Source organism: Streptomyces sp. NPDC053665 (assembly GCF_055585285.1).
The window spans coordinates 672,761-729,926 of sequence record NZ_JBVJKK010000003.1 but is presented as its reverse complement, the minus strand read 5'-3'; the positions used below and the strand labels follow the sequence as shown (position 1 = coordinate 729,926).

Here is a 57,166-nt window from a genome sequence, read left to right as displayed (position 1 = left end):
CACGCGGTGTCGCTGTGCTCACTGCTCGGCGGCGGCCGCTGGCTGCTCGGTCTGTGACACACCCCGGGCGCACGTCGGCCCGGTTCACGTGCCGACGGGGGCGCGGGGGCGGGCCCGCGTGCCGAGCGGGGTGCGGGGGCGGGTCCGCGTGCCGACCGGGGTGCGGGGGCCGTCCGAGGTGCCGTCCCGCTCCGCAGGGCGGAGCCCGAGATGCCGACCGGCCTCACGGAGGCGGGTCTTAGGTGCCGCCCCGCTCCGCCGTGCGGGCGCTGTCGGCCCGACGGCGCGGCGTCCGTGGCACGGCCTGCCGATAAAGTGAGGGCATGGCCCCGAACACCGCAGAAGCCGCCCTCTGGCCCGCCCCGCACGCGAGCGGAGCCGTCGACGCGACGGTCCACGTGCCGGGGTCCAAGTCCGTCACCAACCGTGCCCTGGTCCTGGCGGCCCTCGCCTCCGAGCCGGGCTGGCTGCGCCGCCCGCTGCGCTCCCGCGACACGCTGCTGATGGCCGGCGCACTGCGCGCGCTGGGCGTCGAGATCGAGGAGGGCGTGGGCCCCGACGGCACGGGCGAGGCCTGGCGCGTGCTGCCGACGGGTCTGCGCGGCCCGGCCACGGTGGACGTCGGCAACGCCGGCACGGTGATGCGGTTCCTGCCGCCGGTCGCCGCGCTGGCCGACGGCCCCGTCCGCTTCGACGGCGACCCCCGCTCCTACGAGCGCCCCCTGCACGGTGTGATCGACGCCCTGCGCGCGCTGGGTGCCCGGATCGACGACGACGGCCGGGGCGCCCTGCCGATGACGGTGCACGGCGGCGGCGCCCTGGACGGCGGCCCGGTGTCGATCGACGCGTCCTCCTCGTCGCAGTTCGTCAGCGCCCTGCTGCTGTCCGGGCCGCGCTTCAACCAGGGCGTCGAGGTCCGCCACACGGGCGACACGCTGCCCTCCCTGCCGCACATCCGCATGACCGTCGACATGCTGCGCGCGGTCGGCGCCCAGGTCGACACGCCCGAGTCCGGCGGTGAGCCGAACGTCTGGCGGGTGACGCCGGGCGCCCTGCTCGGCCGCGACCTGGTGATCGAGCCGGACCTGTCCAACGCCCAGCCGTTCCTGGCGGCGGCCCTGGTCACCGGCGGCAAGGTCGTCGTCCCGGACTGGCCGGCCCGCACCACCCAGCCCGGTGACAAGCTGCGCGAGATCTTCACCGAGATGGGCGGCTCCTGCGAACTGACCGAGTACGGGCTGGTGTTCACCGGCTCCGGAGCCATCCACGGCATCGACGTGGACCTGGGCGAGGTCGGGGAGCTGACCCCGGGCATCGCGGCCGTCGCCGCCCTCGCCGACTCCCCGTCGACCCTGCGCGGCGTGGCCCACCTGCGCCTGCACGAGACGGACCGGCTGGCCGCGCTCACCAAGGAGATCAACGAACTCGGCGGTGACGTCACCGAGACGGCCGACGGCCTGCACATCCGCCCGCGCCGGCTGCACGGCGGCATCTTCCACACCTACGACGACCACCGCATGGCCACGGCCGGCGCGATCATCGGCCTCGCGGTCGAGGGCGTGCAGATCGAGAACGTGGCCACGACGGCGAAGACCCTGCCGGACTTCCCCGGCCTGTGGACCGGGATGCTCGGGGCGTAGGACGCGGGGAACAGGTCATGCGCCGCTACGGCAAGCACACCGACGAGGACGACATCCGCACGCGCCCGGGCCGCCGCAACACCCGGCCCCGGACGAACATCCGCCCCAAGCACGAGGACGCCGCCGAGGGCCTGGTGCTGACCGTCGACCGGGGGCGCCTGACGTGCCTGGTCGAGGACCGCGTGGTCCTGGCGATGAAGGCACGCGAACTGGGCCGCAAGGCCGCGGTCGTGGGAGACCGGGTGGCCCTGGTGGGCGACCTGTCCGGGAAGAAGGACACGCTCGCGCGGATCGTGCGCATCGCGGAGCGCACCTCGGTCCTGCGCCGCACGGCCGACGACGACGATCCGTTCGAGCGGGTGGTCGTGGCCAACGCCGACCAGCTGGCGGTCGTCACCGCCCTGGCCGACCCCGAGCCCCGCCCCCGGCTCATCGACCGCTGCCTGGTCGCGGCCTACGACGGCGGCCTCGAACCGCTGCTGGTCCTCACCAAGTCCGACCTCGCCCCGCCCGAGAAGCTGCTGGAGCTGTACGGCGACCTCGACATCCCCTACGTGGTCACCAGCCGCGCGGAGCTGGACAGCGGGGTGGCCGTGGCCCGGGTGCGCGAGCAACTCGACGGCAGGATCACCGCTTTCGTCGGCCACTCCGGGGTCGGCAAGACGACGTTGGTCAACGCGCTGGTGCCGGAGGAGCGACGCCGGTCGACCGGGCACGTGAACGCGGTGACGGGACGCGGCCGGCACACCACCACGTCGGCGCTGGCGCTGCCGCTGTCCGGCGGCGACGGCTGGGTGATCGACACCCCCGGAGTGCGGTCCTTCGGGCTCAACCACGTCGACCCGTCCCGGGTCATCCACGCCTTCCCCGACCTGGAGCCGGGCACCGAGGGCTGTCCGCGCGCGTGCAGCCACGACGAACCGGACTGCGCGCTGGACGCCTGGGTGGCCGAGGGGCACGCCGATCCGGCCCGGCTGTACTCGCTGCGGCGGCTGCTGGCCACCCGGGAGCGAACCGAAGGGGACTGACCTCCGCGTTGTTTGTCCTGGCCCGCGGACGGCAAGTGCATAATCGCACCGAGCCGGATGCAAGCCTGACCAAACTCGACGGACCCGGACGTAGCGGTCACCGGACGTGGGAAACGGGAGGACACCTCATGGCGTGGCTGCTGGTCATCGTGGCAGGGCTGCTGGAGACCGGCTTCGCCGTGTGCCTGAAGCTCTCCCACGGGTTCACCCGGCTCTGGCCGACGATCGCGTTCTGCACCTTCGCCCTCGGCAGTTTCGGCTTGCTGACGCTGGCGTTGAAGAGGCTCGACGTGGGCCCCGCGTACGCGGTGTGGACCGGCATCGGCGCGGCGGGCACCGCGATCTACGGCATGGTCTTCCTGGGCGACCTGGTGTCGACGCTGAAGATCGTGTCGATCAGTTTCGTCATCATCGGGGTGATCGGGCTCCAGTTGTCGGGGTCGGCGCACTGACGGGACGTCAACTACCGTGAGCGGGGCGGCCGCCGCGGGGTCAGCCGGGTTGCCGGTGCAGGGCGCCGCGGACGAGGTCGGCGACGCCGCCGTCGGCAGGTGGCGCGGCCACGCAGGACAGGGCGAGCCGGAGGGCGAGTTCGCAGGTGCGGGCCAGCTCCCCGGTCTCGGAGCGGGGCGTGCCCGGAGGGGCCAGGGCCGTGACGGCCCGGTCGCGGACCAGGGCGACGAAGTCCGCCGGTGAGGGCAGGGGGCCGTCGGCACGCCGTTGGGCCGGCACGGCGGAGCCGGACGGTACGGCGGTCAGGACCGGCGAGGGCAGGCGTTCGCTCCAGCAGCCGGTGAGCATGGCGCGGACCAGGGCGTTGTCACGGGCGGCCGCGGCCGTCCACTCGGCGGTGGCGGTGATGCGCTCCCGGGGGTCGGTGTGCGCGGCGAGCGCCCGGTCGACGCCCGCCAGGTATCCGTCGGCCTCCCTGCGCACCAGGGCCCGGGCCAGGCCGTCCTTGCTGCCGAACTCGTTGTACAGCGTCTGCCGGGACACTCCCGCCGCCGCGGCCACGTCCACCATGCGCACGGTGGACCAGGGCCGGCGCGCCAGCGCCGTGTAGGCGGCGTCCAGTAGAGATTCCCGCGCTGCAGGCATCTTCGCCTCCCCTTGGGGCGAGCGGCTCTGCGCCCAGGTTTGACGCGCACGCGACCACTGTCAAGGGTTCTCGAAGGCGCGCGAGGGCGCGTTCCGGCCGCTGCACGCGGGGCGTTCGCCCGGCGCAGCCGCGGCCGTGCACCACCGGCCGCAACCCGGCGGGAACCACAGCTCGTGGCACCGGTCCACCGCGCCCGCCGGGCACCGCAGGCGCGTCACACGACCGCTCCCCCACCCTCACGATCCCCCGGTGGCCCCACCCCCACCTCGGCCGATAGGTTCGTCGCATGCCCGACTACCTCGACGACCTGCGTCTCGCACACGTCCTCGCCGACGCCGCCGACGCCGCGACGACGGACCGTTTCAAGGCCCTCGACCTCAAGGTCGAGACGAAACCGGACATGACCCCGGTCAGTGAGGCGGACAAGGCCGCGGAGGAGCTCATCCGCGGCCAGCTCCAGCGCGCCCGGCCCAGGGACGCGATCCTCGGCGAGGAGTACGGAGTCGAGGGAACCGGCCCGCGCCGCTGGGTGATCGACCCGATCGACGGCACGAAGAACTACGTGCGGGGCGTGCCCGTGTGGGCCACGCTCATCTCCCTGATGGAAGCCGGCGAGGGCGGGTTCCAGCCCGTCGTGGGTGTGGTCTCCGCCCCGGCTCTGGGACGCCGCTGGTGGGCGGCGAAGGGCCACGGCGCGTTCACCGGCCGCAGCCTCACCAAGGCGTCCCGGCTGCAGGTCTCGCGCGTTGCGCAGCTCTCCGACGCGTCGTTCGCGTACTCCTCGCTCAGCGGCTGGGAGGAGCAGGGCCGTCTCGACGGTTTCCTCGACCTGACCCGCGCGGTCTGGCGCACGCGGGCGTACGGCGACTTCTGGCCGTACATGATGGTCGCGGAGGGCGCGGTCGACATGTGCGCCGAACCGGAGCTGTCCCTGTGGGACATGGCCGCGACGGCGATCATCGTCACGGAGGCCGGGGGCACCTTCACCGGGCTGGACTCCCGCCCGGGCCCGCACAGCGGCAACGCGGCCGCGTCGAACGGCCTGCTCCACGACGAACTGCTGGGGTATCTCAACCAGCGCTACTGAGCGCCCTGTTGTTACGAGCGCCCTCTTGTTTGACCGTCCCTTTGCCTGCCACTCTGAGAGCCCCCCGGCTTGTGAACTTGTGAAATCATGAACAAGCTGTGGGACACTCCCAGGAGGTGGCTCCTTTCATGCTCGTCCGTGACGCCATGAGCACCGTTGTCCTCACCATCGGACCGACCCACACCCTGCGTCAGGCCGCCGCGCTGATGTCGGCACGCCGGGTCGGCGCGGCCGTCGTCCACGACCCGGACGCCGGCGGCATCGGCATCCTCACCGAACGCGACATCCTCAACTCCGTGGGCCTGGGCCAGGACCCGGACACGGAACACGCCCACGCCCACACCACCACCGACGTCGTGTTCGCCGCTCCTGCCTGGACCCTGGAGGAGGCGGCGGGCGCCATGACCCACGGCGGATTCCGGCACCTGATCGTGCTGGACGGCGGCGAACCCGCCGGCATCGTCTCGGTCCGCGACATCATCCGCTGCTGGGCGCCGGCGCGGCAGCGCGTTCCCGCCTAGACACACGGACGGGCCGGGCTCCTCACAAGGAGCCCGGCCCGTCCCCTACCGCAAGCGGTCCAGTGCTGGAGTTCAGCCGCGCAGGGCCTGGACCGCGGCCTCCAGCCGCTTGCCGTAGTCTCCGTCGGCCCGACGGAAGTTGTCGATCGCCCGCTCGACGATGTCGTCGCGCGAGACCTTGGCGATGAAGCCCGCCAGGTTGGCGATCAGGCGCTCCTTCTCGTCCTCCGACATGAGCCGGTAGAGGTTGCCCGCCTGCACGAAGTCGTCGTCCTCGGCATGCACGGGCGCCTCGTGGTTGCCGGTGGCGCCGCCCACGGCGACGGCCGACCACAGCGGACGGTCCGTCTGGAACGGCCCGCCGAAGCTGTTCGGCTCGTAGTTCTTCGCGCCCCCGTGGCGGCCGTCGTAGAGGTGGCCGTCCCGGGAGTGGGTGCGCGCCACGGTGGCGTGCGGGCGGTTCACCGGCAGGTGGTCGGCGTTGATGCCGACGCGGTAGCGGTGGGCGTCGCCGTACGCGAACAGACGGCCCTGGAGCATCTTGTCCGGGGAGGGACCGATGCCCGGCACGAAGTGGGCGGGGCTGAAGACCGACTGCTCGACTTCGGCGAAGATGTTCTCCGGGTTGCGGTTGAGCTCCAGCCTGCCGATCTCTACGACCGGGTAGTCCGCGTGCGGCCACACCTTGGTCAGGTCGAACGGGTTGAACCGGTACGTCGCCGCCTCGGCCACCGGCATGATCTGCACGCCGACGGTCCAGCTCGGGTACTCGCCCCGCTCGATGGCCTCGCGCAGGTCGCGCTGGTGGGAGTCGGGGTCCTCACCGGCGAGCCGCGCGGCTTCCGCGCTGGTCAGGTTCTTGATGCCCTGGTCGGTCTTGAAGTGGTACTTCACCCAGAAGGCCTCGCCGGCCGCGTTGTTCCACTGGAAGGTGTGCGAGCCGAAGCCGTCCATGTGGCGGTAGGAGGCCGGGATGCCCCGGTCACCGAACAGCCAGGTCACCTGGTGCGTGGACTCGGGCGACAGGCTCCAGAAGTCCCAGACGTTGTCCGCCTCGGTCGAGCCGGTGTACGGGTCGCGCTTCTGGGTGTGGATGAAGTCCGGGAACTTGATGGCGTCCTTGATGAAGAACACCGGGGTGTTGTTGCCGACGAGGTCGTAGTTGCCCTCCTCGGTGTAGAACTTCAGCGCGAAACCCCGCGGATCGCGCACCGCGTCCGCCGCGCCCAGGTTGCCGGCCACGGTCGAGAAGCGCAGGAAGACCTCGGTCTGCTTGCCGACCTCGCCGAGGAACGCGGCGCGCGTGTAGGGCGTGACGTCGGCCGTCACCGTGAAGGTGCCGTACGCGCCGGCGCCGCGGGCGTGCACCACGCGCTCCGGGATGCGCTCCCGGTTGAAGTGGGCCAGCTTCTCCAGCAGGAGCTGGTCCTGGACGAGCACGGGGCCGCCGACGCCCGCGGTCTCGCTGTTCTGGTTGTCGGCGACCGGAGCCCCGGCCTCCGTCGTAAGCGGTCCCTGCGTCACGTGCGCCTCCTGCAGCAATCCTGGTCAATCCTGTCCCTTGGCCAAAGCCGTTCTCGATCCTACAATAGACATTGTCTAAAGCAAGTGAGACTCCAATCTCACACCTGTTCGGAACCTGGTTCCCTTAGCTGTTAGGCTGGTGGCCATGAGTGACCTTCTGGAACGCCTGCGCGGACGCGGATGGCGGATGACCGCGCAGCGGCGCGTCGTGGCCGAGGTCCTCGACGGCGAACACGTCCACCTGACGGCCGACGAGGTCCATGCCCGGGCCGTCGCCAAGCTGCCGGAGATCTCCCGGGCGACCGTCTACAACACCCTCGGTGAGCTCGTGACCCTCGGCGAGGTGCTGGAGGTCTCCACCGACCAGCGCGCCAAGCGGTACGACCCGAACGCCCACCGGCCGCATCACCACCTGGTCTGCGCCCAGTGCGGCGCGATCCGCGACGTCCACCCGGTCGGCAACCCGATGGCTGACCTGCCCGACTCGGAGCGCTTCGGTTTCACCGTCTCCGACGTCGAGGTGACGTACCGCGGCGTCTGCCCGAACTGCGCGGCGGCCTGACCCCTCCGCACGAAAGCCCCGGCACCGATGGGTGCCGGGGCTTTTCCGTGCCGTGCCCGCAGGACGCCTGTGGATCACGACAACGACCGAGGGCCGGAACCCTTTCGGATTCCGGCCCTCGGCCATCAGTAGCGGGGACAGGATTTGAACCTGCGACCTCTGGGTTATGAGCCCAGCGAGCTACCGAGCTGCTCCACCCCGCGGCGATGAATGCAACGTTACGTCAGTGACGAGGGCAGATGCAAATCCCTTCCTCTCGGGTGGCGCGTCAGGGGCCCGAGGCCCCCCGCTTCGAGGTGAGCGAACCTCTCCCGACGCCTACGGCTCGGCGGAGGGCCGTTCCCTCACTCGCCCTCGGCGACACGCGGCCCGCCCGGCCAGTGGGCCCGGGGCCCGGGGCCCGGCGGCGAGTCAGCGTGCCACCGCCGCCGGCACCCCGGCACCGGGGATCGCCCGGGCCACCCCGCGGCCCGGCCGTCCTACGCCGACAGTTCCTGCCGCAGCGCGTCCCGCAGGCGCGCCGCCCGTTCGGCCACGGACTCGGGGCCGAGCGCCACCGCGCGGTCGGCCCAGCGCTGCCCTTCCGCGAGTTCTCCACGACGCGCGTAGACCAGGGCGAGCCGCAGCGCCGCCCGTCCGTGACCGGCGTCGGCCGCACGCTGCCACCAGACCGCGGCCTCGGGCTCACTGCCCTCCCGCGCCAGCAGCAGCCCGAGGTTGAACGCCCCGTTGCGGGAGCCCGCCTCGGCCGCCTCGCGGTACCACCGGGCCGCCTCGACGACATCGCCCCGCGCCGCCGCGTGCATGCCCACCCGGACCTGCGCCCGCCGGTGCCCCTGGGAGGCCGCCCGCTCGTACCACTCCTCGCACTCGCTGCGCCGGTGCACCGGCTCGCCGAGCTCGTGCGCCGGCTCCGGCGGCCGTCGCGCGTCCAGCACGGTCGCCAGCCGGTACGCCGCCTCGGCGCTGCCGCCCCCGGCCGCACAGCGCAGGTGCCGCTCGGCCTCCTGCTCGTCGCCGGCCCGCAGCCGCGCCATGCCGACTTGGAGCGCCGCCTCGGTGTGCCCGGCGGCGGCAGCCCGCTCGTACCAGCCCAGCGCGGCCTCGTCCTCGCCCCGCCCCGCGTGCAGGATGCCGAGGTTGAACGCGGCGTCCACGCTCCCGGCCTCCGCGGCCTTGGAGAACCACGGCTCCGCACCCGTCTCGTCGCCGCCCTGCAGCAGCAGGATCGCCAGCGCGTTCGCGGCCTCGCGGTGCCCGGCGTAGGCGGCGCGCCGGTACCACTGCTCGGCCTGCGGGGTCCGGCCCTGCTCGGCACAGAGCAGCCCCAGGTTGTAGGCGCCGTTCACGTCACCCGCGTCCATCGCGGCCCGGTACCACCGCTCGGCCGTCTGTGTCTCGCCCCGCTCGGCGTGCAGCGCGCCCAGCGCGTTGGCCGCGTTGCCGTCGCCGTCCTGGGCGGCGCGCAGCCACCACACGGCGGCGTTCTCGGTGTCGCCCGCGTCACGCAGCAGGAACCCGAGCGCGCAGGCGGCCCGGGCCTCGCCGTCCTTGGCGGACGTCAGGTACCAGCGTCCGGCCTCCTTGAGCTCACCGCGCCGCTCCAGGATCGTCCCGAGGTGCAGCGCCGCCCTGCGGTGGCCGCGCGCGGCGGCCTGCCGGTACCACTGCTCGGCCTCGGCGGCCCCGTGGACACCGTTGTCACCGTCGCTCTCCCCTGTCGCCCCGCGGTCCAGTGCCCGCGCCAGCCGGTAGGCCGCCTCCCGGTGGCCGCGTTCGGCCGCGACCCGCATCCACCGCTCGGCCCCGGCGTCACCGCGGTGCTCCAGCAGATCGGCGAGGGCGTACGCGCCCAGCGTGTGGCCCTGTTCGGCGGACTGGCGCAGCCAGTACTCGGCGGCGGGCTCGTCCCCGCGCTCGCGGTGGTGCCGGCCGAGGGCGTGCGCGGCCGCCGCGGATCCGGCGACGGCGGCGATGCGCCACCATCCGGCGGCCTCGTCGGCGTATCCGCGCTGGTGGAGGAGGACTCCCAGGTTGTTGGCCGCGGCCCGGTCGCCCGCGGCGGTGGCGGCACGCAGATGGGGTTCGGCACCGTCGAGATCACCACGGCGCAGCAGCATGGCCCCGAGGACACTCATCGCCTCGACATCGCCGGCCTCCGCGGCGAGCCGCTGACGCAGCTCTTCGGCCGCCTCGTCGGCGATCTCCCCGGTCTCGTCCGGGGTCTCGGTGTCCTCCCGGCTGGAAGGCTGCACAAAACGCCCTGTCTCGAACAGAGTTGCCTTGTCCCCCATAACGTCCATCGTCGCACCACCTGCAACCTGGGTACACCTGGTATACCGCAGCCAGTGAGGTCACTACAGCGTTTTGTCGACATGCCCACAGAGAGACAAGTCAAACACAGATTGCCCAACTCCCCCCGGCGGCGCGGCCACACCTCCCGTCAGCACATGCGTTCACACATCACGAAGGCCCGGATTCCTTTGTGGAATCCGGGCCTTCGTTGCCGCTGTGTCACTCGGACATCGCGACTGCAGTAGCGGGGACAGGATTTGAACCTGCGACCTCTGGGTTATGAGCCCAGCGAGCTACCGAGCTGCTCCACCCCGCGCCGTTGTGTTCACCACCGTATCACGGCGCGGAGTGGGCCATTCGTCCAGGCCGGAGCGCTAGCTGCTCGGCTTCGGGCTCGGGCTGCCGCTGGGCTTGCTCTCGCCGCCCCCGGCGCCCCGGCCCGCCTCGGCCTGCGCGTCCTCGGCCCTCTTCAGGGCGTCCTCGAGGTCCTTCTGCGCCCGGCCGTAGGCCTCCCAGTCGTTGTCCTTCAGGGCCTCCTGGCCTTCGTCGAACGCCTTCTGGGCGTCCTCCAGGGCCTGCTGGACCGTCGGGTTCTTCGACGACGGCGGTGGCGGTGACGTGTCGTTGTCACCCTCGTCCGGCGGTTCGGGAGTCGCGCCGTCCGCTCCGAAGACCTTGTTGAGGGCCTCGTCGAGGGTGTTCTCGAAGGCGGTCTGGCCTCCGTAGGTCACCAGGACCTTGCGCAGCAGCGGGTACTTCAGTCCACCACCGCGTACGTAGACCGGCTCCACGTAGAGCAGTCCCCCGTCGAGCGGGACGGTCAGCAGGTTGCCGTACTCGACTTCGGAGTCGCCGCCTCTCAGGAGCCTGATCGACTCGGCGATGTCCTCTTGGGAGTTGAACTGGCTCTGGACCTGCTTGGGGCCGTTCACCGTGGTGTTGGTCGGCAGTTTCAGGATTCTGATCTTGCCGTAGTCACTGGTGCCGGCCTCGGCGTCGACCGCCATGAACGCACTCAGGTTGTCCCGGCCGTTGGGCGTGAAGGTCGTCGTCAGCGAGAACGCCTGCGCCTTCTGGTCGGGCATCTTCATGCTCAGGTAGTACGGCGGCACCGCGCTGCCCGACCGGTTCGTCGGGTCGTCCGGCACCTGCCACACCTCGCTGCCGCTGAGGAACGTCGTGGCGTCCTTCACGTGGTAGCGGGTGAGCAGCTCACGCTGGACCTTGAACAGGTCCTGCGGGTAGCGCAGGTGGTCCATCAGCTGCGGGGAGATGTCGCTCTTGGGCTCGACCGTGTCCGGGAAGGCCTTCATCCAGGTCTTCAGGACGGGGTCCTGGGTGTCCCACTGGTAGAGCTTCACCTTGCCGCTGTAGGCGTCGACGGTCGCCTTCACCGAGTTGCGGATGTAGTTGACCTGGTTCTGCTGGGCCACCACCGCGCGGTTGTCGTTGGTGGCGGTCAGCGAGTCGGCCGTGGTGTCGCCGAGCGTCGTGCGCGAGGAGTACGGGTAGCCGTTCGTCGTCGTGTACGCGTCGACGATCCACTGGATGCGGCCGTTGACCACCGCCGGGTAGGCGTCGCCGTCGATGGTCAGCCAGGGGGCGACCGCCTCGACGCGCTCCTTGGGCGTGCGGTTGTACAGGACGCGCGAACCGTCGCCGATGGCACCGGAGTACAGGATCTGCGGCTCGCCGAACGCCACCGCGTACGCGGCCCGGTTGACCGGGTTGGAGAGGTTGACCCCGCTGTCGCCCTTGTAGCTGGTGGTCTTCTCGCCGTTGTCGTCGGAGTAGTCGATCTCCTTCTGGGGACCGCCGACGATCGAGTACGTGGTCGTCTTCTCGCCGTAGTAGACCCGCTGCTCGTACGTGCCGAGGTCGCCCTTGGACGGCAGGTCGGACTCCGTGAAGTTCGGCCGGCCCTGGGCGTCCGCGCTGGTGCCCTCGGCGGCGACCACTCCGTAGCCGTGGGTGTAGCGGAAGTGGTTGTTGATCCAGTTCTTCTTCGGGATGCCCGCGAGGTTGATCTCACGCAGGCCGAGGACCGTGTCCTGGTCCTTGCCGTTCTTCGGGTAGCGGTCGACGTCCAGGTTGGTCGGGAACGCGTAGTAGTTCCTGATCTGCTGGAGCTGCTGGAAGGTCGGCGAGACGATGTTCGGGTCCATGATGCGGATGCTCGCCGTGGAGCCGACGTCGTCGCGGAGCGTGGACTTGTCCTCGGTCTTGCTGGTGCCCGAGTAGTCGGTGACCTTCGTGCCGTCGATGCCGTAGGCCTTGCGCGTCGCTTCGAGGTTCTTCTCGACGTACGGCGCTTCCTTGGCCTGCTCGTTCGGCTGGACCTGGAACTTCTGCACGATCGCCGGGTAGAGGCCGCCGATGAGGATGGCGGACAGGACCATCAGGCCGAAGCCGATGACGGGCAGCTGCCAGGTGCGCCGCCACAGCGTCGCGAAGAACAGCAGCGCGCAGATCACGGCGATGCAGAACAGGATCGTCTTGGCCGGCAGGTAGGCGTTGGCGTCGACGTACCTGAGGCCGGTCCAGTTGTCGGTCGCCCGGAAGTCACTGGACTTCACCGCGAGCCCGTAGCGGTCGAGCCAGTAGGCGACCGCCTTCAGGGCCACGAAGATGCCGAGCAGCACCGACAGATGACCGGTGGCGGCGGCCGTGGCGCGGGCGCCGGGGCTGGTGACGCGCAGCCCGCCGTACAGGTAGTGGGTGAGCGCGGCGGCGATCACGGACAGGATCGCGGCGGCGAAGCCGAAGCCGAGCAGGAACCTGTACCAGGGCAGGTCGAAGGCGTAGAAGGAGACGTCCAGCTTGAACTGGGGGTCCTTCTGGCCGAAGGGCACGCCGTTGACCCACATGAGCCAGGTGCGCCACTGGCCGGACGCGGAGGCGCCGGCGATCAGGCCCACCAGGGCGGTGATCCCGAGCAGCAGCCACTTCTTGTAGGGCGCGATGCCCATGCGGTAGCGGTCGAGGTTCTGCTGCTCCATCGACATCGCGCTCAGCGGCGGCCGCAGGCGGTGGGCCAGCCAGATGTTGACGCCGACGGCGAGGGCCATCAGCAGTCCGAAGACGAAGAAGAGCCCGATCTTGGTCCACAGGGTGGTGGTGAAGACCGACGAGTAGTTCACCGACCGGTACCACAGCCAGTCCGTCCAGAACCCCGCGAACATGGTGAACGCCATGCCGAGAACGGCCAGGACGCCCAGCGTCATGAGCAGGGTCCGGACACGCCGGGACGGGCGGCCCACTCTCATCCGCGGCCCTGTCGGGCCTCCGCCGCGGTCCGGCATCTGGAAAGCCAAGGTGCGCACCTCGAAGTCGCTGTCGATTCGTCGGGCCCGCGTCTTCACGGACCGTCAGCGGCCCCCGTGATCGTGGGCCCCCACCTATGCAACTTACTCACCGTTTACTCGGTTCCCGATTTCGGCCAGGAACGAGAGAGGATTGTGACCATGTCCAACACTCCCATGGCTGCGAACCCGCTCACCCGGGCCGTTCTCGAGATCGACGAGTACGTCTCCGGCCTCGGCTGGGACCAGCCGGCCCGCCTTTTCGCCCTCGTCGACACCGCCCGGCTCAAGGCCGACCAGCCCTCGCTGGCGGATCGGCTCGGTCTCGGTGACGAGCCGGAGAGCGCCGGCCTCACCCCGATCGAGCAGGACGAAGTACCGACGGGCAAGCCCCTCGACGAGTTCCTCGCCACCATCGCCTGGCCCGACGCGGTGGCCGGCTGCGCCCTCACCGTGGAGCGGCTGATGCTGCCGCCGTCCGCGGAGGCACAGGTCCCCAAGGACCTCGACGAGACCGCGCTGACCAAGTGGGTGGCGGAGCACCCGGACCGCCAGGAGGTCCGCATGACCGTCGCGGTCCTGCGCGACGGCACCCGCGACTCGGCGCTGCGTCTGCGGGAGAAGGACTCCCTCACCGAGGTGCTGACCGGGTCCGACCTGGTGCCGGGCCTGGCGGAGGCCCTGACGGCGACCTTCGAGGAGTAGGCCCGCCGCGCCCGGCCGGGGCGCGGGCGCAGTGCTGCGCGCGCCCCGGCCCCGCGCATGCGCCCCGCCCGGTCCACCGGGGGTGCGCCCCGGTCCACGGGGGTGCCCCCCGGTCCACGGAGGCGCGCGCCGGGCTACTTGCCGCAGGTCGGCAGGTCCGCGGCGTCGCCGCTGCGCAGGTCCTCGAGCGCGCCGAGGGCGTCCTTGATGGTGTCCACCTTGATCAGGGTGAGGCCCTCGGGGGTGTCCTTGGCGGCGGCCGCGCAGTTGTCGGCCGGCGTCAGGAAGTACCGGGCGCCCTTGCTCCGCGCGCCGACCGTCTTCATCTCGATGCCGCCGATCGGTCCGACCTTGCCCTGGTCGTCGATCGTGCCGGTGCCCGCGACGAACCTGCCGCCGGTGAGGCTGCCGGGCGTGAGCTTGTCGTAGATGCCGAGCGCGAACATCAACCCCGCGCTGGGGCCGCCGACGTCGGCCAGCTTGATGTCGACGGTGAACGGGAACGTGTGGTCGGTGCCCGCGGAGATGCCGACGATGGCGCGCTTCTCGCCGGTGTCGTCGGACGTGGCCGTCGTGATGGTGACGTTCTCCGTCCGAGTCGGCGTCCGCTTCTCCTTCTCCGCGGCGGCCTGCTCCTTGGCCGGCACGATCGTGAACCGCACCTCCTGGCCGGGCTTGTGCTTCGTGACCAGCTTGGCCACGTCCGCCGGCTCCTTGACCGCCGTGCCGTCGACGGCCTTGATCACGTCGCCGGCGTGCAGCCTGCCCTCGGCCGGGGAACCCTTGACGACCGTTGAGACGATCACCCAGGACTTCACCGGGACGTCCAGTTCCTTCAGCGCCGCGACCTTGGCGCTCTCCTGGGACTGGCTGAACTCCTCGGCGTTCTCCTGTGTGGACTGCTCCTCGGTCTTGCCGTCCGGGTAGAGCGTGTCGTGCGGCACGACCTTGTTGTCGTGCGCGAGCCAGCCGTAGACCGCCTCGACCAGGTTCATGCGGTAGTCCGCGCTGGTGACCCGGACCGTCGTCATGTTCAGGTGGCCGCTGGTCGCGTAGGTCTTCCGCCCCGAGATGTGCAGCACCGGCTCACCGTCGTGATCGCCCAGCGTGTTCACCGTCGGCCCCGGCGACATCTCCGCGTACGGCACGGGGATGAAGACTCCCGCGCACAGGAGCGCGATCAGCATCAGGGTGGAGGCGAGCATCGTCGCGGTGCGGCGTGGCATGACTCGACAGTACGGGACGGTTCTGTCAGCGCACCGTCAGGGCCGCCCGTCCGGGGCGGCCCTGAGGCGTCAAACGCTTGTGACCTGCTGCTTTCCGGCTCCGAGCTAGCGCACCGGGGGCTTCTCCATGGCCTCTCGGAAGCGGGCGTACCCGACGAGTTCCGGGCCGTCGTTGCGGACCTTGCGGGTCCGGTTGGCCCAACTTCCCCACAGACCGGCGCCGATCGCAGCCACAAGCGGAATCAGCAACCAGGCGAGCGCCGCCATGCCGACCTCCAACCCCATCGAGCTCCGCGAACTGACTGATCAGCAGATTAACCATCCGCAGTGACAACGCTCACGCCAGGGGTGCGGTTACGCAACCGGAAATCGACTCCGGGGATCAGCAGGCGCCGACCCACTCCTCGGTGCCGTCCGAGAACCTCTGGTGCTTCCAGATGGGCACCTCGTGCTTGAGGTCGTCGATCAGCTTCCGGCACGCCTCGAAGGCCTCGCCGCGGTGCGGGCAGGAGACGGCGACGACCACGGCGAGGTCACCGACCGCCAGGTCACCGACCCGGTGCACGGCGGCCAGCGCCCGGACCGGGTACTCGGCCGCGACCTTCTCGGCGATCCGCCGCATCTCGGCCTCGGCGCTGGGGTGGCACGAGTAGCCCAGCTCCTCGACGTCGGCGCCGCCGTCGTGATTGCGCACCGTCCCCACGAAGAGCGCGGTGCCTCCCGCGGCGTCGTCCCCGACGGCCCGGAACACCTCGTCCAGGGAGAGGGCCGTCTCACGGATGCCGATCAGCCGGATCGGGTCCTGCGCGGCCTGCTCACCGGGGTGCTCGCTCGTGGGTGCCATGCCCCCATCGTGCCGCACCGCACCGACAGCACGGAATAGAGCTATCGACCGGCACGCGCGCGTACCCGTTTGGAGCCTCCTACAGGGGCGCCCCCGGCCCCCGTGCTGCGCAGGAGGACGGCGGCACGGCGGTCGGGTGCCCGTGCTGCCACGCGCGAAGACGGGCGCTAGATGCGCCGCCGGGCCTTGCGCGCCCGGCGCACCACCGCCGCCGCGCCCAGCAGCGCCACCGTCGCGCCGGCGGCACCCGCGGCCGTCGCGTCCTTGCGGCCCAGCCGGCGGCCCGCCACCGTGTGCCGGCCGGAGACCTCCTCCAGGAGTTCCGCCAGCACCTCCTCGTTCGTGTACCGCGGCCGCCAGCCGGCGTCGTGCAGCCGGCTGCCGCTCACCACCCAGGGGTACATCGTGTAGGCCAGGTCACCCGCAGGGGACGGGGTGAGCCCGATGCGGTGCAGCCGCGCCGCCGCCCCCAGCGCGACGGCGGAGGGCAGCTCCATCCGCCGGATGCCGCTGAGCTCCTCCACCTCCTCCTGCTCCAGCCATCCGTCGCAGCCGACGGCGAGCTCCCCGTCGACCTTCTCCAGGACGGCGTACTCCAGCGCGCTGCACAGGTCCTCGACGTGGCAGAACTGCCAGGCGGGCCGTGAACCGGCGACGACGAGCAGCCGGGGCGACTCGAAGTACCGGGTCAGGGCCGTGTCGGTGCCGCCGACCAGGACAGCCGGCCGCACCACGGTGACGTTGAGCCCGGGGTGTGCACGGGGTGCCCGGCGCGCCAGGCGCTCGACCTCCAGCAGATCGCCGACCCCGGTCGCCTCGGCCGTGGCCCGCAGCTCCGCGTCCTCCGACAGGGGCAGCTCGTTGTCCGGCAGTGCCCCGTAGACCATCGCCGAGGTGCACAGCACGACCCGGTGGACCCCGGCCGCCGCGGCGGCCGTCAGGACGGTCTGCGTCCCCCGTACGTTGTAGGCCGTCCGGGCGGCCGCGTCGGTCTCCAGGTCGAGGTCCAGCGCCAGGTGGACGACCACGTCGGCTCCGCGCAGCTTGTCCGCGATGGCCGGGTCCCGGACGTCGAGGATGTGCCACTGCGCGGCGGCGCACTCGCCGCGCCGCTCGTCGATGGCCACGACCTGCTTGATCTCGTCGGACGCCGCGAGCCGCTCCGTGAGCAGGGCTCCTACGCCGTAGGCGGCACCGGTGACCGCGACGACGGGTCCGCGCGCCGCGGGGCTCGCGGAACTGGTTGACTGGTTTCGCGCTGCGCGAACCTGCGGATCTGGGGAACTCACCGGGCGTCTCCAGCGGTTGTCTTCAGTACGAGCACGTGCCACGCGTGCGTACCAGGTGGCATCCATCCTGCCGCAGGCCGTCAGTCGGCGAAGCACCGAGGCCCGATCCGCCCCGGGTGTCTACGCTGGGTGGTGTTGTCGGGCAGCCGTGCCGCCGGAAAGAACCGGCGGCCCTACCAGCCGAGGAATCCCGTGAGTGACACCCCATTCGGATTCGGCCTTCCGCCGGAGGAGCCGGACGACGGCGACGAGGGCAAGAAGAAGGACCAGCAGAGCGGTGGTGGTCAGGGACCGGCCAACCCGTTCGGATTCGGCGGTCTGCCCGGAGCCGGAGGCTTCGGCGGAGGCCCCGGTGGCCCCGGCGGCCCCGGTGCGGACAATCCGTTCGCAGCCATGTTCGGGTCGCTGAACCCCACCGACCTGGGCGCCGCGTTCCAGCAGCTGGGCCAGATGCTCTCCTACGAGGGCGGCCCGGTGAACTGGGACATGGCCAAGCAGATCGCCCGCCAGACGGTGTCGCAGGGCTCCCCTGACGGCACCAAGGACGCGAGCGTCGGCCCCGCCGAGCGTCGTGCCGTCGAGGAGGCCGTCCGCCTGGCCGACCTGTGGCTGGACGACGCCACCTCCCTGCCCTCCGGCGCCGCCTCGGCGGTGGCCTGGAGCCGCGCGGAGTGGGTCGAGGCGACGCTGCCCGCCTGGAAGGAGCTGGTCGATCCGGTCGCCGAGCGCGTCGGCACCGCCATGGGCGACGTCCTGCCGGAGGAGATGCAGGCCATGGCCGGCCCGCTGATCGGCATGATGCGCTCGATGGGCGGCGCCATGTTCGGCACGCAGATCGGTCAGGCCGTCGGCGTGCTCGCCGGCGAGGTCGTCGGCTCGTCCGACATCGGCCTGCCGCTCGGCCCGGCCCGCAAGGCCGCCCTGCTGCCGGTGAACATCGAGACGTTCGGCAAGGACCTGAGCGTCCCCCAGGAGGAGGTGCGGCTCTACCTCGCCCTGCGCGAGGCCGCCCACCAGCGCCTCTTCGCGCACGTGCCGTGGCTGCGCTCGCACCTGTTCGGCGCGGTCGACGGCTACGCGCGCGGCATCAAGGTCGACACGGCCAAGCTCGAGGACGTGGTCGGCCAGTTCGACCCGCAGAACCCCGAGCAGCTGCAGGAGGCCCTTCAGCAGGGCATGTTCCAGCCCGAGGACACGCCCGAGCAGAAGGCCGCCCTGGCCCGGCTGGAGACCGCTCTGGCGCTCGTGGAGGGCTGGGTGGACGCGGTGGTCCACGCCGCGGCGAAGCCCCGCCTGTCGTCCGCCGACGCCCTGCGGGAGACGCTGCGCCGCCGCCGCGCCTCGGGCGGGCCGGCCGAGCAGACGTTCGCCACGCTGATCGGCCTGGAGCTGCGTCCGCGCCGTCTGCGGGACGCCTCCCGCCTGTGGGCCTCGCTCACGGACGCGCGCGGGGTCGACGGCCGGGACGCCCTGTGGCACCACCCGGACATGCTGCCGACGGCGACCGACCTGGACGACCCGGACGGCTTCGTGCACCGCGAGCACCTCGACTTCTCCGAGCTGGACAAGATGCTCGGCGAGGCGGCGGACAAGCCGGACCTCAAGAAGCCCGGCACCGGCGACGCCGGCGACGCCGACGGCGACGGCGGCAAGGACGAGCGCAAGGGCGACGACGCCGGGTGAGTCTGTACGACGACGCGGTCCTCGTCCTGAAGGGGTACGAGGACCAGACGGAGCTGCGCGAGGCCTACCTCACCCATCTGGCGGAACACCCGGACGGTCTGTGGAAGGCCTGCCACGCCGGCCACCTCACGGCGAGCGGTCTGGTCGTCGACCCGCAGCGCGGCCGGGTGCTGCTGACCCTGCACAGGAAGCTGCAGAGGTGGCTGCAGATGGGCGGCCACTGCGAGCCCGGGGACACCTCGCTCGCGGCCGCGGCCCTGCGCGAGGCGACGGAGGAGTCCGGCGTTGCGGGGCTCACCCTGCTGCCCGGCGGCCCGGTGCACCTGGACCGGCACCCGATCCCGGCCCCGTGCCACTGGCACTTCGACGTCCAGTACGGCGTCCTGGCGCCCCCGGACGCCGCGCACGCCGTCAGCGACGAGTCCCTCGACGTGCGCTGGTTCGGCTACGACGAGGTCGCGGACGTGGCCGACGAGTCGGTCGTCCGGCTCCTGGCGGCCACGCGCGCGAGGCTCGCCGCCTGACCGCGGCCTGTCAGGGGCGACGCCACTGCGACCGCCCCTGACAGCTCCCGGTCACCCGGGACGCGCCGCCCCCGGGGGCGGGGAACCGCGCGACCGGACCCCGCGCGACCGGACCCCGACCGGACCCGAAGGCCTGCTGCCACGGCTCGACGGCGGGTTCCCGCACCGGGGAGCGGCCGGACCCGAGGAGCGCTCAGCTCCAGACGTTGCCCTGGTTCTGCCCCCGGGCCCCCTGCTGGCCCATCCCGTACTGCGCGGCGAGGCCCGAACCGATCTGGGCGTTCTGCGGCGGCAGCAGTTCACTCGGCTGGACCAACGCGAAGCCGGAACCCATGAAGCTGAGCTCCCAGCCCTCACCGGTGTTCCCGCGCCGCCGCCACACGCCGGAGGAGTGCGTCTGTGCCTGCATCTGCACGCGCAGGCTCGTCGACCAGGCGACGATCGCGTCGGCGTCGCAGTTGACGTACTTGTCGGGCGTCACCTGCATCAGCAGCGGCATGCCGGAGGTCATCAGGGCGACCTTGCCCCGGCCGCTGATGTTGAGCTGGTACTTCCCGGAGCCGGCGATGCCGTAGAGGCTGTCGACGGCGATGACCTCGTGGTGCAGCGAGGAGTCCATCGCCAGCACGTAACTGCTGTCGACGGTCAGGCCCTCCTGGTCCACCTCCATGACGTGGACGTGCTGCTTGAGGTTGGCCAGGTAGACCGTGCCCTGCCCGTGGCAGCGCATCAGGTCCAGGCCCTCCCCGGTCTGGGCACGCGCGCGTGACTGCTGGTTCGTCTGGAACTCGGCGTCGAACTCGACGAGGCCCTGGTAGGCGACCATGGTCCCCTTGCGGGCCAGCACGTCGTCGTGGCCCTCCAGGCTGACGCGCAGCATCTGCTTGTTCTGCAGGCTCCAGCGTTCCTGGGTCTGCTGGTCGTTGTAGGCGAAAATCGGGCTCTGCATGGTGTGTTGCTCCCCCTCAGCCCCGGAACCGGAGGCGGTCGGTGCTGTCCTCGCTGGGCTGGACGACGACGATGCCCTGACCGGAGAAGGCCATCTGGTAGGCCTCGCCGCTGCCGCGGCCGATCAGCGACTGCGCGCGGAAGCTGCGCTTGCCCTTCACCTTGAGGTTCGGGGACCAGGCCACGAGCGCGTCGGGGTCGACGTAGGTCTCGTCCTCGCCGCCTCCGCAGTCGACGACGATGGGCTTGCCCCGGGAGGTCAGCGCGACCCAGCCCTGTCCGGAGATCCGGGTGTTCCACAGGCCCTGGCCGGCGAACTTCGCCAGGCCCTTGACCCGCTCGACGCCCCAGTTCAGGTGGGCGTCGAAGGCCAGCAGGTTGGTGGCGTTGACCGAGATGCCGTCGCCGTTGAGGTTGATGACGACGACGTTCGCCCCGTAGTCGGCCAGGTAGAGCAGGCCGTCGCCGGAGCACTTCATCAGGGGCGCGCCCTCGCCGGTGAGCCAGTCCTTGGCGATCTGGCGCACGGCCGGCGGGTTGGGCTCGTACTGGACGAACCCTTCGTAGGCGACCATCGACCCCACGCGCGCGAGGAGATCGTTGCCCGTCTGCATGGCGACCTTCAGCATGTGGTTGCCGTGGTTCTCCATGCGGGCGGTGACGGGTGCGGGGGCGTAGCCCGCGAGCGGCTGGTTCATCGGGCTCTCCCTCAGATCTCGTACGGCTGGACGACGATGAAGTTGCCGGGGGCACCCCGGAACTGGAGGTTGATGCTCTCGCCGGTGTCGCCCGGGTAGGCGTTGCGGCGCATCCGCACCTGGCTGGAGACGATCACCTGCGCGGCGGACGACCAGGCGACCACGGCGTTGCAGTCGGCGAACGTCGTGGGCGTGACGGGGAGCACCACGGGCGTGCCGTGCGTCTTGACGACGACCGTGCCGGTGCCCGTGAACTGCATCGTGAACAACGCGCCGCCGGGGATGCCGTGGCCCTCGATGCGGCGGACCTCGTACTGCAGGCTCTCGTCGAAGGCCAGGACGTTCTCGGCGGAGACGCAGATGCCGTCGCCCTGGAGCTCGATGGGGTGCAGCATCGTCGAGTTCTCGGCGAGGAACACCTGCCCCTGGCCGGTGCAGCGCATCAGCTGCATCTCCTGGCCGGTGGCGTTGCCGACGATCCGGCCGGAGAAGCCGGCCCCCTTGTAACTGAAGTCGACCTTGCCCTGGTAGAGCACCATGCTGCCCTGGCGGGCCAGGACGGGCTGGCCGCCGACGCCGAGGTCGACGCGGACCAGCTTCTTGTTCTGCTGGGTCCAGCGCTGGCCGGTGGGCGTCTCCTTGAACTGCTGCAACGCGGCGGCCACACCGGGTCCCTGTCCGGCACCGGCCTGCGGGGCGGCCTGCTGCGGGACGCCGTGGGGCGCCTGTCCGTACGGCTGCTGCCCGTAGCCCGGGGGTGGGGTGGGCTGGCCGTAGCCGGGGGGCGGTGCGGGGGCGTGCGGGGCCGCGGGCTGGCCGTAGCCGGGAGGCGGCGGGGGCGTGTGGCCCGGCGGCTGGCCGTACGGCGCCGGCTGCTGGCCGGGCTGCCCGTACGGCGCAGGCTGCTGGCCGGGCTGTCCGTAGGGAGGCGGTGCCGCGGTCGGCGGGGGCACCGGGGAGCCGCCCGGCGGGGTGTGCAGGGGCGCGACGATGGTGGGGGCGGCGTGAACCTGGGGCGCGGGCGCGGGTGCCGGGGGCGGAGTGGCGCCCGGCGGGGGCGCGAAGCCCTGCGCGGCGGGCTGCGGCGCGGGAGCGGGGGGCGCGGCGGGGGCGGGCGCGGAGGCCGGCGGGGTGCCCGGGGCCGCGAACGCGGGCGGGGCGAAGCCGGGGGCGGCGCCGGTCTGGGGCTGCTGCGGGGCGGGGGCCGGGGTCTCCTCCTCGGCCACCTCGCCGCCGAAGTTCTTCAGCAGCGCCTCCAGCCCGCCGTCGAAGCCCTGGCCGACGGCGGCGAACCGCCACACGTCCTTGAGGTAGAAGTCACCGAGCATCACGGCCCGCTCGGTGGAGAACTCCGAGCCGCTGAAGGAGTAGCGGGCCACCTCCTCACCGCCCGCGACGATCCGGATGTACCCGGAGGTGATCTGCGACATCTGTCCGGCGCCGTCGATCGTCGCCGTGAAGGACAGCTTGTGGATCTGCGGCGGGATCCGGTCGAGCGTCACCCGGAAGGACTCCGTGTCGCCCGCCTGGGCGCCCAGGAGCTGGACGGCCTCCTCGGGGGACTTCGGCTGGTTGAAGAAGACGAAGTACCGGTCGTCGGAGAGCCGTTCGTCGGCGTCGAGGCCGAAGCAGCTGATGTCGAAACCCAGACCGGGGCCGGAGATCTGCACACCTACGTACAGATCCGTGCCCGCGGTGAGGTCACTGATCCTGGCCTTGTGGCCGCGTTGGAATTCCCTGGCCATGCGTAACGACCGTCCCCCATCCAGAACGTGAGTGCGTCGCGTCAGGCTAACGGCAAACACGGACACCGGTAGATGTCGGTACAGACCCGGTACAGAACGCGTGCCCGGCCGTATCCGCTGCTCGCTCCGGGTGAGCGGTCACTCACCCGCGGGGGGCTCGCCCCGCGCGCCCGGCACGTGGGGCAGGCGCCCGGCGGCGACCACGCCTTCGAGGTAGCCCCGCGCGCGTTCGGTGCGCGGGTAGGCCTCCAGCAGTGCCCAGAAGCGTGGGCCGTGCCCGGGGACGAGGAGATGGGCGAGCTCGTGGAGGAGGACGTAGTCGACGACGTACTCGGGCATTCCCTGCAGGCGGTGCGACAGGCGGATGCTGCCCTCGGCCGGGGTGCAGGATCCCCAACGGGTGTTCTGGTTGGTCACCCAGCGCACCGTCGCGGGCCGGGCCCGCCCCCCGAAGTACTGCTCCGACAGGCGCCGGGCCCGCTCGGCCAGCTCGGCGTCGCCGAGGGCCCGTTTGCTTTCCTGGGCCGCCAGTTTGGCGAGCATGACGTCGACCCAGCGCTGCTCCTCCGCCTCGGACATCCGGGCAGGGATGAGGACCACGGTGCGATCGCCCTCGCGGTACGCGGAGACCGTTCTGCGGCGGCGGGTGCTCCGGCGGACCTCGATCGCGCTCGCCCCGGAGCCGCTCGGCGGCTGGCTCGTCGTACTGCGCTGTGGGTTTCCGGCGCGGTGCAGTGGGTCGGCGGGCACGCCCCGACCGTACCCGCTGGGCGAGGGGAAGTCCCGGCTCCGGAAGGCTTCCGTGCCCGCACCGTCATCGGCCGCCGGATTTGTACGACGATTCCCCGCCCCTGTGGACAACTCTCGGCGGCGGATCACCGGTGCGGGCATTCTGGATCGCGTCGGCGAGCATCGCGGCATTGCTTCGGTGAGCACCGCGACATCGCTTTGGCGAGCCTCGCGGCATTGCTTCGGGTGGGCACCGCGACGTGAACGGGAACGATCTATGGCATACGGGGGTTGTCATGCATCCGGTGGTGAAGCCTGCGCTCCGGCGCGGCTGGCGTGATCTGAAGACCGTGCAGTTCGGGATGGCGCCGGCGCACGCGATGACACTCGGTCCGCTGGACCAGGCGTCCGGCTACTTCCTCGACCTGCTGAACGGCACCCGGGGCATGGAGCTGCTGCGTGAGGAGGGCCACCGGATGGACTTCCCCGACGGCCACGTCGACCGGCTCGTGCGTGGCCTCGCCGAGGCCGGGCTGCTCGACGACGCCCGGGGCGGCGGGCCGGAGGCCGACGCCCTGCGGCAGAACAAGGAGGTCCTCGACCGTCTGCGGCCGGATCTGGCGACCCTCTCCCTGACGACGTCCCGCCCCGGCGAGGCGATGGGCCGGCTGGCCGCCCGGCGTACGCAGCGGGTGCAGGTGCGGGGCGCGGGCCGGGTGGGCGCCGTGCTCGCCTCGCTGCTCGCGGGAGCGGGCGTGGGCGAGGTCGAGGTGCTCGACGGGGGCTGTGTGGAGCCCTGGGATGTCGCCCCGGGTGGTCTGCCCGCGGATGCCGTCGGGGATCGCAGGGACGCGGCGGCTCGCCGTGCCGTGCGACGGGCCGCTCCGGACCGTCCCTCGCGCCGTCCGGCGGCGGGGCCCGCTCCGGCGGAGCCGGACCCGGGCTTCTCACTGGTCGTCCTCGCTCCTCGTGACGACGTCGCCGTGCACGCGCCGGATCCTGCCGCCGCCGAGCCGTTCATGGCGTCCGGGACGCCGCATCTGTACGCCGGTGTCGTCGAGGGGACCGGGGTGGTCGGCCCGTTCGTCCTGCCCGGGGAGACCGGCTGCGCGGGGTGCCTGCAGCACAGCCGCACCGACCGGGACCCGACGTGGCCCCGTCTCGTCGCCCAGTGGCGTTCGGGCCGGCAGCCGCAGGGGCGGGCCTGCGATCTGGCGCTGGCCACCACCGTGGCCGGGCTGGCGGCCGCGCACGCGCTGGCGTTCCTGGACGGCCGGCTCCCGTCGCGCGCCGGGGCTCGCTGGGAGGTCTCCGTTCCCGAGCTGCACTGGCATGCGCGGCTCGTCTACCCGCATGCTGCATGTCCGTGCGGGGCCGCGGCGAGAGAAATCGAGGAGCACCCTTCGGAGGACGGGGAGCCGCACGAGACAATGGCTGTGCAACGGCCGCCGACGCAGTGCCGTGAGGCAGCGGCGGAGCGGCCGGCTGGGACTTGGAGGGCGCATGTCTGATCTTCCCCGGAAGGCGGTCACCCGGACCGCCAAGCTCGCCGCGCTCCCGCTCGGCTTCGCCGGGCGGGCGACCTGGGGGTTCGGCAAGCGGATCGTCGGCGAGTCCGCCGAGCTGGTCGGCCGTGAGCTCCAGCAGCGCACCGCGGAGCAGCTGTTCAAGGTGCTGGGCGAGCTCAAGGGCGGGGCGATGAAGTTCGGGCAGGCGCTGTCCGTCTTCGAGTCGGCCCTGCCGGAGGAGGTGGCCGGGCCCTACCGGGCGGCCCTGACCAAGCTGCAGGAAGCCGCGCCGCCGATGCCGACGCGCACCGTGCACACGGTGCTGCGCGAGCGGCTCGGGGAGGACTGGCAGGAGATGTTCCTGGAGTTCGAGGACAAGCCGGCCGCGGCCGCCTCGATCGGCCAGGTGCACCGGGCGGTGTGGCACGACGGCCGTGAGGTCGCGGTCAAGGTGCAGTACCCGGGCGCAGGCGAGGCCCTGCTGTCCGACCTGAACCAGCTGAGCCGCTTCTCCCGCCTGCTCGGCCCGCTGATCCCCGGCATGGACATCAAGCCCCTGATCACCGAGCTGAAGGACCGGGTCTCGGAGGAGCTGGACTACGGGCTGGAGGCGCAGGCCCAGAGCGCCCACGCCGACGAGTTCGCGGACGACCCGGACGTTCTCGTGCCGCAGGTGGTGCATCAGTCCGAACAGGTCCTGATCACGGAGTGGATCGACGGCATCCCGCTGTCGGAGATCATTTCGGACGGCACCCAGGAACAGCGCGACCGTGCCGGTCAGCTCCTGGCCCGCTTCCTGTTCTCCGGCCCCGCCCGCACCGGCCTGCTGCACGCCGACCCGCACCCGGGCAACTTCCGCCTGCTGCCTGGCGGCCCCGGAGGTGAGGACGACTGGCGCCTGGGCGTGCTCGACTTCGGCACGGTCGACCGGCTGCCCGGCGGGCTGCCCGTCACCATCGGGGAGTGCCTGCGGCTGACCCTCGACGGGGAGGCGGAGACGGTCTACGAGCTGCTGTGCGCGGAAGGGTTCGTCAAGGAGACGATCGAGCTGGAGGCCGACGCGGTCCTCGACTACCTGCTGCCGATCATCGAACCGGCCCAGGTGGACGCGTTCACCTTTACCCGCGGCTGGATGCGCAGCCAGGCGGCCCGGGTCGCCGACCCCCGCTCGCCCGCCTACCAGCTCGGCAAGCGGCTCAACCTGCCCCCTGCCTACCTGCTGATCCACCGGGTGACGTTGAGCACCATCGGCGTGCTGTGCCAGCTCGGGGCGACGGTGCGGCTGCGTGAGGAACTGGAGGAGTGGCTGCCGGGTTTCCTCCCGGAGGATCCGGCGGACGGTGCGGAGTCCGTCGCCCAGGCGTGATCGCGCGGCCGGCCGGAGCCGGGGGCTTCACCACCAGTCGGAGTCCAGCCGCCCCTCGATCGACCTGAGGTTCTCCCGGGAGCAGATGTCGCAGTAGTAGCGGCCGGCGCCGTGCTCGACGGAGAACGTCCAGGTCGGCGGCGGACCCGGTGCCCCGGCGTCCGCTGTCGCACCGCAGCGGGCGCACACCGGCCGCGGAGTCTTCGCGGCGTCACCGTCACCGTCGGCTCCGGGAGGATTCGTCGCACTCGCCACGCGCCGACGATACGCCGAAGCACCGGACGCGGACACCGGGGCGGCGCACGGCCAGTAGCCGGGAACGCCGCGGGGGCCGGTCCATGGGTACGGACCGGCCCCCGCGGGAGAGCCCGGCCTCCTGATCGGGAGGCCCGTGCTTCAGATCTGGACGGTCACTGCATGACGGCCATGGCGAGCGCCCGGCGGGCACGCCGCGAGGCTCGCTCCGCCCTGCGCTGCATCCGGCGGGCGGTCACCAGGCGCACGGCCCGGCGTTCCTGCTCCGCCTCGTGCAAGCGCTCGTGCATATGCGCACGCGCCAGGGCTTCTGGGATGAGTTGCATCTCTCGGGTCCTGTTCTGACGCGAGTCCTTCGCGCCGGTGGTGGTGAAATCGCGGGTCGCGGAGCCTGCGGGCTCGTCGGTGGACGGCTTCATCGGGGCCTGCTTCTGGGGGTCGTGCGTGAGGGGGCGGTCGATCGTTCCTGCGGTGTTCATGCGGTGACCGGGTTCTTGCGCGGGCGGCCACGCGGCCGCTTCCGGGCGACGACGACACCCTGGACGAACAGCTCGCCACCCCAGACGCCCCAGGGCTCACGCCGCTCCTTGGCGCCGGCGAGGCAGGCCTCGACCAGCGGGCAGGTACGGCAGAGGGACTTGGCGTACTCGACGTCCGCGGGCGACTCGGCGAAGAAGACCTCCGGGTCGTAGGAGCGGCACGGGACGGGTACGCCGAGGTTCTCGATGGCGTCGTCGAGCGCGGTGAGCGCGGTGAGCGGGGTCAAGGCGGAGTCCTCCGTGGAGCCGGGCTTGGGGATCGTGTCGGAAGGCGGTACGGACGGTGCGTGCGCTTCGAGTTGCACGGTTCGTCTTCCTCGTCTGGTCGTTCCGGCCTGTTGGCCGGGGGCGGCTGGTACCGGGTTCATTTCTTGTCCCGAGGCTCCTTCGGTCTGTCGTCCCTGGTCGGGGACAAACAGAAGGGCCGCGGATCCCGGATGGGGTTCCGCGGCCCTGAAGGCGCCGGCCTGATCTTCGATCAGGCTGGATCACTCCAGGGTTCTGGCCCACGGAAGGCCCACATCTGGTGGTGCTGCGTCGTCTGCTTCCGGAATCCGGCACCGGTCGCCGTAAAGGCATAGGCCTGGGCCTGTGCCACTACTGCTGCTTCCAGTGCCTTGGTCGGTCGCTCATTGCGCTCGCGGACAGGAAGGGCCGCGGGGGCAACGGAGGAGGCAGCCGGCAGGACGGCACGAATGCCGGACAGACCGGTGCCCAGGTTCGAGACGCCGAGCATGCACGTGGAGACGGCCGAGCGATCGGTCATTTTCACGGTGCTGGAGAAGTTGGTGTTGATGCTGATCACTGGACTCGCCTCCTCTCGGCGTCTCGGGGGACTGGACGGACCAGTCCTGCGGATATGCAAGTACAACACGGAGTCAGGGCCTTCGAGAAGGCCGCTGCTCTCGTGCCTAAGAACCTATGGGGATTGCCGGGGCATGCGCAAACTATTTTTTCGACGAGTTCGTGTCAGTCCTCGCCGGTGTCCGAGGAGCCGTACTGGCCTGCGCAGATGGCCAGCACATCGGCCCCGTAGCGGTTGAGCTTGCGCTGGCCGACGCCCGGGATGCGGGCCAGCTCGTGGGCGTCGTCCGGGGCGGTCTCCGCGATCGCCATCAGGGTGCGGTCGGTGAAGACGCAAAAAGCGGGCTGACCACTGGTGCGCGCCTGGTCCGCGCGCCACTCCCGCAGCCGCTCGTAGAGGCCCTCGTTCATGTCGGAGGGACAGCCGTCGCAGCGCATCAGCTTCATCTCGCCGGCGTCGGTCAGGGTGCGGCCGCAGACCCGGCAGCGCGCCGGGACGCGACGCGTCCGTCTCGGGGCGGAGCCCCTGGTTCCGGGGATGCCGCGCTCGATTCCGCCCGCTCCGCCTGCGGGGGAGCGCCCGGTGGTGGCCGTGGAACCGGGGCGCAGTCCCTCCAGGAAACGGCTCGGGCGGCGACCCGGCCGGCCCCCGGGGGAGCGGGAGAGCGACCAGGAAACATGGAGGCGCTCCCGTGCCCGGGTGACGCCGACGTAGAGCAGGCGGCGCTCCTCCTCGATCTGCTCGTCGGTCTTGGCGTAGGTGATCGGCATCATGCCCTCGGCCACGCCGACCAGGAAGACCACGTCCCACTCCAGTCCCTTGGCGGAGTGCAGCGAGGCCAGGGTGACGCCCTGCACCGTGGGGGCGTGCTGGGCGTTGGCGCGTTCGTCGAGCTCGGCGACGAGGTCGGCCAGGGTGGCGCCGGGCCGGGCGGCGGCGAAGTCGTGGGCGAGGTTCACCAGGGCGGCCAGCGACTCCCAGCGTTCGCGCACGGCGCCGGAACCGGCCGGCGGTTGCGGGGTCCAACCCTCGCCCGACAGCACCGCGCGCACCTGGGAGGGCAGGTCCACGGCGTCGTCCAGCAGGGAGTCGTTGCCGCCGAAGCGGGCCGCGCCGCGCAGGGCGACGCCGGCCTTGCGCACCTCCGGGCGGTCGAAGAACCGCTCGGCTCCGCGCAGCTGATAGGGCACTCCGGCGTCGGCGAGCGCCTGCTCGTAGGTCTCGGACTGCGCGTTCGTGCGGAACAGGATGGCGATCTCGGCGGCCGGGACGCCCGAGTCGACGAGTTCGCGGATGCGGCGGGCGGCGCCTTCGGCCTCGGCGGGCTCGTCGGTGTACTCGGTGTAGACGGGCTCGGGGCCGGGGCCTCGCTGCGAGACGAGTTCGAGCCGGTGGTCGGCGGCCCGGCCCCGGGCCTGGGCGAGCAGGCCGTTGGCGAGGTGGACGACCTGCGGCGTGGAGCGGTAGTCGCGGACCAGCTTGACGACAGTCGCCCCGGGGTGGCGGGTGCGGAAGTCCAGCAGGTGATCGGGGGTCGCCCCGGTGAAGGAGTAGATGGTCTGGCTGGCGTCGCCGACCACGCAGAGGCTGTCGCGGTCGCCCAGCCACAGTTCGAGCAGGCGCTGCTGGAGGGGGCTGACGTCCTGGTACTCGTCGACGACGAAGTGCTGGTACTGGGCGCGGACCTGTTCGGCGATGTCGTTCCGGTCCTGCAGGACGGCCACGGTCAGCAGCAGGACGTCCTCGAAGTCGATGACGGAGCGCTCGCGCTTGACGTCCTCGTAGGCCGCGTAGAGCTGGGCGATCTCCGCCGGGTCGCGGGGCGTCTCACGGCCGGCCTTGGCGGCGGCGGGCGCGTAGTCGGCGGGGACGGTCTGGGTGACCTTTGACCATTCGATCTCGGCGGTGACGTCCCGCAGCTCGCCCCGGTCGAGGCGGATGCGGCAGGCGGCGGCCGCGTCGGCGACGAGCTGGATCTTGCGGTCGACGAGCCGCGGCATGGAGCCGCCGACTGCCTTCGGCCAGAAGTACTGGAGCTGGCGCAGGGCCGCGGAGTGGAACGTGCGTGCCTGGACGCCCTCGGCGCCGAGCTGGCGCAGCCGGCCGCGCATCTCCCCCGCGGCGCGGTTGGTGAAGGTGACGGCGAGCACGCTGGAGGGGTGCAGGATGCCCGCGCGCACGCCGTAGGCGATGCGGTGGGTGATGGCCCGGGTCTTGCCCGTGCCCGCGCCCGCCAGGACGCACACCGGACCGTGCAGGGCGGTGGCCACCTCGCGCTGCTCGGGGTCCAGCCCTTCGAGCACCGCGTCGGCCGAGTCCGGTACCCGCGGGAAGAGGGGGGAGTGCGTTGCTGCTGTCACACGGCCATGCTGCCAGGTCGTGGGAGACGGCTGTGCCGGTTGTCCACAGGCACGCACCGATAGTCGTACTGATGCGGCAGGCGTCACAGCGGCTGGTGTGAGGGGCCCTGTGCATGACCGGTGCGGTGGGTGTCACAGTCGTCGGCGGCCTGGGAGCCGGTGGAAGCGGAGGCGGCGGGGCAGCGGGAATGGTGGAGGTTTCACATACGTTCCCTCCACTGCGAACCCGTCCCCGAGTCACCGAAGGAGCACGAGCGACATGCCGGGCACTGTGACGATGTACAGCACCACGTGGTGCGGCTACTGCCGCCGGCTGAAGAGCCAGATGGACCGCGAGGGCATCGCGTACGACGAGATCAACATCGAGCAGGACCCGGAGTCCGCCGCGTTCGTGGAGAAGGCGAACGGCGGGAACCAGACGGTGCCCACCGTACTGTTCCCCGACGGCTCCACGCTGACCAACCCTTCGCTGGCCCAGGTGAAGCAGAAGATCGGCGCCTGACGGCCCGGTTGTACGAGAAGGCGGCTCCTGACAGGCTCAGGAGCCGCCTTCTCGTTGTGTACCGGGTCCCGCGTCCTGGTCAGGCGACCGTCCTCGTCGGGAGCGGCTTGCCGTACCAGAGCTCGATCAGCCGGGCCGCGATCGAGATGCCGTACGGCGGGAGGACCTCGCCGGACTCGAAGGCGGCGCGCAGTTCGTCGCGGGAGAACCAGCGGGCCTCGTGGATCTCGTCGCCGTCCACGTCGATCTCCGTGGAGGTGGCGCGGGCCAGGAAGCCCAGCATGAGGCTGGACGGGAAGGGCCAGGGCTGGCTGGCGACGTACTCGACAGGGCCGACCGTGATGCCGACCTCCTCCTGGACCTCGCGGCGCACCGACTGCTCGATCGACTCACCGGGCTCGACGAAGCCGGCGAGCGTGGAGAAGCGACCCTCGGGCCAGTGCACCTGGCGTCCGAGCAGGATGCGGTCGTCCTCGTCGGTCACGGCCATGATCACGGCCGGGTCGGTGCGCGGGTAGTGCTCGGCGCCGCAGGCCGGGCAGCGGCGGATGTGGCCGGCCGCCGCGATGACGGTGCGCTCGCCGCAGCGGGAGCAGAAGCGGTGGGTGCGCTGCCAGTTCTCCAGGCCCACGGCGTGCACCATCAGGCCGATGTCCCGGGCCGACAGCAGCAGGCCCGCCTCGCGCAGACCCGCCGCGCGCGCCGACTGGTCCATGCGCCCGGGCAGGGCGTCCTTCTGCAGCGCGAAGTAGCTGACGCCCTCCTCGTCGATGCCGAGGAAGTAGCGGTGCGCCTCGGTGAGGGGAGCCTCGAAGGAGGGGGTCATGACGAGTTCGGTGCGCCCGTCCGCCGTCTCGTCGATGAGGACCTGGCCGCCGGAGACCACGAAGCAGCGCGTGGTGGGGTGACTCCACGCCGCCGCGAGCCAGGCCTCGTCGAGCCGGTGGTGGGCGGCCCGGTCGATGCCGCTCGGGGCGGTGAGCGAGATGGGACGGTCGGCGTTGTGGTCGGTCCAGGTGGTCACGGGTGCTTCCAACTCCCCCGGTGGAACGGTTGGTTCGGCGGACTGATCGGCGGGCGGTACGGCGGGAGGCGACCGGGTGCGGCGGACTCGGGCGGTGTGGGGCGGCTCTTCCAGTGTGCCCCGCGCGCGTGGCCGGTCCGGACGGCGCGGAGGACTCAGGGGGCGTGGCTCCAGTGTTCGGCGAGGTCACCCCACAGGTAGGCGGTGGTCTCGACGCCCTTGAGGAGCAGGTCGAGCTCGACCTTCTCGTTCGGGGCGTGCCAGCCGTCGGACGGGACGGAGATGCCCAGGAACAGCACCGGTGCGCCGAGGACGTCCTGGAGGTCGGCGGCCGGGCCGGAGCCCCCCTCGCGGGTGAAGCGGACCGGCTTGCCGAAGGCCCGGCCCATGGCGCGCACGACCGACTGCAGGGCCGGGTGGTCCAGCGGCGTCAGGCACGGGCGCGTGGCCCCGCTGAACGTGATCTCGCTGCGGATCCCGTCGGGCACCTGCTGTCCGGCCCACGCGCGGACGGCCTTCTCGACGTGGCCGGGGTCCATGCCCGCCACCAGGCGGAAGGACAGCTTCACCATGGCGGAGGACGGAATGATCGTCTTGCTGCCGGGGCCCTGGTAACCGCCCCCGATGCCGTTCACCTCGGCGGTGGGGCGGGCCCAGACCCGCTCCAGGGTGCTGTAACCCGCCTCTCCGTGCGCCGCGTACGACTTGGCCCCGCGCAGCCACCGCTCTTCGTCGAAGGGCAGCTCCGCGAAGAGCTCACGCTCGCGGTCGGTCAGTTCGATCACGCCGTCGTAGAAGCCGGGGATCGCCACGCGCCCGTGCTCGTCGTGCAGGGCGGCGACCAGGCGGGCGGCGGCCGTCGCGGGGTTCGGCACGGCGCCGCCGAAGGAGCCGGAGTGGATGTCCTGGTCCGGGCCGTGCAGCCGTATCTCGCACTCGGCGAGGCCGCGCATGCCCGTGCACACCGTGGGGGTGTCCTCGGACCACATGCCCGTGTCGGAGACGATGACCGCGTCGGCGGCGAGCCGCTCCGCGTGCTGTTCGACGAGCGCCCGGAAGTGCGGCGAGCCGGACTCCTCCTCGCCCTCGACGAGCAGCTTGAGGTGCACGGCCGGCGAGGTGCGCCCGGTGGCGGCCAGGTGGGCGCGCACACCGAGGGTGTGGAAGAACACCTGGCCCTTGTCGTCGGCCGCCCCGCGCGCGTGGAGGCGGTCGCCGCGCACGACCGGCTCGAACGGCTCCGTGTCCCAGCCGTCCCTCCGGGCGGCGGGCTGTACGTCGTGGTGGCCGTAGACCAGGACCGTGGGCGCCTGCGGGTCGTCGCAGGGCCACTCGGCGTAGACGGCGGGGGCGCCCGGGGTCGGCCAGACCTCGGCCGTCGGGAAGCCGGTCTCGCGGAGCTTGGCGGCGAGCCAGTCGGCGCTGCGTCGTACGTCGGGCGCGTGGTCGGGCTGGGCCGACACCGACGGGATGCGCAGCCACTCGGCGAGGTCGTCGAGGAAGGCGGCGCGGTGCTGCTCGATGTACGTACGGACGACGCTGTCCGGGGTCTGGCTCATGGTCACGAGCCTATCGGCCCTCAGCGGCGTCGTCGGAGTGCGGTTCCTCACCGGGCTGCCCTCCCGGGGACTCGTCCAGAAGCAGCCGCTCCAGCTCCGCCCGGCCGGGCAGGTGCCGGGGTCGGACGACCTCTCCGCTGCGCACGTAGAGGAACGCCGCCGTGACCCTCTCCGGGGGGACGCCCTGCTGCTCGGCCCAGGCGAGGCGGTAGACGGCCAGCTGAAGCGGGTCGGCGGTGCGCGAGCGGCTGGTCTTCCAGTCGACGATCTCGTACGTCGCGCCTCGTCCGTCGCCCTCCTTGTAGACGGCGTCGATCCGGCCCCGGACGACCCGGCCGGCGATCGCCAGCTGGAAGGGTGCCTCGACCCGGTAGGGCGTGCGGCGTGCGTACGCACTGCGCTCGAAGGCCTCCTTGAGCGCTTCCAGGTCCCGTTCGTCGGCGATCTCGGCGTCGCCGCCGGGCAGTTCCTCGGGCTCCAGCATCGGGAGCGTGAGTTCCTCGAAGCGGGACTCGACCCAGGCGTGGAAGCGGGTGCCGCGGCGGGCGGCGGGCCGGGGCGGGCGCGGCATGGGGCGGGCCAGCTCCTGGGCGAAGCCGTCCGGGTCGGCGGCCAGGTGCATCAGCTGGGAGGCCGTGAGCGACGCCGGGAGGGGGACCTCGGTGACGCTGTCGCGGGCGCGCAGCAGCTCGCCCGTGAGGGCGTCGAGGTCGCGGTCCCAGGAGGCGACGGTGCGGGCCTCCTCCGGGGTGAGACGGGGTTCGTCCCGGAAGGGCGCGGGGTCGGCCGGGGCGGCCTGGCGGGGGACGGTGGGGCGGTGCCCGGGCCTCGCACCGGCGCCGGGCGCGGCCGGCTCCGCGAAGGGGTCGCGCTCGTCCGAGGGGCGAGGTTCGTCGGACGGGCCGAGCTCGTCGGACGGGCCGGGGACGTCGAAGACGCCGGGCTCGTCGAACGGGCTGGGGCCCTCGAGGGAGCCGGGTTCTTCGAACGGGCCGGGGTCGTCGAAGGGGTCCGGCTCGTCGTACGGGGGCTCGTCGTCCTCGGGTGGCGGGGGCCACTCCGGGTCGTCGAGTACGCCTGTGGCGTGCACCGCGGTGTGGGTGTCCTCGTGCGCAGCGAGGCGCTCGAGGTGGGTCAGGACGGTCTCGGCGGCCGCTCGGCGGCGGGCGAGGGCCGCGTCGTCCAGGGGCAGGGGCCACACCTGGTCGGCCGCGGCCCGGTGCAGGGCCGGGTTCTCCTCGTCCTCGGGGGGCTCCTCCGCCCAGGCCTCGATCTCGCCGTGTCCCGCTGCGCAGTGCTCGTAGAGGGCCTGGAGGAACGCGGAGGGGCCGCGGCGCTTCTTCTGGGTCGGGCCCCACCAGTGGCCGGAGCCCAGCAGGAGGGAGCGGGGACGGGTGAAGGTGACGTAGCCGAGGCGAAGTTCCTCGATGTGCTGGTGGTCCTTCATCGCCTCGTGGAAGGCCTTCAGGCCCCGGGCGTCCCACGAGGTGACGTCGGGCAGGGTGTCGGCGTCACCGCGCAGCTCGTGCGGCAGGACCTTGCCCTGGGAGGTCCACTTCTCACGGCCCTGGCTGCTGGGGAAGGTTCCGGTGACCAGCCCCGGGACGACCACGACATCCCACTCCAGGCCCTTGGACTTGTGCGCGGTGAGCACCTTCACGGTGTTCTCCCCGCCGGGCAGGGCGTTGTCCAGGCCCTTCTCGTACTGGGCGGCGGTGCGCAGGAAGCCGAGGAAGGCGAGCAGGGTCGCCTCGTTGTCACCGGCGGCGAACGAGGCGGCGACGTCGAGGAAGTTCGACAGGGTCTCGCGGCGGCGGGCGGCCAGGGCGTGCGGGGACGCCGACAGCTCCACCTCCAGTCCCGTGACGGCGAGCACGCGGTGCAGGACGTCCATCAGCGGATCGGACAGGGAGCGGCGCAGCTCGCGCAGCTCGGTGGCCAGCCGGGCGAAGCGCACGCGCGCGTCGGGCGAGAACGGCAGCCCGTCGTCGTCCCCACGGCCGTCCAGCGGTGTCTCCAGGAACGTGTCGAGGGCGTCGGCGAGGGAGATCACCTCCGACGGGTCGGTGCCCTCGACCGCCTCGGCGAGCCGGCGGTCCGGGTCGTCGTCCTCCTCCACGCGTGCGTGGGCCACGAGCAGCCTGGCGCGCCGCCCGAGGAGGGCGAGGTCGCGTGGTCCGATGCGCCAGCGGGGGCCGGTCAGGAGACGGACCAGGGAGGCGTTGGCGCCGGGGTCCTGCAGGACCTCGCAGACGGCCACGAGGTCGGCGATCTCCGGCAGGTGCAGCAGTCCGGACAGGCCGACCACCTCGACCGGGACGTCCCGCGCGACCAGCGCGCCCTGGATCTCGGCGAAGTCGGTGGCCGTGCGGCACAGGACGGCGATCTCGCCGGGCGGCGTCCCCGTCCGTACCAGGTGGGCGACGGAGTCGGCGGCCCAGTCGAGTTCCTCCGCGTGGGTGCGCAGCAGGGCGCAGCGCACCGAGCCGTCGCGCTCGGCGCCCGGGGCCGGGCGGAGCGCCTCCACGCCCGCGTGCAGGGCGCGCAGCGGCTCCGCGAGGCCATTGGCGAGGTCGAGGAGGCGGCCGCCGCTGCGGCGGTTCTCGCTGAGCGCCTGCCGGGTCGCGGGGCGGCCGTCGGCGTGGGCGAAGTGCTCGGGGAAGTCGTCGAGGTTCGCCACGGAGGCCCCGCGCCAGCCGTAGATCGCCTGGCAGGGGTCGCCGACGGCGGTGACGGGGTGACCGGTGCCTTCGCCGAACAGGCCCGCCAGCAGGACGCGCTGGGCGACCGAGGTGTCCTGGTACTCGTCGAGCAGGACCACCCGGAACTCGTCACGCAGCAGGCGTCCGACCTCGGGGACCTTCGCCAGACGGGCCGACAGGGCGATCTGGTCGCCGAAGTCGAGCAGGTCCCGCTCGCCCTTGGCGGCTCGGTAGCGGGTGACCAGTTCGGCGAGTTCGCGGCGGGCGGCGGCCGCCTCGGGCACCTTGCGCAGGTCGGCGTTGCTGAGCTTGGCGCCGCGCAGGGTCAGCAGCAGCTCGGCGTCGTACGCGCGCAGCGCCGCCGGGCGTACGAGGTGCTCGGCGAGTTCGGCGTCGAGGGCGAGGAGGTCGCCCACGAGGTCCGGGAAGGACCGGGTCAGCGCCGGGTAGGGCCCGGGTGACTCGCGCAGCACGCGCGCGGCGAGCTGGAAGCGGGTGGCGTCGGCGAGCAGGCGGGAGGTGGGCTCCAGGCCGATGCGCAGGCCGTGGTCGGTCAGCAGCCGGCCCGCGAAGGCGTGGTAGGTGGAGATCACCGGCTCGCCGGGCGGGTTGTCCGGGTCGATGGCGTCCGGGTCGGTGACGCCGGCCCGGACCAGCGCCTTGCGGACCCGCTCGGCGAGTTCGGCGGCGGCCTTGTTGGTGAAGGTGAGTCCGAGCACCTGCTCGGGGGCGACCTGGCCGGTGCCGACCAGCCACACCACGCGCGCCGCCATCACCGTCGTCTTGCCCGAGCCGGCCCCGGCCACGATCACCTGCGGGGCGGGCGGCGCGGTGATGCAGGCCGTCTGCTCCGGGGTGAACGGGATGCCGAGGAGCTCTTTGAGCTGTTCGGGGTCGGTGATACGGGCGGGCACGTCGAAGAGGCTAGCGGCGGCCAGTGACAGCGGTGACCGGATCGCCTGCCGTGACGACGGAAAGCGCAGGTCGGCACGGGTGGTGCGATGGGTCACTCCACCACGTGGCGTCCTTCCTGACGCGCGCTGCAGGAGGCCCGGAACGCGCAGTGCGTGCAGTGCTGCCCCGCGGTCGGTGTGAACCGCTCGTCGAGGACCTTGCCGGCCGCGGTGGCCAGCAGGTCGCCGACCCACTCCCCCGCCAGCGGCTCCTGCGCCTGCACCTTGGGCAGCGTCTCGCCGCCGTCGCGTTTGGCCGCCCCCTGCCGGAGGTGGACCAGTTCCGCTCCGCCCGGCTCGGGGCGCACCCCGTCGAAGACCTCGTCGACGGCGCCCTCGCGCACGGCCAGCTGGTAGACGGCCAGCTGCGGGTGGCGCTCGACCTCCTTGGAGGTGGGCGCCTGCTTGCCGGTCTTGAAGTCGACCACGTAGGCGCGGCCGTCTCCGTCGGCCTCGACACGGTCCATCTGGCCCCGGATGCGCACCTCGTAGTCGCCCGCCTCCAGGGTGACGTCGAAGTCGTGCTCGCTGACCACCGGGGTGCGCCCGGTGCGGTCCATGACGTGCCACTGGAGGAAGCGCTCGAGCGCCACGCGCGCGTTGGCCTTCTCCTGCTCCGACTTCCAGGGCGCGTCGAAGGCCAGGGCGTTCCAGACGGAGTCCAGGCGTTCCATGAGGACCGACAGGTCGGCCGGGGTGCGTCCGGAGGCGACCTCGTCGGCGAGGACGTGCACCACGTTGCCGAACCCCTGCGCGGCGGTGGCGGGTGCGTCGGCCTTGACCTCCCGGCCCAGGAACCACTGCAGGGCGCAGGTGTTGGCCAGCTGGTCGAGGGCGCTGCCCGAGAGGACGACGGGCTGGTCACGGTCGCGCAGCGGCACCTTGGACTCGGTCGGTTCGAACATGCCCCACCAGCGGTAGGGGTGGGCGGACGGCACCAGGGGACGGCCGTCCTCGTCGGAGAGGGCGGCGAGGCGGGCCAGGCGGCGGGCGGCGGCCTCCCTGAGGGCGCCGGAGACCCGCGGGTCGACCGTGGTGGCGCGCAGCTCGGCGACGAGCGCGGCGACGGACAGCGGACGGCGGGGACGTCCGGTGACGTCCTTGGGTTCGACGCCGAGTTCGGTGAGGAACCGGGACGGCTGGTCGCCGTCGTCGGCGGGGGCCTTGACGGCGGTGACGACGAGCCGTTCACGCGCGCGTGTGGCCGCCACGTAGAACAGGCGGCGCTCCTCGGCGAGCAGCGCACCCGGGGTGAGGGGTTCGGCGAGCCCGTCGCGGCCGATACGGTCGGCCTCCAGCAGGGAGCCGCGGCGGCGCAGGTCCGGCCACAGGCCTTCCTGGACCCCCGCCACGACCACCAGGCGCCACTCCAGGCCCTTCGCGCGGTGAGCGGTCATTAGGCGCACGGCATCCGGGCGCACGGCCCGCCGGGTGAGGGTGTCCGCGGCGATGTCCTCGGCGTCGATCTCCTCCAGGAAGTTCAGCGCGCCGCGGCCGCCGGTGCGCTCCTCGGCCCGGGCCGCGGTGGCGAACAGGGCACAGACGGCGTCCAGGTCGCGGTCGGCGTTGCGTCCCGCCGCGCCGCCCCTGCGGGCGGTCCGCTCCAGCCGGGCGGGCCACGGCGTGCCCTCCCACAGGTCCCACAGCGCCTCTTCGGCCGTGCCACCGCCGGCCAGCCGCTCACGGGCCTTGCGCAGGAGCGCGCCGAGCCGCTGGGCACCGCGCGCGTACGTCGGGTCGTGCACGGCGAGCCGCTCCGGCTCGGCGAGCGCGCGGGCGAGCAGCACGTCCGAGGGCGGCGGCAGCGGGTTGCCGGCGGCCCGCTCCTCGTCGCGCAGGGCGCGGCCGAGCCGGCGCAGGTCGGCGGCGTCCATGCCGGCGAGGGGGGAGGTGAGCAGGGTGAGGGCGGTCTCGGTGTCGAGCCAGCAGGGGTCGCCGTGGCCGGCGCGGCCGTCACCGGCGTCGGAGGCGGGGGCGGTGCTCTCGCCGGTATCAGCTGCGGGATCGGCTGGGGCACCGGTGTCCGAGGCAGCTGCGCCCTCCGCGCTCGGGGCTGCCACGTCCCCCACGCTGGGGAGCCCTGCCTGCGCCGCACCGGGGAGCCCTGCCTGCTCCGCGCCGGAGAGCCTCGTGGGCGCCGCCCCGGAGGGCCCCGCCTCCGCCCCGGCCACCGCCCGCAGTGCCGTCAGCAGCGGTGCCACCGCCGGCTCGTGCCGCAGGGGCACGTCGTCGCCGTCGACGTCCACGGGGACGCCCGCCGCGGTGAGGGCGCGGCGGATCGTCGGGATGGTGCGGGAACCGGCGCGCACCAGCACGGCCATGTCGCTCCACCGGACGCCGTCCTCCAGGTGGGCCCTGCGGAGGATGTCGGCGATGTTGTCGAGCTCCGTCCCGGAGGTCGGGTAGGTGTACGCCTCGACGCGGCCGCCCTCGCGCACCGGGGCGAGTTCGCGGTGGGCGCGGACCTTCTCGGCGGGCAGCCGGGTCAGCGGCATGCGCTGGGTGAGCAGCCGGGTGGCGGCCAGCAGGGCGGCGCCGGAACGGCGGGACGTGCGCAGCACCGCGACGGGGGCGGGGTGACCGTCCGCGCGCGGGAAGGCGTGCGGGAACTCCAGGATGCCGTTGACGTCCGCCCCGCGGAACGCGTAGATCGACTGGTCGGGGTCGCCGAACGCGACGAGGCTGCGGCCGCCTCCGGCGAGCGCGTGCAGGAGCCGCACCTGAGCGGGGTCGGTGTCCTGGTACTCGTCGACGTAGACCGCGTCGTACCGGGCGGCGAGCCGGGCGGCGACCTCGGGGCGGTGGGCGAGGAGCACCGCGCGGTGGACAAGCTCGGCGTAGTCGATCACGCCCTGCAGGTCGAGCACGTCCAGGTACTCGGCGAGGAAGGCCGCCGCGGCACGCCAGTCGGGGCGGCCCGTGCGGCGTGCGAAGGCGTCCAGGGCGTCGGGGCCGAGGCCCAGTTCACGGCTGCGGGCGAGGACCGCGCGGACCTCGTCGGCGAATCCCCGGGTGGTGAGGCAGGCGCGCAGTTCGTCCGGCCAGCGCACGTGGGCGAGCCCGAGCCGCTCCAGGTCCACCTGGCCCGCGAGCAGTTCCCGGACGGAGACGTCCTGCTCGGGGCCGGACAGCAGGCGCATCGGCTCGACGAACAGGTCGTCGTCCTGGTGGGCGCGCACCAGGGCGTAGCAGAAGGAGTGGAAGGTGGTGGCCCGGGGCGCGCGGGCCGCACCGGTGCGCAGGGCCATGCGATCGCGCAGTTCGACGGCGGCCCGGCGGCTGAACGTCAGCACCAGGATGCGCTCGGGATCCGCGCCGCGGGCGATCCGCTCGGTCACGGACTCGACGAGCGTGGTCGTCTTGCCGGTGCCCGGACCTGCGAGGACGAGCAAGGGCCCGCCCGCGTGGTCAACCACGGAGCGCTGCGCCGCGTCCAACACGGGGGGATCCACCCGGGCGGGAGGGGTACGGACCAGTCGGTAAGCGCCACGGCTCCCCCGCCGCACCCGGGGGTGCGTCAGGCCGCTGGTGGAGGAAAAGGAGCTCACGTGGTTCGCCGGTCCTGGTGGAAGTGCTGGTTGGCGGGCCACCGCGCGTGGCGGGCGGTGACCGCGGGATGACGGGGACAGGTGCGGCCGACGCTACGCCGCCGAGTGAGGCGGAGGCGGGGCTTCCCCTTCTTCCCTCCGGTCACTCGGGACACGCTCGGCGCTCGAGTCCCTCGTCCCACGAACGTACGTCATGCCACCGACGTGCCCCGTGTCCCCCGTCCGGATCACGGGTCACACGAGGGCGCCCGCGATGGCGGAAGCTGTCAGGTGTGACCCTCCGCGCGATCGCCGCCGTCCCACCGCGCGCGTCTCATGTCGATGCGCGGCAGGTGGCCCTCGGCGGCGCGGCTCGCCTGTTTGAGGGGCGTGCCCTCCTCGCGGTAGTGCCCGAGCGCGCGCTGCTCGTGCCCGGGGAGCAGGAGGCCGTCCGCGCGGACGACGCGCCACCACGGCACGGCTCCCCCGTAGAGGGCCATCACGCGGCCGACCTGCCGCGGGCCGCCCTCCTCCAGCCATTCGGCAACGTCGCCGTAGGTGAGGACGCGTCCCGGCGGGATCAGCTCCGCGACGTCGAGGACCCGCTCGGCGTACGCCGGCAGCGCCTGCGCGCCGCCGTCCTCGTCCCGGCCCCCCTCAGGGCTCTGCTCACTCATCCGTCCCATCCTGCCCCACCCCACCGACAACGGGCCGGAGGTGCGCACAGGCTTGCGAATCGCCCGGCACAGGCGCGTCGGGCAGACTGTCCGCCCCCGCATGTGCACCCTGATGCCCGCGCGTATCGGTGTGGCATGCCACCATCGTGCGGGCGGTGACCGGTGATACGAGACCAAGAAGAGACCATGAAGCAGCAGGGTGCACAGGACACGGAGGGCACCTCTGACGCTTCGTCGCGCCCGGAATCCCCCGCCGGTGGCCGCAAGGCGCCCGGGAAGAGGAACCGGCCGGCCGTCGAGGAGCCCGACGTCGCCCACATCGACCACGTCGAGGGCGACGAACCGCTGCTCCCCGCGCGCGTGCACCGGCCGTCCGACCTCATGCGGCTCCTGGTGGGCGTGCTCGCCGTCGCGGTGCTCATCGGGATCGCCGCGTTCGCGCACGGCACCACGTCGGGCCTCGAACAGGACATCAACAAGGGCACCGGCCAGGCCCCGGACCTGCTCATCAAGATCGCAGGGCTGGCCTCCAGCATCGCGATCCTGCTGGTGCCGGTCGCGTTCGCCATCGAACGGCTGATCAAACGGGACGGCCTGAGGATCGCCGACGGCGTGCTGGCGGCGGTCCTCGCCCACGGTGTGACGCTGGCCACCGACCTGTGGGTGGCCCGGGCGGCCCCCGACTCGATCCAGGAGGCGCTCACCCAGCCCTCCCCGGGCGACGTCCACGCGCTGACCGACCCGGTGCACGGCTATCTGGCGCCCGTGATCGCGTACATGACCGCCGTCGGCATGTCCCGCAGACCGAGATGGCGCGCGGTGCTCTGGGTCGTCCTGCTCCTCGACGCCTTCTCGATGCTCGTGACCGGGTACACGACGCCGTTCTCGATCATCCTCACCGTGCTGATCGGCTGGACGGTGGCCTACGGCACGCTCTACGCGGTCGGCTCGCCCAATGTCCGGCCCACCGGGCGAACCCTGATGGCGGGCCTGCGGACCGTCGGCTTCCGGCCGGTCAGCGCCTCCCGCGAGGACACGTCGGACAACCCGGACACCGGTGACCGTGGGCGCCGCTACTTCGTCACCCTGGAGGACGGCCCGCCCCTGGACGTCACCGTGGTCGACCGGGAGCAGCAGGCCCAGGGCTTCTTCTACCGCGCCTGGCGCAACCTCACCCTGCGCGGTTTCGCCACCCGCAGCAGCCTGCAGTCGCTGCGCCAGGCCCTGGAGCAGGAGGCACTGCTCGCGTACGCGGCCATCGCGGCCGGCGCCAACGCGCCCAAGCTGATCGCCACCTCCGAGCTCGGCCCCGACGCGGTGATGCTCGTCTACGAGCACAGCGGCGGCCGCAGCCTCGACTCGCTGCCCGACGAGGAGATCACCGACGACCTGCTGCGCGACACCTGGCACCAGGTCAAGGCCCTGCAGTCCCGTCGGATCGCGCACCGCAGGCTGGTGGGCGACGCGATCCTGGTGGATCGTTCCGGCACGGTGATCCTCACCGATCTGCGCGTCGGCGAGATCGCGGCCGGTGATCTTCTGCTGCGGATGGACATCTCCCAGCTCCTGGTGACCCTCGGCCTGCGCGTGGGGGGCGAGCGTGCGGTCGCCTCGGCGGTCGGGGTGCTCGGCCCGGACGCGGTGGCGGACTGCTTGCCGATGCTCCAGCCCATCGCGCTCAGCCGCTCCACGCGCGCGACGTTGCGCCGACTCGCCCGGGAGCGGGCGGAGCGCGAGCGCGAGGCGGTCCTGGAGGCGTCCCGGCAGGCCAAGCAGGCCCGTCTCGACGAGGCCGCCGGCGAGACCGCACCGGCCCCGGAGAAGGCCGACAAGAAGGCCGTGCGCGCCGAGCAGCGGGCCGAGAAGCGGGCCATCGACGAGGCTCTGGAGGAGGCGCGCGAGGAGGATCTGCTCACCCAGATCCGGCACGAGGTGCTGCGCATCAGGCCGCAGGCCCCGGTCGAGCCGGCCCGGCTGGAGCGCGTGCGGCCGCGCACCCTCATCAGTCTCATCGCCGGTGCGATCGGCGCGTACTTCCTGCTCACCCAGCTCACCCACATCGAGTTCGGGCCGCTCATCGCGAACGCCGAGTGGGGCTGGGTGGCCGCAGCGGTGCTGTTCTCGATGGCCAGCTACGTCGCGGCGGCGATGGCCCTGCTGGGCTTCGTGCCCGAGCGGGTGCCGTTCGTGCGGACGGTGGCGGCTCAGGTGGCCGGCTCGTTCGTCAAGATCGTCGCCCCGGCGGCGGTCGGAGGTGTGGCCCTGAACACGCGCTTCCTGCAGCGTGCGGGCGTACGCCCGGGGCTGGCGGTGGCGAGCGTGGGCGCGTCGCAGCTGTTCGGGCTGGGCTGTCACATCCTGATGCTGCTGTCGTTCGGCTATCTCACCGGCACCGAGAAGACGCCGTCGCTGTCACCGTCCCGGACGGTCATCGCCGGTCTGCTGACGGTGGCGGTGCTGGTGCTCGTGGTGACCTCGGTGCCGTTCCTGCGCAAGTTCGTCGTGACGCGCGTGCGGTCGCTGTTCGCCGGTGTCGTGCCACGCATGCTGGACGTGCTGCAGCGGCCGCAGAAGCTGGTCACCGGCATCGGCGGCATGCTGCTGCTGACGGCCTGCTTCGTGATGTGCCTGGACGCCTCCATCCGGGCGTTCGGCGACGAGACCACCTCGATCAGCCTCGCCAGCGTCGCCGTGGTCTTCCTCGCGGGCAACGCCCTGGGGTCCGCGGCGCCCACCCCGGGCGGTGTGGGCGCGGTCGATGTGACCCTGACGGTGGGTCTCATCGCTGTGGGGCTGCCCAAGGAGGTCGCGACTCCCGCGGTGCTGCTGTTCCGCATGCTGACCCTGTGGCTGCCCGTCCTGCCGGGCTGGCTGGCCTTCACCCATCTGACCCGCAAACAGGCGCTCTAGGGGACCGTCGGCCGGCCGGTCCCCTGACCGGTGGCCAGCCGGCCCCCTGACCGTTGGCCGGCCGGTCCCCTCCCGCCTCACGGGCCCCCGTGTCCCCTCCTCCCTCGTACGGCACGCGTCCCGCGCGGACCGGTGCGGGCCGCCGCAGGATGGACTCATGCCGACCCGCCTCCGCCTGCGCGCCACCGCCCTGACCGCCTCCGCCGCGCTGCTGTCCGCCGTCCTCGCGGGCTGCGGGGGCGACGACGCCAAGGACGAGGACCTCACGCGGCAGACCCTGGACTGGAAGGAATGCCCCGCGCCGGACGCGGCCCAGGGAGGCGGTCCAGCGCCGTCCCCGCTGCCGGACGACGGCGAGTGGGAATGCACCACCATGAAGGCGCCGCTGGACTGGGACGACCCCAAGGGGGACACGATCGGCCTGGAACTGATCCGGGTGCGCACGACCGGTGACGACAGCGCGCGCATCGGCTCGCTCATCTTCAACTTCGGCGGCCCCGGCGGCTCCGGCGTCACCTCGCTGCCCGCCTTCGCGGAGGGCTACGAGACACTGCGCACCCGCTACGACCTGGTCAGCTTCGACCCTCGCGGAGTCGGCCGCAGCGCACCCGTGATCTGCGAGAACGACCAGCAGCTCGACGCCTACTTCCAGCAGGACGCCACACCCGACGACGCCGCGGAGCGCACCACGCTGCTGGACAACACCAAGGAGTTCAACGCGGCCTGCGAGGACAACTCGCGCAAGATGCTGCCGAACGTGCGCACGACCGACGCGGCCCGCGACATGGATCTGATGCGCCAGGTCCTGGGCGACGACAAGCTGCACTACTTCGGCATCTCCTACGGCACCGAACTCGGCGGCGTGTACGCCCACCTGTTCCCCCAGCGCGTCGGCCGGGCCGTGTTCGACGCCGTGGTCGACCCCTCGGAATCCGCCGAGCAGGGCTCGCTGGGCCAGGCCAAGGGCTTCCAGCTGGCCCTCGACAACTTTGCCGAGGACTGCGTCTCCAAGACCGAGGACTGCCCCGTCGGCGACAGCGCCCAGGACGTGAAGGACCGTATCGCCAAGCTGCTGGCGGACCTCGACCGCAAGCCGATCCCGGGCGTCTTCCCCCGCGAGCTGACCCAGACGGCCGCGACGAGCGGCATCGCGCAGGCGCTGTACTCCAAGGACTTCTGGGAGTACCTCACCGAGGGCCTGGAGCAGGCCTACGACGGCAACGGCCAGATCCTCATGCTCTTGTCCGACTCGCTGAACGGACGCAGCGAGAACGGCGAGTACAACAACAGCGCCGCGGCGAACGCCGCCATCAACTGCGCCGACGACAAGGCGCGGTACGACACCGCCTACGTGGAGCGGAAGCTGCCCGAGTTCCGGGCCGCGTCCGAACTGTTCGGCGACTACCTGGCCTGGGGCATGATCAGCTGCACGGACTGGGCGGTGCCGGGCGCGGCCGATCATCCGGACGTGAGCGCTCCGGGCTCGGCGCCGATCCTGGTCGTCGGCAACACCGGCGACCCCGCGACCCCGTACGAGGGGGCGCGGGCGATGGTGGAGGCCCTGGGCAAGGGGGTCGGGATCGAGCTGACGTACCGGGGGCAGGGGCACGGGTCGTACGACAGCGGGAACAAGTGCGTGCAGGGCGCCGTGAACGGCTATCTGCTGGACGGGAAGGTGCCGCCGACCGGCACGGTCTGCGCCTGACGACCCACCCGACCTCCTCCGAACATCTCAGCCGACCCGCGGAATCTGCAGGTCAGCGGGTTATCCACAGGCCGGACCGGCGGCCGCGGGTTCTGCCTACCATGGCCTGACCGCCATCCGCGGCACGAAGCGGACGGCCTGTGAGGGGGGATGGGCGATGACGCGCTTCGTACGGTGGGCCGCTGCGGCGGCGGCCTCGGCCCTTCTGGCCGCGGGCTGCAGCGGCGGCGGCACGCCCGACGACGGCAGGGGCGGGCTTTCCTGGGGCCGCTGCAAGGCCACGGCCGACGGGCCCGCGCCGAGCAGCGAATGGCAGTGCGCCACGCTCGAGGTGCCGCTGGACTGGTCGAAGCCGGACGGCGAGACGATCGGCCTGGGGCTGATCCGCGCCAAGGCCCGGGGCGGGGACCGCGTGGGCTCGCTGCTGTTCAACTTCGGCGGCCCGGGCGCTTCGGGGGTGTCCATGATGCCGTCCTACGCCCCGACGGTCTCGCGACTGGGCGAGCGTTACGACCTGGTGAGCTGGGACCCTCGGGGCGTGGGCGCCAGCGAAGGGGTGCGCTGCCGCGGAGACGAGGAGATCCAGGCGGCCGAGTCGGTGGACGTCACCCCGGACACCCCGGCCGAGGAGAAGGCCTACCTCGCCGACGCCGCCGACTTCGGCGAGGGCTGCGAGAAGGCCGCCGGCAAGCTGCTCCCGCACGTCTCAACCGCCGACTCTGCACGCGACATGGACCGCATCCGCGAGGTCCTCGGCGACGCGAAGATGCACTACTTCGGCATCTCCTACGGCACCGAGCTGGGCGGCACCTACGCCCACCTCTTCCCGGAGAAGGTCGGGCGCATGACTCTGGACGCGGTCGTCGACCCCGGCGCCGACACCGTGGGCCACGCCGAGAACCAGGCCCGCGGCTTCCAGCGCGCGCTGGACAACTACCTCACGTCCACCGGCCAGGACCCGCAGGAAGGCTCCCGCGAGATCGCGGCCCTGCTCCGGCGCATCGACGCCCGCCCCCTCGAGACGGGCACGCCCGAGCGGAAGCTGACCCAGTCCCTCGCCGTCACGGGCATCATCCTGCCCCTGTACGACAAGGACGGCTGGCCGAGCCTGACCCGCGCACTGGACGCGGCGAAGAAGGGCGACGGCTCGGAGCTCCTGGCGCTGGCCGACGGCTACAACGAGCGTGACTCCTCGGGGCGCTACGGCACGACGACCCACTCCCAGCGGGTCATATCGTGCCTGGACGACAGGCAGCGGCCGACCGCTGCCGAGACGAAGAAGCTGCTGCCCCGGTTCGAAAGGATCTCCCCGGTCTTCGGCACGTTCCTCGCGTGGGACACGGCCGGCTGGTGCCACGACTGGCCCGTGCCCGGACAGCACGACACCCCGGAGGTCGGCGCACCGGGAGCGGCGCCGGTCCTGGTGGTGGGCAACACGGGCGATCCGGCGACGCCCTACGAGGGTGCCCGCAGGATGGCCGACGAGTTGGGCGAGGGCGTCGGGGTGATGCTCACCTGGCGTGGCGAGGGCCACGGGGCGTACGGCAGCGGGAGCGACTGCGTGGACTCCACGGTAGAGGCGTACCTGCTCGACGGGTCGGTGCCCAAGGACGGCAAGGTCTGCTCATGACGACGGCGGGGGCCCCGGGCACCCGTGGTGCCCGCGACCCCCGCCGATGTGACCGGGCGTCAGGGTCCGGCCTGGTGGCCCGGACCGTCAGGTCGGTGTCAGTAGACCGGCTTGCTCGGCTCGATCTGGTTGACCCAGCCGATCACGCCGCCTCCGACGTGGACGGCGTCCGAGAAGCCCGCGGACTTCAGGACCGCGAGGACTTCCGCACTGCGGACACCCGTCTTGCAGTGCAGGACGATCTTCTTGTCCTGCGGCAGGCTCTCCAGGGCGGTGCCCATGAGGAACTCGTTCTTCGGGATCAGCCGGGCGCCCGGGATGGAGACGATCTCGTACTCGTTCGGCTCGCGGACGTCGATGATGTCGATGCTCTCGCCGTCGTCGATCCACTCCTTGAGCTGCTTCGGAGTGATCGTGGAGTCGGCGGCCGCCGCCTGGGCCTCCTCGGACACGACGCCGCAGAAGGCCTCGTAGTCGATGAGCTCGGTGACGGTGGGGTTCTCGCCGCAGACCGCGCAGTCGGGGTCCTTGCGGACCTTGACCTGGCGGTACTGCATCTCCAGGGCGTCGTAGATCATCAGGCGGCCGACGAGGGGCTCGCCGATGCCGGCGAGGAGCTTGATGGCCTCGTTGACCTGGATGGAGCCGATGGACGCGCACAGCACGCCCAGGACGCCGCCCTCGGCGCAGGAGGGGACCATGCCGGGGGGCGGGGGCTCCGGGTAGAGGCAGCGGTAGCAGGGACCGTGCTCGGACCAGAAGACGGAGGCCTGACCGTCGAAGCGGTAGATCGAACCCCACACGTACGGCTTGTTCAGCAGTACGCAGGCGTCGTTGACCAGGTAGCGGGTCGCGAAGTTGTCCGTGCCGTCGACGATCAGGTCGTACTGGCTGAAGATGTCCATCACGTTGTCGGCCTCGAGCCGCTCCTCGTGAAGGACCACGTTCACGTAGGGGTTGATGCCCTTGACGCTGTCGCGGGCGGACTCGGCCTTCGACCGGCCGATGTCGGCCTGGCTGTGGATGATCTGGCGCTGCAGGTTCGACTCGTCGACCTCGTCGAACTCCACGATGCCCAAGGTGCCGACGCCCGCTGCGGCCAGGTACATCAGCGCCGGCGAGCCCAGGCCGCCGGCGCCGACACACAGCACCTTGGCGTTCTTCAGCCGCTTCTGCCCGTCCATCCCGACGTCGGGGATGATCAGGTGGCGGGAGTACCTGCGGACCTCGTCTACGGTGAGCTCGGCAGCCGGCTCGACCAGGGGTGGCAACGACACGGGGACTCCGTTGGTCGGTCAATCACTACGGTTGTTCTCCCCGTAACACTGCCATGCCCTTTTTCATTCCGAGACACCCGTTCCGACCAGCGAGACGATGTCGTCCCAGTAGCCGGGCATGGCCTCCCAGGGGTCGACCCGGCCACCGCGGTCGGTGTGGTCGGTGAACCAGACCGTCGAAGCCCCCTGCCAGCGGGCGATGCGCAGCGCCTCCTCCAGATGGGGCCGGGGCACGCCGTGCACGAAGTGGCAGAAGCGCTCCGGTTCGTACTCGGCGGTCCACTCGGCCACCTGGGACCAGCGGTAGTCGCTCCACGGTCCGGAGAAGGTGACCAGCTGGTCGGCGAGGTCGGCGTATCCCGGGTGCGGGTGGATGCCGTGGCCGAGGACGATGTGGGCCTCGTCACGGACCATGCGGAGCGCGGCGACCGTGCGGCGCACCTCGGGCAGCCCGACGTGGTCGGCCGGGCAGCGCTCCAGGAGGAAACCGTCGACCTGGTACCAGTCGACGAACCGGTGAGCGTCCGAGACGACTTCGCCGAAGCTCCGGGTGCCGTAGCGGGTGTCGAGGTGTCCGAGGACGCGGACGCCCGCGTTGCGCAGGCGGCCGGCGGCTTCCAGGCAGTGCGGGTCGGGGCGGGCGCCGGGCCCGTCGGCCACGTTGAGGACCACCCAGTGCAGTGGAGTGCCGGGCCTCGTCAGCTCACCCCATTCGGCGCTGGCGAGGAGGGGGTGGGCGTAGCCGGGGACGCCGACGCCGGGACGGAGTTCCGTGCCGGGGGTGCGCGGTTGTGGCCTGGTCAGATGCGGCATGCCGCCTCCATCCAGATGTCGGCCAGGGACTCCTCAAGACCGATCCGGGGGCGCCAGCCGAGCCGGTCGCGGGCGGTGCGCACATCGGCCTGCTGCCAGCTGCCGCAGCCGTCCGGGTACGGGTACGCGACCGGGGCCGCGTGGTCGGAGTCGGGCCGCGGGTGGCCGATGGCCGGGCGCAGGGCACCGGGCGGGCCGTCCAGTTCGTGGAGGGCGCCGCCGTACCCGGCCACGCGGGCGAGGACCGCGGCGGCGTCGCGCAGGCGCACGGCGCGCCCGGAGCCGATGTTGATGACGCCCTGCGCGGCGGAGAGGGAGGCGGCGTGCACGGCGCGGGCCACGTCGCGGACGTCGACGAAGTCGCGCTGGGCGCCGAGGCCGCCGAGTTTCAGCTCGCCGTCGCCTGACTGCATGGCCCGGCGCATGGCCTCGGCGAGGCGGCCCAGGGGGGAGCCGGCGGGGGTGCCGGGGCCGGCCGGTGAGAAGACGCGCAGGATGACGGCGTCCAGGCCGGAACCGAGGACGAGTTCCGTGGCGGCGAGCTTGCTGACCCCGTACGGGCCGCCCGGCCGGGGCACGGCGTCCTCGGCGGTGGAGGAGCCGGGTTGGCTGGGTCCGTATTCGGCGCTGCAGCCGATCTGCACCAGTCGGGCGCCGCAGCCGCTGCGGCGCAGGGCCTCGCAGACGGTGGCGACGGCGACGGTGTTGTGGCGGGTGAGTTCGCGGGCCCCGCCCCGGGTGGCGCCTGCGCAGTTGACGACGACTCCCGGGTGGACCGCGTCGAGGAAGCGGGTGAGGGCGCCCGGGCTGCCCGAGGCGAGGTCGAAGCGGACGTCGGCGTCGTCGCCGCGGCCGAGGGCGGTGAGCTGGACGGCCGGGTCGGCGAGCAGGCGGTCGGCGACGAAGCGGCCGATGTAGCCGTTGGCTCCGATCAGCAGGACTCTCATCGCGCGGCTCCTGTCGCGGCCGGGGCTCCTGGCTGGCTGGTCATGCGGGTTCTCCTTGAGGGCGGGACGGAACGGGTGTGGGGGGTGGTGTCCGAAGCTGTGGGGGGTGGGGCTGTGAGGCGGTGACGGGGGCGTGGGAGGCCGCGCCGGCCGCGGATGGCCGGGCGCTCACCCGGAGGGCGTCACCGGGGGCTGGTCCGGCGGCGCGTGGGCGGAGGCCCGGGCCAGCTTGCGCGTGGTGTGGAGCAGCAGGGCCAGGGCCCCGGCACCGCACGCCAGAACCGGGACGCTGCCGGCTCCCCAGGTGGCCACGAGGGCCTCGACCGGAGTGGCGACGAAACCGCATCCGGGAAGGCGGGAGACGAACACGGAGGCGAGAGCGGCCGCCTCGACCAGGGCGGTGGCCGTGAGGACGAGGGCCGGTGCGTAGGCGAAGCCGTGGACGGTGAGGAGGCGGGCCAGGTGCAGCAGGGCGCCGAGGGTGAGCACCTCCGCATAGGCCGACGGCTCGTCGAGGAGGGTGGTGCTCAGGACGGCCAGGGCCGTCAGGGCGGCCATGAACAGAGCGAACGTGCCGAGCAGCAAGGGCCGGACGGAGGCGGCGAAGTCCTCCAGACCGCGGCTCGCGACGAGTTTGCGCCGGGCCCGCGCGGTCAGGAGGTGGGCGCTCCAGGCCGCCGGTGCGCACGCCAGGGCGAGAGCCAGGACCGGGGCCGCGGTGAGGGGCCAGGGCCCGTTCGCGGCTCCGGTGGGCGGGAAGTCCGGGCCTCCGGCGAGGGCGCTGCGGAGCAGACCGTCACCGAGCAGTGCGTAGCCGAGGAGCCACAGCGTCCATACGGCGGTCCTGCCCCGAGCGGCACCGGGGCGGGGCCCCGGCCCGCCTCCCTCGGTGAGGCTCAGCGGGCCGCGGCGCAGGGCCGCACGGAGGGCCAGGGCCAGGGCGAGGGCCCCGGCGACCGCGGCGTACAAGCGCGTCCGGCCCTGGGTGAGATCCAGGGCGGTCACGGCGGCGGCGCACAGCACTCCGGGCAGGAGCGTCAGCAGCACCCAGTCGGCGCGCACGCGGGGAGCGGCGGTCGGGGCGGGCGGAGGCGCGTCGCTCTCCCGGGAGACGCGTGCGTACATTTCCTCCGCGAGGGAGAACACGTCCCGGTGCCGGAAGCGGGCGGCGGTGCGGTCGGTGATGCCGTGCGCTTCGAGGCCCGCGGCGATCTCCAGCGGGTCCACCGCGCGTTCGCAGAGCTCGCGGTGGCGGTGCATGAGGGCCTTCACGGGGTCGGCCGCGCCTCGACGCGGGGCCGGTGCCGGGGCAGTGGCGGCACCGGGCGCCGTCACCCGCGAGACACCTTCGCGCCCGCCCACCGAAGGAGCGCTCACCCCCGCGCCTCCCGCCACCCCGGACGCGCCCTCCGCACGCTCCGACACCGGCGACTCCGATCTAAAGCGCTTCGCCACCGACGACTCCGATCCGGAGCGCTCCGAGACCGGCCATTCCGGTGCCGCATACCGCGACACCGGCGACTCCGACCCGCCCGAGGGCAAGTCCACGTCGCCCCCCGATGCCATCGGCTCCGAGGCCCCGGAATCCTCCGTGGCCCCCCGTGCCGTCGGTTCCGAACCGCTCTTTCCCCTCCCCGGGGCCGGCGTCCGCTCCGAGTCGGTTTCTCCTGCACCGGGGCCGATCGGGGTGCCCGGCCGGTCCAGTGCGCCGCCCAGGTCCTTCATCGCGCTCCCTCCGGGGCCGGCACCGGCGTGGTCGCCCGGACGGGACGGCCCGCGGCCCAGCCGGGACCCCGGCGCGCGGCGAGGCGCGGCGACGGGGAGGACCACCGCACGGGAACCCGCGCCTCGGCGGGCACCGCGAAGGGCAGCGGCTCGCCCGCGCCGTCGAGGGCCCGGCGGACGGGCGCGCGCGAGACGATCTCCAGGTAGATGCCGTGGAAGGCCTCGATGTTCTGCTCGACCGTGAACAGTTCGAGCGCCCTGGCGCGGGCGGCGGCCCCGAGGCGCTGACGGCGCTCGGGGTCGCGCAGCAGCGCCACGCACGCGTCGGCGAGCGCCCGGGGATTGCGCGGCGGGACGACCAGCCCGGTGCCGCCGATGATCTCCACGACCGCGCCGACGTCGGTGGAGACCGTCGCCCGCCCGCAGAGCATGGACTCGACGAGGCCGGCCGGGAAGCCCTCCACGACGCTGGACAGGACGGTCACCGCGCCCGAGGCGTAGGCCTCGGCGGCGGACGGCAGTTCGGGGCCGCCGATCTCCTCGAAGGACACGGGGTTGTCCCCGGCGGCGTGCGGCCCCGCGGCCTCGTCGGGGAACAACTGGGCGGCCAGTGTCCGGCAGTGGCCGAGGTAGGCGGCGCCCTCGTCTCCGGCGGTCGCTCCGACGACGCGCAGGCGGGTCCGCGGTTCCTGCCTGCGGATCTCGGCGAAGGCGTGCAGCAGGGAGACCAGGTCTTTCGCCGGCTCGACGCGGCCGACCCAGACCAGCGTGTGCGGATCCGCGTACTCGGGGGACTCCCCCACCTCCGCGAACGGCCGGGCGTCCATGCCCGGGTAGACCGTGCGGAGCTTGCCCCGGTCGGCGCCACAGCGCTCCTGCCAGCGCCGGGCGTGGGTGTTGCCGGCGGTGACGACCTCGGCCCGCCGGTAGGCCTCGGCCGCGAGCAGGCCGTGGAAGGCCGCGAGCAGGGACCGTACGGCGGGCGGGGCGTCCGGGGCGGTGAGGTAGTGCGTGCGCAGGCGCACGCCGTACTCGGTCACCATCAGGGGCACGCCGGTGAAGTGGTGCGCCAGCAGTCCGGGCAGGGTGGCCGTGCCGCCGGACGCGGCGTGGCACACGTCGACGGCGCCGAGCCCGTCGTCCTCGTACCAGTCGAGGGAGAGGGGGCGCAGGGCGCTTTCCAGGTGGGCGGTGACGGTGAGGAGGTCGGGCACGCGGGCCTCGCGGGCCGCCCGGTGCGCGCCGGGCGCGCGGCAGGCGCGCTCCAGCGTGCGCACGGCGGCCTCCGAGCGGAGCGCTCCGGTCAGGCCGCCCTCGTCGCGGGCCAGTTCGGCGAGCCCGTACAGAGCGTTGACGAAACGGTCCGCCTCAGGGGTGAACCCCTCCGCGGGAGCCCCGGCGGCTGCGGCGGCCGTCCCGCTCGGGGACCCGCCCGCGCCCGCGCCGCACAGCACTGCCGCCAGTTCGGCGAAGCACTCGGTGAAGCGCCTGCGGGCCCGGCGGCCCAGCACGGCTTCGTCGTCCTCGGCGGACCAGGGTGAAGCGGTGCGCACCCTGCGGACGTTGGGTGGCAGCGGGACCCAGCCCTCGTCCTCCTGGTGCCGGCTGCGGCTGAGCGCGTAGACGTCGAACTCGTGCTGGGCGAGCCCGTGTACGAGCCGGTCGCACCAGAGCCTGGCGTCACCGCTCACGTACGGATAGCCACCCTCCGTCAGCAGTCCGATGCGCACGAGTGCACCCCCGATCTCCCGTATGGGGAGCCGCCGTTGCCCGGCGGCTCGCAGCGGGACGAACGTATGCGGACAAGGCGGGGGTGCGACGGACGGTTGTCCGTCGCACCACCAAAAGGGGTGAACGGTCGTAACTTTCCCGTGCGGGTCGCGTTCCGTCGCGCTAGGAGATCAACCGGACACGGATCGTCACGCCCCGGCCAACTCCTGTCGCCGGGGCGGCGCTGCCCGCCGCCCTCCCGGGACCATCCCGTGCGGCGCGCCCGGCGTTCACACCACCGCGGGCTCCCGCCGTCGCGCTCGGCGCAGGGCCGCGACCTCGGGGTCGACGGCCGGTACGGCGGCCAGCAGCCGACGGGTGTACGGGTCCCGCGGCGAGGCGTACACCTCGTCGGCCGGCCCTTCCTCGACGACCCTGCCCCGCCGCATGACCGCGACCCGGTCGCTGACCTGGCGCACGACGGCCAGGTCGTGCGCCACGAAGACCAGCGCGAGTCCGAGCTCGCGCTGCAACTCCCCCAGCAGGGCCACCACATGGGCCTGCGTGGTGACGTCGAGCGCGGAGACCGGTTCGTCGCAGACGACGACCCGCGGGTCGGCCGCCAGGGCCCGGGCGATGCCGATGCGCTGGCGCTGCCCTCCGCTGAACTCGTGCGGGTAGCGGTCCTGGTGCGCCGCCTCCAGGCCGACGCGTTCCAGAAGTTCCCCCACCCGCGCCCGCACGCGTTCCTGGTCGCGTTCGCCGCGCGCCCGCAGCGGGTCCGCGACGGACTCGCCCACGCTGCGCCGCGGGTTGAGCGACGACACGGGGTCCTGGAAGACCATCTGCACGGCCGGGTTCACACCCGTGTGCGGACGGCCGTCGAGGGTGATCGACCCGGCGGTCGGTTGCAGGAGCCCCACGAGCATGCGGCCCAGGGTCGTCTTGCCGCTGCCGCTCTCCCCCACGATCCCGAGGGTCTCGCCGCGTCGCAGGGTCAGCGACACGTCGTCCACGGCCGTGACCGCCCGCTTGCCCCGCCCGAACGCCCGCCGCAGACCGCTCGCCTCCAGCACGACCTCACCGGGCACTCCAGGCACGACCTCACCGGGCGCCCCCGGCCCGGCCGCCCCCCGCACGACCTCCCCCGGCACCGCCGGCGCGGCGTTCCCCGGCACCGCCACCGCGGCTCCCCCCAACCCCGCCCCCACAGCCCGCGGCGCGTCCACCCGCGGTACCGCGGCCAGCAGCTCACGCGTGTACGGCTGCTCCGGAGCGCCCAGGACGGTGGCGACCGGGCCGTGCTCGACCGCCCGGCCGTGCCGCATCACCAGCACCTCGTCGACGCTCTCGGCCGCCACGCCCACGTCGTGCGTGACGAGGAGCAGCCCCATGCCCGTCTCGGTGCGCAGGTCGTGCAGCAGGTCGAGGACCTGGGCCTGCACCGTCACGTCGAGGGCGGTGGTCGGTTCGTCGGCGATCAGCAGGGCGGGTTCGCAGGCGAGCGCCATGGCGATGAGGGCGCGCTGGCGCATGCCGCCGCTGAACTCGTGGGGCCGGGAGCGGGAGCGGCGTGCCGCGTCCGGGATGCCCACCCGGTCCAGCACCTCCACGGCACGCGCGCGTGCCGCCCGCCGGGACACGCGCGCGTGCACCCGGTGCACCTCGGCGATCTGGTCGCCGATCGCGTAGTACGGGTCGAGGGAGGACAGCGGGTCCTGGAACACCATGGCGGCCCTGCCGCCGCGCAGCCGCCGCAGCTCCTCCTCGGAGGCGGCCTGCACGTCGGTGCCGGCCACCCGGACCTCGCCGCGCACCCGGGCCCCGGTGCCGCGGTGCAGGCCGAGCAGGGCGGACGCCACCGTCGACTTGCCGGACCCGGACTCGCCGACCAGGGCCAGGGCGGCGCCCTGCTCCAGCCGGAAGGAGAGCCCGTCGACGGCCCGCAGCCCGCCGAAGTCCACCTGGAGACCGGTCACCTCGACCAGGCTCATGTCAGCACCACCCGTCGGTCGGCCACCGCGTACAGCACGTCCGCGACGGCGTTGGCGAGGACCACGAAGAAGCCGGTGACCAGGACCATGCCGACGACCACCGGCAGGTCGACGACCTTGACCGCCTCGACCATCTCCCGGCCCACGCCGGGCAGGCCGAACAGCGTCTCGGTGAGCACCGCGCCGCCGAACAGCACGCCGATGTTGTTGGCGTTCACGGCGATGAGCGGGGCCACGGCGCCGCGCAGCGCGTGCCGCCGGATGACGGCCCGCTCGCCGACGCTGTAGGCGCGGAAGGTGCGCACATGGTCCTCGGCGAGGGTCTCCAGCATCGCGGACCGGGTCAGCCGGGCGTACGTCGCGGACTCGATGAGCGCGAGGGACAGCCAGGGCAGCAGCAGGTTCCAGGCCCACTGCTCGGGGTCCTCGGTGAAGGCGACGTACTGCGGGAAGGGCAGCAGTTCGAGCTGGCCGCAGACGACGATCATCAGCACCAGTCCGATGACGAACACCGGCGTGGACATGCCCGCGAGGGTCAGCGTGGTCAGCAGCCGCTCGGTGAGCCGCCCGCGCCGCCACACCGACAGCACGCCGGTGCCGACGCCGATGATCAGCCACAGCACCATCGCACCGAGCGCGAGGGAGGCCGTGACCGGGAGCTTGGCCAGGATCAGGGCGGTGACCTGCTGGTCGCTCTGGTACGACAGCCCGAGGCAGGGTGCGGAGCAGTGCTGCACCGCGGTGCCGGTGGAGTAGTCCTGGCCGGCGACCAGGCCCTGCAGGAAGTGCCAGTACCGCTCGTACAACGGGTCGCTCAGATGGAGCTGCTCCGCGACCTGCTGCACCTGGGCGGGTGAGCAGCGGGGCCCGCAGGTGATCTGGGCGACGTTGCCGGGCGTGACGTAGAAGACGACGTAGATGATCAGCGAGAGGGCGAACAGGGTGACGAGGGCGCCGACGGCGCGGCGCAGCACGAACCCTCCGAAGCCGGTCACGAGGCCTCCTTCTCGCGGCCCGTCCCGACGCGCAGGCGTGAGGAGGCGCGCGGGTCGAGGGCCGTGCGCACGCCGTCGCCGAGCACGGTGAGGGCGAGGACGGTGACGAACAGCGCGCCCGCGGGCAGCAGCAGGTACTGCGGCGCGGCCTGGTACCAGACGTCGGCGGAGGTGAGCATCTGCCCCCAGGACGGGGTAGGCGGCTTCACGCCCACGCCGAGGAAGGACAGGGCC

General features: G+C 72.6%; 46 protein-coding genes and 2 tRNA genes (2 of these 48 cut by a window edge). 16 read left to right on the top strand and 32 right to left on the bottom strand.

Annotated elements, in window-relative coordinates; genetic code table 11:
- The 4 genes from ACZ6ZN_RS16280 to ACZ6ZN_RS16265 all read left to right on the top strand — a co-directional run.
- Nucleotides 1-57: the 3' end of a M50 family metallopeptidase gene (locus ACZ6ZN_RS16280; RefSeq protein WP_398106636.1), read on the top strand. The gene continues 666 nt to the left of window position 1, outside the view; 57 of the gene's 723 nt are visible here — the last part of the coding sequence; its start codon lies beyond the left edge, outside the window; its stop codon occupies nt 55-57.
- Nucleotides 58-323: 266 nt separating this feature from the next.
- On the top strand, nt 324-1,640 hold the full coding sequence (gene aroA / locus ACZ6ZN_RS16275; protein ID WP_469646663.1) for a 3-phosphoshikimate 1-carboxyvinyltransferase: 1,317 nt from the start codon (nt 324-326) through the stop codon (nt 1,638-1,640).
- Nucleotides 1,641-1,657: 17 nt separating this feature from the next.
- A complete protein-coding gene (gene rsgA / locus ACZ6ZN_RS16270; protein WP_398106638.1) occupies nt 1,658-2,668 on the top strand; it encodes a ribosome small subunit-dependent GTPase A in 1,011 nt (336 codons plus the stop codon).
- Between the two features lie 128 nt (nt 2,669-2,796).
- The gene (locus ACZ6ZN_RS16265) at nt 2,797-3,120 is read left to right on the top strand and encodes a DMT family transporter (RefSeq protein WP_451876126.1); all 324 of its coding nucleotides are present in this window, start codon (nt 2,797-2,799) and stop codon (nt 3,118-3,120) included.
- 40 nt (nt 3,121-3,160) lie between these two features.
- Here the strand turns inward: ACZ6ZN_RS16265 and ACZ6ZN_RS16260 are convergent, their stop codons facing one another.
- Nucleotides 3,161-3,766 (bottom strand): TetR/AcrR family transcriptional regulator, encoded by a 606-nt coding sequence (locus ACZ6ZN_RS16260; RefSeq protein WP_451876125.1) that lies wholly within the window; start codon nt 3,764-3,766, stop codon nt 3,161-3,163.
- Between the two features lie 287 nt (nt 3,767-4,053).
- Here ACZ6ZN_RS16260 and hisN point away from each other — a divergent pair, with 287 nt between their 5' ends.
- Nucleotides 4,054-4,854 carry a histidinol-phosphatase gene (gene hisN / locus ACZ6ZN_RS16255; RefSeq protein ID WP_398106640.1) on the top strand — a complete coding sequence of 267 codons (801 nt, stop codon included), beginning with the start codon at nt 4,054-4,056 and terminating at the stop codon, nt 4,852-4,854.
- A 128-nt stretch (nt 4,855-4,982) separates the two neighbouring features.
- Nucleotides 4,983-5,375 carry a CBS domain-containing protein gene (locus ACZ6ZN_RS16250; protein WP_369193792.1) on the top strand — a complete coding sequence of 131 codons (393 nt, stop codon included), beginning with the start codon at nt 4,983-4,985 and terminating at the stop codon, nt 5,373-5,375.
- Nucleotides 5,376-5,447: 72 nt separating this feature from the next.
- Here ACZ6ZN_RS16250 and ACZ6ZN_RS16245 read toward each other — a convergent pair whose 3' ends face one another.
- The gene (locus ACZ6ZN_RS16245; RefSeq protein ID WP_451876124.1) at nt 5,448-6,899 is read right to left on the bottom strand and encodes a catalase; all 1,452 of its coding nucleotides are present in this window, start codon (nt 6,897-6,899) and stop codon (nt 5,448-5,450) included.
- A 145-nt stretch (nt 6,900-7,044) separates the two neighbouring features.
- On the opposite strand from ACZ6ZN_RS16245, the gene ACZ6ZN_RS16240 reads away from it, so the two are divergent.
- Complete coding sequence (locus ACZ6ZN_RS16240) at nt 7,045-7,461, top strand: Fur family transcriptional regulator (protein WP_369193794.1); 417 nt, start codon at nt 7,045-7,047, stop codon at nt 7,459-7,461.
- Between the two features lie 129 nt (nt 7,462-7,590).
- Here the strand turns inward: ACZ6ZN_RS16240 and ACZ6ZN_RS16235 are convergent.
- The 4 genes from ACZ6ZN_RS16235 to ACZ6ZN_RS16220 form a co-directional block, all read right to left on the bottom strand.
- Nucleotides 7,591-7,664, bottom strand: a tRNA-Met gene (locus tag ACZ6ZN_RS16235).
- A gap of 276 nt (nt 7,665-7,940) precedes the next feature.
- A complete protein-coding gene (locus ACZ6ZN_RS16230) occupies nt 7,941-9,764 on the bottom strand; it encodes a tetratricopeptide repeat protein (RefSeq protein WP_398106642.1) in 1,824 nt (607 codons plus the stop codon).
- A gap of 234 nt (nt 9,765-9,998) precedes the next feature.
- Nucleotides 9,999-10,072 (bottom strand) — tRNA-Met (locus ACZ6ZN_RS16225).
- Nucleotides 10,073-10,130: 58 nt separating this feature from the next.
- Nucleotides 10,131-13,058 carry a UPF0182 family membrane protein gene (locus ACZ6ZN_RS16220; protein WP_451876203.1) on the bottom strand — a complete coding sequence of 976 codons (2,928 nt, stop codon included), beginning with the start codon at nt 13,056-13,058 and terminating at the stop codon, nt 10,131-10,133.
- A gap of 162 nt (nt 13,059-13,220) precedes the next feature.
- Here ACZ6ZN_RS16220 and ACZ6ZN_RS16215 point away from each other — a divergent pair, with 162 nt between their 5' ends.
- The gene (locus ACZ6ZN_RS16215) at nt 13,221-13,763 is read left to right on the top strand and encodes a PPA1309 family protein (protein ID WP_469646658.1); all 543 of its coding nucleotides are present in this window, start codon (nt 13,221-13,223) and stop codon (nt 13,761-13,763) included.
- Nucleotides 13,764-13,897: 134 nt separating this feature from the next.
- Here ACZ6ZN_RS16215 and ACZ6ZN_RS16210 read toward each other — a convergent pair whose 3' ends face one another.
- The 4 genes from ACZ6ZN_RS16210 to ACZ6ZN_RS16195 form a co-directional block, all read right to left on the bottom strand.
- Entirely contained in the window at nt 13,898-14,989 is a 1,092-nt protein-coding gene (locus tag ACZ6ZN_RS16210) for a YlbL family protein (RefSeq protein ID WP_469646657.1), read from the bottom strand.
- Between the two features lie 105 nt (nt 14,990-15,094).
- Nucleotides 15,095-15,256, bottom strand: a complete 162-nt coding sequence (locus ACZ6ZN_RS16205) for a hypothetical protein (protein WP_376328773.1) — start codon at nt 15,254-15,256, stop codon at nt 15,095-15,097.
- Nucleotides 15,257-15,371: 115 nt separating this feature from the next.
- Nucleotides 15,372-15,833: a molybdenum cofactor biosynthesis protein MoaE gene (locus tag ACZ6ZN_RS16200; protein ID WP_398106645.1), complete on the bottom strand. Its 462-nt coding sequence runs from the start codon at nt 15,831-15,833 to the stop codon at nt 15,372-15,374.
- Between the two features lie 167 nt (nt 15,834-16,000).
- Complete coding sequence (locus ACZ6ZN_RS16195; protein WP_451876121.1) at nt 16,001-17,122, bottom strand: SDR family oxidoreductase; 1,122 nt, start codon at nt 17,120-17,122, stop codon at nt 16,001-16,003.
- Between the two features lie 192 nt (nt 17,123-17,314).
- Between ACZ6ZN_RS16195 and ACZ6ZN_RS16190 the strand changes: the two genes are divergently transcribed.
- Together ACZ6ZN_RS16190 and ACZ6ZN_RS16185 are read left to right on the top strand one after the other, a co-directional pair.
- Nucleotides 17,315-18,805 carry a zinc-dependent metalloprotease gene (locus ACZ6ZN_RS16190; protein WP_451876120.1) on the top strand — a complete coding sequence of 497 codons (1,491 nt, stop codon included), beginning with the start codon at nt 17,315-17,317 and terminating at the stop codon, nt 18,803-18,805.
- Nucleotides 18,802-19,329 (top strand): NUDIX hydrolase, encoded by a 528-nt coding sequence (locus ACZ6ZN_RS16185; RefSeq protein ID WP_469646652.1) that lies wholly within the window; start codon nt 18,802-18,804, stop codon nt 19,327-19,329. The genes ACZ6ZN_RS16190 and ACZ6ZN_RS16185 overlap by 4 nt, the downstream gene beginning before the upstream one ends.
- A 193-nt stretch (nt 19,330-19,522) precedes the next feature.
- On the opposite strand, the gene ACZ6ZN_RS16180 is transcribed toward ACZ6ZN_RS16185, so the two are convergent.
- The 4 genes from ACZ6ZN_RS16180 to ACZ6ZN_RS16165 form a co-directional block, all read right to left on the bottom strand.
- Entirely contained in the window at nt 19,523-20,278 is a 756-nt protein-coding gene (locus tag ACZ6ZN_RS16180; protein ID WP_398106649.1) for an AIM24 family protein, read from the bottom strand.
- 16 nt (nt 20,279-20,294) lie between these two features.
- The gene (locus ACZ6ZN_RS16175; RefSeq protein ID WP_333936841.1) at nt 20,295-20,975 is read right to left on the bottom strand and encodes an AIM24 family protein; all 681 of its coding nucleotides are present in this window, start codon (nt 20,973-20,975) and stop codon (nt 20,295-20,297) included.
- A gap of 11 nt (nt 20,976-20,986) precedes the next feature.
- The gene (locus tag ACZ6ZN_RS16170) at nt 20,987-22,720 is read right to left on the bottom strand and encodes a TerD family protein (protein WP_469646649.1); all 1,734 of its coding nucleotides are present in this window, start codon (nt 22,718-22,720) and stop codon (nt 20,987-20,989) included.
- Between the two features lie 138 nt (nt 22,721-22,858).
- Nucleotides 22,859-23,470, bottom strand: a complete 612-nt coding sequence (locus tag ACZ6ZN_RS16165; protein WP_451876116.1) for a M48 metallopeptidase family protein — start codon at nt 23,468-23,470, stop codon at nt 22,859-22,861.
- A 275-nt stretch (nt 23,471-23,745) separates the two neighbouring features.
- Between ACZ6ZN_RS16165 and ACZ6ZN_RS16160 the strand changes: the two genes are divergently transcribed.
- A complete protein-coding gene (locus ACZ6ZN_RS16160) occupies nt 23,746-24,960 on the top strand; it encodes a ThiF family adenylyltransferase (protein WP_469646645.1) in 1,215 nt (404 codons plus the stop codon).
- Nucleotides 24,953-26,323 (top strand): ABC1 kinase family protein, encoded by a 1,371-nt coding sequence (locus ACZ6ZN_RS16155; protein WP_469646643.1) that lies wholly within the window; start codon nt 24,953-24,955, stop codon nt 26,321-26,323. Before ACZ6ZN_RS16160 ends, ACZ6ZN_RS16155 begins: the two co-directional genes overlap by 8 nt.
- Nucleotides 26,324-26,350: 27 nt before the next feature.
- Here the strand turns inward: ACZ6ZN_RS16155 and ACZ6ZN_RS16150 are convergent, their stop codons facing one another.
- From ACZ6ZN_RS16150 to ACZ6ZN_RS16130, 5 genes are all read right to left on the bottom strand, one after another.
- Nucleotides 26,351-26,578, bottom strand: a complete 228-nt coding sequence (locus tag ACZ6ZN_RS16150; RefSeq protein WP_469646642.1) for a hypothetical protein — start codon at nt 26,576-26,578, stop codon at nt 26,351-26,353.
- Nucleotides 26,579-26,733: 155 nt separating this feature from the next.
- Nucleotides 26,734-27,057: a hypothetical protein gene (locus ACZ6ZN_RS16145; protein ID WP_376332539.1), complete on the bottom strand. Its 324-nt coding sequence runs from the start codon at nt 27,055-27,057 to the stop codon at nt 26,734-26,736.
- On the bottom strand, nt 27,054-27,422 hold the full coding sequence (locus ACZ6ZN_RS16140) for a WhiB family transcriptional regulator (protein WP_037766327.1): 369 nt from the start codon (nt 27,420-27,422) through the stop codon (nt 27,054-27,056). The genes ACZ6ZN_RS16145 and ACZ6ZN_RS16140 overlap by 4 nt, the downstream gene beginning before the upstream one ends.
- A gap of 173 nt (nt 27,423-27,595) precedes the next feature.
- Entirely contained in the window at nt 27,596-27,922 is a 327-nt protein-coding gene (locus tag ACZ6ZN_RS16135; RefSeq protein ID WP_469646639.1) for a hypothetical protein, read from the bottom strand.
- 164 nt (nt 27,923-28,086) lie between these two features.
- Nucleotides 28,087-30,339, bottom strand: coding sequence for an ATP-dependent DNA helicase UvrD2 (locus ACZ6ZN_RS16130; protein ID WP_469646636.1), 2,253 nt, complete (start codon nt 30,337-30,339; stop codon nt 28,087-28,089).
- Between the two features lie 202 nt (nt 30,340-30,541).
- On the opposite strand from ACZ6ZN_RS16130, the gene ACZ6ZN_RS16125 reads away from it, so the two are divergent.
- Nucleotides 30,542-30,784 (top strand): mycoredoxin, encoded by a 243-nt coding sequence (locus ACZ6ZN_RS16125; RefSeq protein ID WP_333936850.1) that lies wholly within the window; start codon nt 30,542-30,544, stop codon nt 30,782-30,784.
- A gap of 79 nt (nt 30,785-30,863) precedes the next feature.
- On the opposite strand, the gene nudC is transcribed toward ACZ6ZN_RS16125, so the two are convergent.
- From nudC to ACZ6ZN_RS16100, 5 genes are all read right to left on the bottom strand, one after another.
- Complete coding sequence (gene nudC / locus ACZ6ZN_RS16120; RefSeq protein ID WP_451876111.1) at nt 30,864-31,808, bottom strand: NAD(+) diphosphatase; 945 nt, start codon at nt 31,806-31,808, stop codon at nt 30,864-30,866.
- A gap of 155 nt (nt 31,809-31,963) precedes the next feature.
- Nucleotides 31,964-33,367, bottom strand: a complete 1,404-nt coding sequence (locus ACZ6ZN_RS16115; protein WP_469646633.1) for a dipeptidase — start codon at nt 33,365-33,367, stop codon at nt 31,964-31,966.
- Nucleotides 33,368-33,377: 10 nt separating this feature from the next.
- Nucleotides 33,378-36,983: an ATP-dependent DNA helicase gene (locus ACZ6ZN_RS16110; RefSeq protein ID WP_469646631.1), complete on the bottom strand. Its 3,606-nt coding sequence runs from the start codon at nt 36,981-36,983 to the stop codon at nt 33,378-33,380.
- A 92-nt stretch (nt 36,984-37,075) separates the two neighbouring features.
- Nucleotides 37,076-40,570, bottom strand: a complete 3,495-nt coding sequence (locus ACZ6ZN_RS16105; protein ID WP_469646629.1) for an ATP-dependent helicase — start codon at nt 40,568-40,570, stop codon at nt 37,076-37,078.
- A gap of 266 nt (nt 40,571-40,836) precedes the next feature.
- The gene (locus tag ACZ6ZN_RS16100; RefSeq protein WP_451876107.1) at nt 40,837-41,226 is read right to left on the bottom strand and encodes an MGMT family protein; all 390 of its coding nucleotides are present in this window, start codon (nt 41,224-41,226) and stop codon (nt 40,837-40,839) included.
- Between the two features lie 186 nt (nt 41,227-41,412).
- On the opposite strand from ACZ6ZN_RS16100, the gene ACZ6ZN_RS16095 reads away from it, so the two are divergent.
- From ACZ6ZN_RS16095 to ACZ6ZN_RS16085, 3 genes are all read left to right on the top strand, one after another.
- The gene (locus ACZ6ZN_RS16095; protein WP_469646628.1) at nt 41,413-44,136 is read left to right on the top strand and encodes a lysylphosphatidylglycerol synthase transmembrane domain-containing protein; all 2,724 of its coding nucleotides are present in this window, start codon (nt 41,413-41,415) and stop codon (nt 44,134-44,136) included.
- A gap of 157 nt (nt 44,137-44,293) precedes the next feature.
- Complete coding sequence (locus ACZ6ZN_RS16090; RefSeq protein ID WP_469646625.1) at nt 44,294-45,841, top strand: alpha/beta fold hydrolase; 1,548 nt, start codon at nt 44,294-44,296, stop codon at nt 45,839-45,841.
- A 157-nt stretch (nt 45,842-45,998) separates the two neighbouring features.
- Complete coding sequence (locus ACZ6ZN_RS16085; protein ID WP_469646622.1) at nt 45,999-47,471, top strand: alpha/beta hydrolase; 1,473 nt, start codon at nt 45,999-46,001, stop codon at nt 47,469-47,471.
- Between the two features lie 98 nt (nt 47,472-47,569).
- Here the strand turns inward: ACZ6ZN_RS16085 and moeZ are convergent, their stop codons facing one another.
- The 8 genes from moeZ to ACZ6ZN_RS16045 form a co-directional block, all read right to left on the bottom strand.
- Nucleotides 47,570-48,748, bottom strand: a complete 1,179-nt coding sequence (gene moeZ, locus ACZ6ZN_RS16080) for an adenylyltransferase/sulfurtransferase MoeZ (protein WP_333936861.1) — start codon at nt 48,746-48,748, stop codon at nt 47,570-47,572.
- A gap of 63 nt (nt 48,749-48,811) precedes the next feature.
- The gene (locus tag ACZ6ZN_RS16075; RefSeq protein ID WP_469646620.1) at nt 48,812-49,561 is read right to left on the bottom strand and encodes a spherulation-specific family 4 protein; all 750 of its coding nucleotides are present in this window, start codon (nt 49,559-49,561) and stop codon (nt 48,812-48,814) included.
- Complete coding sequence (locus ACZ6ZN_RS16070; RefSeq protein WP_369193827.1) at nt 49,549-50,508, bottom strand: NAD-dependent epimerase/dehydratase family protein; 960 nt, start codon at nt 50,506-50,508, stop codon at nt 49,549-49,551. Before ACZ6ZN_RS16070 ends, ACZ6ZN_RS16075 begins: the two co-directional genes overlap by 13 nt.
- A 168-nt stretch (nt 50,509-50,676) precedes the next feature.
- Entirely contained in the window at nt 50,677-51,768 is a 1,092-nt protein-coding gene (locus ACZ6ZN_RS16065; protein WP_469646618.1) for a hypothetical protein, read from the bottom strand.
- Nucleotides 51,769-52,229: 461 nt separating this feature from the next.
- Complete coding sequence (locus ACZ6ZN_RS16060; RefSeq protein WP_469646615.1) at nt 52,230-53,963, bottom strand: DUF3492 domain-containing protein; 1,734 nt, start codon at nt 53,961-53,963, stop codon at nt 52,230-52,232.
- 270 nt (nt 53,964-54,233) lie between these two features.
- Nucleotides 54,234-55,937 (bottom strand): dipeptide ABC transporter ATP-binding protein, encoded by a 1,704-nt coding sequence (locus ACZ6ZN_RS16055; RefSeq protein WP_469646612.1) that lies wholly within the window; start codon nt 55,935-55,937, stop codon nt 54,234-54,236.
- A complete protein-coding gene (locus ACZ6ZN_RS16050; protein WP_469646609.1) occupies nt 55,934-56,932 on the bottom strand; it encodes an ABC transporter permease in 999 nt (332 codons plus the stop codon). The genes ACZ6ZN_RS16055 and ACZ6ZN_RS16050 overlap by 4 nt, the downstream gene beginning before the upstream one ends.
- Nucleotides 56,929-57,166: the end of an ABC transporter permease gene (locus ACZ6ZN_RS16045; protein ID WP_398106669.1), read on the bottom strand. Its footprint extends 755 nt past the window's final position; 238 of the gene's 993 nt are visible here — the last part of the coding sequence; its start codon lies off the right edge, out of view; the stop codon is at nt 56,929-56,931. Before ACZ6ZN_RS16045 ends, ACZ6ZN_RS16050 begins: the two co-directional genes overlap by 4 nt.

Bases quoted from the DNA above. Each gene is read 5' to 3' on its own strand.
- ACZ6ZN_RS16210 (WP_469646657.1), bottom strand. From the start codon at position 14,989: ATGCCACGCCGCACCGCGACGATGCTCGCCTCCACCCTGATGCTGATC.
- ACZ6ZN_RS16260 (WP_451876125.1), bottom strand. From the start codon at position 3,766: ATGCCTGCAGCGCGGGAATCTCTACTGGACGCCGCCTACACGGCGCTG.
- ACZ6ZN_RS16215 (WP_469646658.1), top strand. From the start codon at position 13,221: ATGTCCAACACTCCCATGGCTGCGAACCCGCTCACCCGGGCCGTTCTC.
- ACZ6ZN_RS16070 (WP_369193827.1), bottom strand. From the start codon at position 50,508: ATGAGAGTCCTGCTGATCGGAGCCAACGGCTACATCGGCCGCTTCGTC.
- ACZ6ZN_RS16100 (WP_451876107.1), bottom strand. From the start codon at position 41,226: ATGAGTGAGCAGAGCCCTGAGGGGGGCCGGGACGAGGACGGCGGCGCG.
- rsgA (WP_398106638.1), top strand. From the start codon at position 1,658: ATGCGCCGCTACGGCAAGCACACCGACGAGGACGACATCCGCACGCGC.
- ACZ6ZN_RS16065 (WP_469646618.1), bottom strand. From the start codon at position 51,768: ATGCACCGCCACCGCGAGCTCTGCGAACGCGCGGTGGACCCGCTGGAG.
- ACZ6ZN_RS16095 (WP_469646628.1), top strand. From the start codon at position 41,413: ATGAAGCAGCAGGGTGCACAGGACACGGAGGGCACCTCTGACGCTTCG.
- ACZ6ZN_RS16160 (WP_469646645.1), top strand. From the start codon at position 23,746: ATGCATCCGGTGGTGAAGCCTGCGCTCCGGCGCGGCTGGCGTGATCTG.
- ACZ6ZN_RS16230 (WP_398106642.1), bottom strand. From the start codon at position 9,764: ATGGACGTTATGGGGGACAAGGCAACTCTGTTCGAGACAGGGCGTTTT.
- ACZ6ZN_RS16075 (WP_469646620.1), bottom strand. From the start codon at position 49,561: ATGCCGCATCTGACCAGGCCACAACCGCGCACCCCCGGCACGGAACTC.
- ACZ6ZN_RS16220 (WP_451876203.1), bottom strand. From the start codon at position 13,058: ATGCCGGACCGCGGCGGAGGCCCGACAGGGCCGCGGATGAGAGTGGGC.
- ACZ6ZN_RS16175 (WP_333936841.1), bottom strand. From the start codon at position 20,975: ATGAACCAGCCGCTCGCGGGCTACGCCCCCGCACCCGTCACCGCCCGC.
- ACZ6ZN_RS16180 (WP_398106649.1), bottom strand. From the start codon at position 20,278: ATGCAGAGCCCGATTTTCGCCTACAACGACCAGCAGACCCAGGAACGC.
- ACZ6ZN_RS16055 (WP_469646612.1), bottom strand. From the start codon at position 55,937: ATGAGCCTGGTCGAGGTGACCGGTCTCCAGGTGGACTTCGGCGGGCTG.
- ACZ6ZN_RS16090 (WP_469646625.1), top strand. From the start codon at position 44,294: ATGCCGACCCGCCTCCGCCTGCGCGCCACCGCCCTGACCGCCTCCGCC.
- ACZ6ZN_RS16250 (WP_369193792.1), top strand. From the start codon at position 4,983: ATGCTCGTCCGTGACGCCATGAGCACCGTTGTCCTCACCATCGGACCG.
- ACZ6ZN_RS16265 (WP_451876126.1), top strand. From the start codon at position 2,797: ATGGCGTGGCTGCTGGTCATCGTGGCAGGGCTGCTGGAGACCGGCTTC.
- hisN (WP_398106640.1), top strand. From the start codon at position 4,054: ATGCCCGACTACCTCGACGACCTGCGTCTCGCACACGTCCTCGCCGAC.
- ACZ6ZN_RS16155 (WP_469646643.1), top strand. From the start codon at position 24,953: ATGTCTGATCTTCCCCGGAAGGCGGTCACCCGGACCGCCAAGCTCGCC.
- ACZ6ZN_RS16170 (WP_469646649.1), bottom strand. From the start codon at position 22,720: ATGGCCAGGGAATTCCAACGCGGCCACAAGGCCAGGATCAGTGACCTC.
- ACZ6ZN_RS16145 (WP_376332539.1), bottom strand. From the start codon at position 27,057: ATGAACACCGCAGGAACGATCGACCGCCCCCTCACGCACGACCCCCAG.
- aroA (WP_469646663.1), top strand. From the start codon at position 324: ATGGCCCCGAACACCGCAGAAGCCGCCCTCTGGCCCGCCCCGCACGCG.
- ACZ6ZN_RS16125 (WP_333936850.1), top strand. From the start codon at position 30,542: ATGCCGGGCACTGTGACGATGTACAGCACCACGTGGTGCGGCTACTGC.
- ACZ6ZN_RS16240 (WP_369193794.1), top strand. From the start codon at position 7,045: ATGAGTGACCTTCTGGAACGCCTGCGCGGACGCGGATGGCGGATGACC.
- ACZ6ZN_RS16115 (WP_469646633.1), bottom strand. From the start codon at position 33,367: ATGAGCCAGACCCCGGACAGCGTCGTCCGTACGTACATCGAGCAGCAC.
- ACZ6ZN_RS16200 (WP_398106645.1), bottom strand. From the start codon at position 15,833: ATGGCACCCACGAGCGAGCACCCCGGTGAGCAGGCCGCGCAGGACCCG.
- ACZ6ZN_RS16205 (WP_376328773.1), bottom strand. From the start codon at position 15,256: ATGGCGGCGCTCGCCTGGTTGCTGATTCCGCTTGTGGCTGCGATCGGC.
- ACZ6ZN_RS16085 (WP_469646622.1), top strand. From the start codon at position 45,999: ATGACGCGCTTCGTACGGTGGGCCGCTGCGGCGGCGGCCTCGGCCCTT.